Here is a 57,671-nt window from a genome sequence, read left to right on the forward strand (position 1 = left end):
AGTTAAATAGATAACATATCAATAAAACAGTTATGTAATACATACGTTTTAAAGTATCTTTATGCACTATAACAGCGCATAACAAACAAAGATAGTGCAATAATTGATCATAAAAATGATTTAATGCGATAACATAATCTCGTTAACATTGGGCGTGTTTTATGCATGATTCCAATAGGTTACTGTACAAGTAATGGATTTTTGAATGCTCTACACAAGCGGAATAGGCTTTGTCTGTTAACTGAGCCATGTTATGATAAATTAATCAACCCGTTTTCACGGACAAAAAGCCAACTTTGAATAAATACGAGTTTACAATACGATATAACTTACATCGGCTCAGTGCAGCAATCGTGTCTGCACCAACGTCGTATTTAGGCCGTCAGGCTGCCGTGTTAATCCCAATGATTGAAATCGATCAACAACTGCAACTGATATTAACGCAGCGACCACTTCATTTACGTCATCACCCTGGGCAAATTAGTTTCCCCGGTGGTAAAGTAGAGCCGACAGACGTTAATTTGATCCACACAGCTTTAAGGGAAGCCAATGAAGAAATTGGTTTATTAGCAGATAATGTGGATGTGTTAGGTATATTCCCGGCGCACAAAACCTTTACAGGCTTTGAAATCACCCCTGTAGTGGGCTTAGTTAAACAGCCCTTTGAGTTAATGATTGATCCTGGAGAAGTTGCAGATTGCTTTACCGTACCATTAAGTTTTTTTATTGAAAAAGACAACCGGCATGAGGTGTTTCATTACCGCCATGGCAAACGATACCGAGTACATTTTATGCCTTTTGAAGACCGATTTATTTGGGGGGTAACGGCTGCTATTATTGATTTATTATGCCGTCATGTGGCTCACGAATAACCGCATAGTCACCATCACACTACATAGCGGATATATAAGCCGGCAGACAATGACACGACTAACAACAGAGGAATATTGACCCAAAAACCTATTCTAGTGGTGGTTTTAGCATAAAAATTAACCAGCAAATTTAAAAAACTCACCCCAGCGCAACACCAAATCAAATATTCCAACTTAATGGTTAAGTCCGGATCCCAATACAACCGCACAGACACTCCTTTACTTAAAAAGTAACCGACGGCGCGATCTGGCCTAGCCTCACCGTAAATAATCAGAGCATAAATGGCTAAACTCCAACCTAACAGCGACAACACGGTTAAAATGACTTGTAAAACGCCTAATCGAGACATGTCCTGTTCCTTGGTAATACCACACATTTGTGCATACAAAATAAACAGTGTGTAAACCGTTAAATATGCCAGTGCTAATCTGAGCCCTCAATATTGAGGACTTTTATTATTATATCGCCTAAATCTGCGAATAAGCTTTGGCTTAACTCACTCATTTGCCATATATTTAAGCGACTTATTTAAAAGTAACACAATAATCGCAATAGAAAAGCGTTTTCAGCTTGAGAAAAGCCACCAGCAAGGTAAGATAAACTCCAAATTTATATTCATAATTCGATATGTTGGAGAATTAAGCAACAATGAGCATTACATCTGTCGCTTCTGTATTTAAAGGTGAACACGCCATCGGTTCGCAAGTCACGGTTCGTGGCTGGGTTAGAACTCGTCGTGATTCTAAAGCTGGTATCTCGTTCTTGGCCGTTTATGACGGTTCATGTTTCGATCCAATCCAAGGTGTCGTGCCAAATAGCCTAGCCAATTATAATGACGATGTATTGAAATTGACTGCAGGCTGTTCAGTCGTCATGACAGGTGAAGTTGTGGCTTCTCCTGGTGCTGGTCAAGCATTTGAGTTGCAAGTAACGGAAGTGGTTGTCACCGGTTTTGTAGATGACCCTGATACATACCCAATGGCTGCTAAGCGCCACTCTATTGAGCATTTACGTGAGCTGGCACACTTACGCCCACGTACCAACATTATTGGTGCAGTTGCTCGTGTACGTAACTGTTTATCGCAAGCGATTCACCGCTTCTATCACCAAGAAGGTTTCATTTGGGTATCAACCCCATTGATTACCGCATCTGACTGTGAAGGTGCTGGTGAAATGTTCCGCGTGTCTACATTAGACATGGAAAACTTGCCGCGAACTGACGCTGGTAAAGTGGATTATGACAAAGACTTTTTTGGTAAAGAATCGTTCTTAACAGTATCTGGTCAGTTAAATGCTGAAACCTACGCTTGTGCATTGTCTAAAGTGTATACCTTTGGCCCAACGTTCCGTGCTGAAAACTCAAACACCACACGTCACCTTGCTGAATTCTGGATGGTTGAACCAGAAGTTGCATTCGCGACATTAGATGATGCAGCAGAGCTCGCTGAAAAAATGCTTAAGTTTGCATTTAACGCCGTGCTTGAAGAACGCATGGACGATTTGAACTTCTTTAATGAACGTGTTGATAAAACCGTGGTTGAGCGTTTGCAGTCGTTTGTGAGCAGCGACTTTGCCCAGGTTGATTATACTGACGCGGTTGAAATCCTTAAAAACTGTGGCAAGACTTTTGAGTTCCCAGTTGAATGGGGTATCGATTTACAGTCTGAACATGAGCGCTACCTAGCAGAAGAACACTTTAAAGCACCGGTTGTAGTGAAAAACTACCCGAAAGACATTAAAGCCTTCTATATGCGTTTAAACGATGACGGTAAAACCGTTGCAGCAATGGATGTATTAGCACCTGGCATCGGTGAAATCATTGGTGGTGCGCAGCGTGAAGAACGTTTAGACGTGTTAGATGCTCGTTTAGCTGAAATGGAATTAAGCCAGGAAGATTACTGGTGGTACCGTGACCTGCGCCGTTATGGCACAGTGCCTCATTCAGGGTTTGGTTTAGGCTTTGAACGTTTAGTGTCTTACGTCACTGGCGTGAACAACATCCGAGATGTTATTCCGTTCCCACGTGCACCACGTTCAGCTAACTTCTAATAGACTTTAATAAATGTGTATTAGATAAAACGCGCCTTTGGCGCGTTTTTTATTGGCTCACTTAATAAGTGACCCAATCAGAACGAGACCAGCGTTTTTTTGATTAAGGCAGCGCGAGTCGTCATGCTTTGATAAATTAACTGTTTAAGATAATTTGTTCGCGCAGATGTTTCACTTCATCGCGCAGTGCAGCAGCTTGTTCAAACTCTAAGTTTTTGGCATGTTCGTGCATTTGTTTTTCTAGTGCATCAATTTGATGACTAAGATCGGCAACACTGGCGTAAGTTGCACGTTTATCGGCAACCTCAGCATACTTACCTGATTGGCTGCGCTGGCCTTTAGCTTGTTTTGCTTCACCGACATCCATTACATCAGTAATGCTCTTCACCACACCGCGTGGCACAATTCCGAGTTTAAGATTATGCTGGTGTTGCTTTTCGCGTCGACGTTCTGTTTCTCCCATGGCTTTAGCCATTGAATTGGTAATTCTGTCTGCATAGAGGATCACTTTACCGTTAACGTTACGTGCAGCGCGGCCAATTGTCTGAATAAGTGAACGTTCTGAGCGTAAAAAGCCTTCTTTATCCGCGTCGAGAATACACACCAAGGAGACTTCAGGTAAATCTAACCCTTCACGTAATAAGTTAATCCCAACTAATACATCAAAGTGGCCTAAACGAAGATCGCGAATAATTTCAATACGTTCAACGGTATCGATATCAGAATGCAAATAGCGTACTTTGACACCGTGTTCATCTAGGTATTCGGTCAAATCTTCTGACATGCGTTTGGTTAACGTAGTGACTAATACCCGTTCATTTACTACTACGCGTTTGTGGATCTCAGATAATAAATCATCAACCTGAATCGCCACCGGGCGCACTTCTAATACAGGGTCAAGTAATCCGGTTGGGCGCACCACCTGCTCGGCAACTTCACCGTCACTTTTATCAAGCTCGTACTGGCTCGGTGTCGCTGACACAAAAATGGTTTGTGGCATTAAGCGCTCGAATTCTTCGAACATTAACGGTCGATTGTCTAACGCAGATGGTAAGCGAAACCCATACTCGACTAGGTTCATTTTACGGCTACGATCACCTTTGTACATGGCACCAATTTGCGGCACCGTGACGTGAGACTCGTCAATAATTAACAAACCGTCTGCAGGGAGATAATCCAATAGCGTTGGCGGCTCTTCTCCGGTGCTACGCCCCGACAAGTAACGCGAGTAGTTCTCGATACCTGAGCAATAGCCTAACTCAACCATCATTTCAACGTCGTATTGTACGCGTTCAGTGATCCGTTGGGCTTCGATTAACTTATTATTGTCGAGCAAAAATTGCCGGCGCTCACGCAGTTCTTCTTTAATCTCTTCAGTTGCCGCTAAGATTTTTTCACGAGGCGTAACATAATGCGTTTTAGGGTAAATAGTGGTTCTAACGATGCGCTTATTAATTTGCCCAGTGAGCGGGTCAAACTCGCTTAAACGTTCAATCTCGTCATCAAACAATTCAATCCGAATGGCTTCACGTTCAGATTCTGCCGGAAATATATCAATCACCTCGCCCCGCACACGGTAAGTGCCTCGCTGCAGTTCAATGTCATTCCGGGTATATTGCAACTCGCTTAAGCGAATCAGTATGTCACGTTGCCCCATAAAGTCGCCTTGACGAAGGTGCAACAGCATCTTCATATACGAGTCTGGATCGCCCAAACCATAAATAGCTGATACTGAGGCAATTAATACCACGTCTTTGCGTTCTAACAGTGCTTTGGTTGCTGACAGCCGCATTTGTTCTATATGGGCATTAACAGATGCGTCTTTTTCGATAAAAGTATTAGAGGCAGGCACATAAGCTTCAGGTTGATAATAGTCATAGTAAGAGACAAAGTATTCAACCGCATTGTGAGGAAAAAACTCTTTCATTTCGCCATAAAGCTGGGCAGCGAGGGTTTTATTGGGTGCCATAATAATGGTAGTCAGACCCATTTGTTTGATCACGTTGGCAATGGTGTACGTTTTACCAGAACCTGTCACGCCGAGTAAGGTTTGGCTGGCAATGCCAGACTGTAAACCATCGACAAGTTGGTTAATTGCAGTGGGCTGATCACCCGCAGGTTCAAATTTGGACTCTAAGGTAAAAACAGACTCAGACACAACGTACATCCCTTATAAATAGAACGCGACATAATATACCTAAACACGGAGTATTGGCGATATCTAATGCTCAATTTACCCGTATTAATGAGATCATAACACTGCTTACACTTTATTTATGACAAAATGACTAACATAATGTGAAAGTGACAAACAAATTCATAAATCATGGAAAAACACCCTAAAATCCGCTGAAAAACTAAGCTTAAATGCAATTTAATGCACAATCTGTCATGCAAAGTGGTTACAATTTTGCTGTTGACAGAACAGTGGAAAAATAAAACAGTTGATTTTTATATCTTGCTGAAAATTAATAACTTTATATATCACTAATGAAAAAGTATATTTTAAGTCCAATCCATGCTCAGCAAGGGTTAGCTGCGTATTTACAGCAGAAGTCCACATGTTTATCCACAGATTTAGTGGATAAGTCACTAAAGCCCAATACGAATGCGGGGTCAAGCACATCGCCGATTCATAAAACCGTAAGATAATGTTGATGTAATTTAATTACATTTGTAGGTAAATACACAATCGTCAGACAATTTGTTCATGCGAGTTACTTAATTAGTCTTAGATATTATAGATTTACCTTGACTAGACAATAAGTGAGATAGATAAGGTTATGATCAAAATAGTGCATAAGTTAAGCATTAAGTCTTATTTATTCAGCAAAATGCACTAATTTGGACGATATACGGACTTGTAAGCAATGACCACAGATCTGTCAATGGGATAAAATGCGATACTTGTTATTGTATGAGGAGCAGCTGGTGTTACTTAGCCTGCTAGCATTAACTGACTCTGATCCAATTGAGCAACAACTTAACCTAAATAGCCGTTAACAATTCATGCCTAGCGTGTTAGTGCCCATTTTTAATGCATTTATGAAATGACATTGTCGTAATGCTTTTGCACCAACGACGTTCAACCCCTATTAATGGCTGCTTATCAATTCGTTATTGATGTGTATTAGCCAGCCTTTACCCATACACACATTATTATGCCAATCCACTTTATAATGACAAAGTGACATTTTGTTTTCGCAATTATGTAAACAATATAAGCATCGAGGTGATAACCGTCATGGCTAGCCAATATCACTCAACACACTTTTGATGTGTCAGTGAAATAGATATTGAACCAACAAAGCGAATTCACACAGCGAGTAGATAAGTGATTCATTTTATATTCATTGTTCAAAAATCGGCATAAATGCCCAAAAGTCGTGCACGATGTGTAATTGCTAACCAATTAGTCACATAATTGCGTTTTTTTTTATAACTCGAGTTGACTCAGTTACCAGAGCGTTTTACTATGCGCTCCGTTCTCAGCAATACATTGCTAAAAACGTTTCCCCAGTAGTTCAGTTGGTAGAACGCCGGACTGTTAATCCGTATGTCACTGGTTCGAGTCCAGTCTGGGGAGCCAATTTAGCCAGTAAGTTTAGAATGTAAGCGTAATTCCCCAATAGTTCAGTTGGTAGAACGGCGGACTGTTAATCCGTATGTCACTGGTTCGAGTCCAGTTTGGGGAGCCAACGTTTAATGTTATCGAGATAATTCCCCAATAGTTCAGTTGGTAGAACGGCGGACTGTTAATCCGTATGTCACTGGTTCGAGTCCAGTTTGGGGAGCCATCGAGACGACAAATTTGAAATGCCCAATCCCCAATAGTTCAGTTGGTAGAACGGCGGACTGTTAATCCGTATGTCACTGGTTCGAGTCCAGTTTGGGGAGCCATTTCAAGGTAATAGTCAATAATGATCAATTCCCCAATAGTTCAGTTGGTAGAACGGCGGACTGTTAATCCGTATGTCACTGGTTCGAGTCCAGTTTGGGGAGCCATTATTTCGCAATGTCATCCCCCTCTATTAACATGTCAATTCCCCTTTTTAGTACCATCTTAACTGACATTTTATCTGTCATTGTTTGTTTTCGTTTTCCCTCATAAAAATAGTGCTTTAGGTTAATCATATATTAATCTAATATCTGGTATGCTACCTCTGTTTAAAAATAAAACACATTGATTAAATCGCGAGCATTTTAACCATCAACATTATGCCAATACCGAATTGGAAAGCACAATGCCATGCTGAATATTTTGTTAAAGGTAGTTAACGGTGCCAAGCTTCAATAACCATAAATATAAACTATCATTAACATCATAACTTTAAGCAGAACATCATCAGCAACCACTCATGCTGATAGCGAATCAAAATCAAACTGACTTATTATTGTAAACTCGTAGGGAATGGAAGTTTTATGGGCTTATCAAAATCCTTTCAGATAGTGTTGTTGATTGTTTTCGGCTTATTGATCTTCAGGATCTATACGGTCGAAAACAATGAAGTGCAAGAGCAAGGAAAAATTGCTCAGGAGCATTATCAGCGCTATGTACAAACTTATCGTCACTGGGAAGGTAGCGGTGAAGCATTATATAAAAAAATGACTCAAGATTTTACCTTCCAGTTTTTTCAATTTATACACAATACAGACAGTAACCTTAACTACACTCACGGTAGTTTAAAGCGTCTAAGTGATGATTTTCCAAGTAAAATATTTAACATCCAATTAGGCCATATTCAAACCCTTGGTGATGCGCGCTTACAAGTTCGTTTAGACACCGCAAGCGTACTTTCCTCTAGTTTTGACGACTTAGAGCAAACTGCCATACTTTTAATTGGTGCATATCTATTGTTGATGGTGTTATTTGCCTTGTTAGTGCAATTACACCGTTCTCGTATTAAATACGCTGCAGAATACATTAACCATATCTCGGAACTGTCATTTTTAGCATTAGAGCGTTCTCGATTTCCTGGTGTATTACGCCCATTAGGTAATGCATTAGAAGCATGCCGTAATCAGTTAAAGCTTAGTTTAGATAGGGTACGAAAAGAAAACGAACAGCTAACAAAAGCCGCTTATCAAGATCCTGTCAGTGGCTTTTCAACTCGACAACGTTTTACTCAACATTTAGATGCCTTAAACAAATCAGATAAACAACAATATGGCGTGCTACTGATGGTTAAGGCGGCAGAACTTGCCAGTATAAACCAATTACATGGACGTGCAGCCGGTGATGATTATCTCGCCAAATTGGCTACCTGCATTCGTAAATCAATTGCAAGTTTTGGTGTTACTGAGTGTTTTAGGGTTTCAAGTGGTGATTTTGCCGTATTCATCGACAGCATTACCTTAAAAGAAGGCGAAAAATGCATAGAGCAACTCAAAGTTCAACTCGACGAATATGCTCAAAGCTCTCGCAGTGATTCTATTGCCCACGCTGGTATGGTGCCATATAAAGAAGGCAGTGAACCATTGGCATTAATGTCATTAGCAGACACCGCTGTCAGCGTAGCACAAACCTTAGGCTCTAACCGTTATTATCAATTAGAAAAACTTTCTGGTAATGAGCAACATGGCGATGACCATTGGAAACTGACCATTAATGATTTAATTAAGCGCCGCAGTATTCATTTTTATCAGCAACCGATCCAACCCTGTAACAACCAAACAGATGTGTATCGTGAGTTACTCGCCCGTTTTGCTAATGCTGATGGCAAGTATTTACCCACCACAACGGTTATTGCCATGGCTGAACGCTATGGACTTAATGTCGAATTAGACCAAATGATTGTGATTCAAACAATCAAAGTACTCAGTCAAAATCCCAACTTAACTGGCAATATGGGGGTAAATATCAGCGCTTCATCAGCATTGCAGGATAATTTTACCAGTTGGCTTAAAGATTTATTGTCAAAGCACCGCCAAATTGCATCACGTCTGGTGTTTGAACTTAACGAAGCGGGCATGCAGGCTAACCTGCTCTCTAGCCGTCAATTTGTCAGTGAAATGCACAAGGTCGGCGCTAAAGTCGCCATTGAACGCTTTGGGTTAGGGTTTACCTCATTTAAGTTCTTCCGCGAAGTCCGTCCAGACTTTATTAAATTAGACAGTAGCTACAGTGATAATATTGAACAAGATAACAACAATAAGTTCTTTGTACGGATGATTGTCGACATCGCCAAACGGATTAGTATTCGGGTTATCGCCACAGGTGTTGAAAAACAAGACGAAAAATTAACCTTAGAAAAATTATTAGTGGATGGCCTACAGGGATATTATATTGCCAAACCTGACATACTGGTCAAAAAACAGTAACTTTAGGGTTAATAAACCGTAAAAAACACGCTTTTATTCTAAGGTTAAGCATTTTATGTTTAACCTTATTTTTTATCCGTTGTTTCTCAACGCTAAACCTAAGATAATACCCAGATCTATTGGTCAAAAAATTGTAGCAATGACAGAGTATCTTCTCTTATTAATCGGCACTGTACTGGTTAATAACTTCGTCCTAGTGAAATTCTTAGGTCTATGCCCTTTTATGGGGGTGTCGAGCAAATTGGCGTCGGCTATTGGCATGTCAATGGCAACGACCTTTGTATTAACCCTTGCATCTATTCTTAGCTATCTCACCAATGCGTTTTTGTTACAACCATTTGATCTGAGCTATTTGCGTACCATGAGTTTTATTCTCGTTATCGCCGTAGTGGTTCAGTTCACCGAAATGGTCGTACAAAAAACCAGTGCCTCTCTGCATCGCGCCTTAGGTATTTATTTACCGTTAATCACCACTAATTGCGCAGTATTGGGCGTAGCGTTATTAAACGTTAACGAAGACAACAATTTTATTGAGTCTGCCATTTACGGTTTTGGTGCAGCAGTCGGCTTTTCATTAGTATTAATTTTATTTTCGGCAATGCGTGAGCGTTTAGCTGCGGCGGATGTGCCTGTACCCTTTAAAGGCGGCGCAATCGCCATGATCACCGCCGGTTTAATGTCGTTAGCATTTATGGGATTTGCGGGGCTGGTTAATTAGCATGACGAGTATTTTTATTGCCGTTGCGGTATTAAGTATATTGGCATTAGTGTTTGGGGTGATTTTAGGCTTTGCATCTAAAAAGTTTAAAGTTGAAGGTAACCCTATCATCGACCAAGTTGAAGCCTTATTACCACAAACTCAATGTGGCCAGTGTGGCTACCCAGGTTGTAGACCTTACGCTGAAGCGATTGCTAATGGCGATCATATCAATAAGTGCCCGCCTGGCGGCACAGCCACCATGGAAAAAATAGCTGAATTAATGGGCGTTGAACAAGAACCGTTAAATGCCGAGGCTCAATCTAGTGTAAAAAAAGTGGCTTACATTCGTGAAGATGAATGTATTGGTTGCACTAAATGTATTCAAGCCTGCCCTGTCGATGCCATTTTAGGTGCGGGTAAGCTAATGCATACCGTCATTGCCAAAGACTGCACTGGATGTGACTTGTGTGTGGAACCTTGTCCTGTTGACTGTATTGATATGATCCCTGTTGAAACGACGCTGCAAAACTGGGATTGGAAATTAAATAGTATCCCAGTCAAAGTGATCCATTCTGAGCAAGAGGAGACAGCGTGCTAACGTTATTAGAACAACTCGATAAAGGAACTTTGTGGCAATCTCCTGGTGGGATCCACCCTCCCCAATTAAAGACATTATCGAATCAATCAACCATTGCCCGTTTACCACTAGCACAGCGCTTTGTTGTACCCGTACCCTTAGTGGGTGAGCAAGCCATTTTGACTGTTTCGGTGGGAGATCTGGTGCTCAAAGGCCAAATGTTGACTGAAGGCACAGGCTTTATTTATTTACCTGTGCACGCCCCAACCTCTGGCCGTGTAATCGCGATAGAACAACACGCAACCAATCACCCTTCTTCACTGCCGACATTAAGCTGTATCATTGAAGCTGATGGCCAAGACGCTTGGTGCGAGCTGATACCGCACTCACTCGAACAATTATCCAAAAACCAAATATTAGACAAGATAAAAAACGCAGGCATTGCAGGTATGGGCGGCGCGGCTTTTCCAAGCCATGTCAAATTAAACCCAGCCAGTGAAATCGATTTAGTGATTATTAATGGTGTTGAATGCGAACCTTACATCAGTTCTGATGACCGGTTAATGCGCGATTACAGTGATGAAATCTTAAAAGGGATTGGAGTAATACATCACTTACTTAATCCGCAGCGGATCATCATCGCCATTGAAGATAATAAGCCTGAAGCTGCAAAGGCCATGCAGGATGCTGTGCAGCGCAGTACATTACCTACAGGTATAATACGGGTTACGGTTATCCCCACCAAATACCCATCAGGTGGCGAAAAACAGCTTATCCAAATTATTACCGGCAAAGAAGTGCCCAGCGGCCATATCCCAGCACAACTGGGCATAGTGGTGCACAATGTCGGCACCGCTTACGCGATTCAAGAGGCGATATATCAAGGTAAACCCTTGATTGAACGAGTTGTCACTTTAACGGGTGAGCAAATTGGCCAACCGGGCAACTACTGGTTACCTATCGGCACAACCATCAATGACGCCCTACAAGCAGTAAGCTTTCGTCCATCTTCATCGCAAAAGGTTATCGTAGGCGGCTACTATGATGGGTTACGCTCTAGCGGATTTAGATGTGCCAATATTAAAAGGGACTAACTGTTTATTAGCACCAAGTCATCATGAAATGGCCGCTGATGTTGATGAAAAAGCCTGTATCCGTTGTGGTGAATGTGCCATCGCTTGCCCCGCATTATTACTGCCACAACAGCTTTTTTGGCATGCAAAAGCTGAAGAATATGAGAAAGCGGCTAGCTTTAATTTAAAAGATTGTATTGAATGTGGTTGTTGCAGTTATGTCTGTCCTAGCGATATTCCCCTAGTTGAATATTATCGTGTGGCAAAGTCAGCATTAAAAATTGAAGCTGAAGAAAAGCACCAAGCTGAACAAGCTAAAATTCGTTTTGAAGCGCGTATACAGCGTTTAGAAGATGAAAAAAATGCCCGAGAGGCTAAGGCCAAAGAAGCCGCAGCAAAACGCCAAGCCAGCATGAAGTCAACTGATAAAGATGCCGTAGCCGCCGCCATGGCGCGTATTGCGGCTAAAAAAGCCCAAGCGGCATCAAGTACTACCTCATCTGAAGCACCGCAAGCGACAGTGGATCCGAAAAAGGCCGCCATTAATGCTGCTATCGAACGCGCTAAGGCCAAAAAAGTGGCTCAAGCAAATACCCTCAGGAGCGAGAATGAGCTCGACACCAGTACTGCTGACGTGAATGTCGATGACAAGCAAGCTAAAATTGCCGCCGCAGTTGCGCGAGCAAAAGCCAAAAAAGCCGCACAAGCGAATGCTAAGTTAATGACTCAAACAGCCAACCCGACTGAAACTACAGCAGCAGAAACTGTACTGACAACAGACGCGATTGACGACAAAAAAGCCCGTGTTGCAGCTGCAGTCGCCAAAGCCAAGGCAAAAAAGTTAGCACAAGCAGGCCAAACTGATGACTCGATTGTTGAAGCAGAACCTACTGCTGATGTAGTTGACGACAAAAAAGCCCGTGTTGCGGCAGCAGTCGCTAAAGCTAAAGCAAAAAAGTTGGCTCAAGCGAGTCAAATCGATATCGACGAAGCTGCGTCTCAATCTACCGCTGATATTGAGTCTACTGTCAATATAAAACCAGATGTTGCATTAACTGACGCGTCTGACTCAGCAGATTTGTCCCCAGAACAAGTCAAAAAAGCCAAAGTCGCTGCGGCAGTAGCCAAAGCAAAAGCGAAACAGCTCGCCAAACGTGCTGAGCAAGAGGAACAATAATCATGGCATTTAAAATTGCCTCATCACCCCATGTGAGCACCAGTTTACACACCAACACCGTGATGAAAAGGGTCGCTTTGTGTCTTATTCCGGGTATTGCTGTGCAAAGTTATTACTTTGGCTTTGGCACACTGGTGCAAATTTTGTTGGCTGTCAGTGTGGCATATTTAGCCGAAGCCGCGGTGATGAAACTGCGTAACAAAAACATCAAAGCAACCTTAAGCGACAACAGCGCATTAGTTACCGCTTGCTTATTAGCCGTAGCCATTCCGCCGTTGGCCCCTGGTGGTTAATTGTCATAGGTACGTTATTTGCCATCGTTATCGTTAAACAGCTTTATGGCGGTTTAGGTAACAATGTTTTCAACCCGGCAATGGCTGCTTATGTATTACTGCTTATTTCATTTCCGGTTCAAATGACCTCATGGGTTGCACCGCAAACCATTGCGTTTAATCAGGCATCATTGCTCACCAGTGTGCAAACCATTTTTGAAATTAATCAAACTTTTGCGGCTGAATATTTTCGTTTAGGCATTGATGGCGTCGCAATGGCAACCCCGCTTGATACCTTAAAAACTGATTTATCGATGGGCTTAACCACCACCGAGAGCCTGGCAAAACCGATTTTCTCTGGCATGGGCGCTGAAGGATGGTTTTGGGTCAACTTAGCCTATCTTGTCGGCGGTTTAGTTATGCTAAAGCTTAAGGTTATCCGTTGGCATATCAGTCTTGCAATTATTGCCAGTTTATTCCTGTGCGCCAGTTTTGGTTTTTTAGTCAGCCCAGACACCTTTGTTAGCCCGTTAATACACCTATTCAGCGGCGGTACGATGTTAGCGGCATTTTTTATTGCCACCGATCCGGTCACTGCCGCAACTAGCCCTAGAGGCAGGTTAATATTTGGCGCCATGATTGGCGTGCTAATTTATTTAATTCGTACCTTTGGTGGCTATCCTGATGCGGTAGCCTTTGCGGTATTGCTTGCCAACATGTGCGCCCCCTTTATTGATTATTATGTGCGACCACGCAGTTACGGTCATCGTACAGGAAACTAACTATGTCTATTACTGATAACCCAATGCTCAAAAATGGCTTATTACTAGGCTTGTTTGCTTTATGCTGTACGGGCTTAGTGGCGTTAGTCAACGCCCTAACCTACGACACTATAGCCATGCAACAACAAAAGCAGTTAACTGAAACGCTGACTCAGGTTATCCCTAATGAACTGCATGATAATGCCCTATTTGAACAGTGTATTTTAGTACACTCGCCTGAGTTATTAGGCAGCAAAAATGCATTACCAGCCTACTTGGCATACAAAAACCTGCAACCTATAGCCATTGCCATTGAAGCGATTGCACCCGATGGGTATAACGGCGAAATTAAGCTTATTATTGGTGTTGATAATAACAGCCAGGTTTTAGGTGTACGAACCCTGTCTCATCAAGAAACCCCAGGGCTGGGAGATAAAATCGATTTACGAAAATCTGATTGGGTAACACACTTTAGTGGACTGTTTTTTAAAGACAATACCAATTTATGGAAAGTCAAAAAAGACGGTGGTCAATTTGATCAATTTACAGGGGCAACCATCACGCCACGGGCGTATGTTAAGGCCATCAGTAAGGCGCTAACCTTTGTTGAGCAAAACCGCAAAGCCTTGTACCAAAGTCATGTGAAATGTGAGGGTAATCATGAGTAAATATCGCGATATCGCCAGCCAAGGTTTATGGAAAAACAATCCTGGCTTAGTACAGTTACTTGGCCTGTGTCCTTTATTAGCGGTGACAGCAACGATTGCCAATGCTTTAGGTCTTGGCGTTGCAACCTTACTGGTATTAGTCGGTTCAAACATTTTAGTGTCATTAGTGCGTGATTATGTACCCAAAGAAATCCGCATACCGGTATTTGTAATGATCATTGCCGCACTCGTGACCTGCGTGCAATTATTGATTAACGCCTATGCCTATAATTTATACCTTTCATTAGGGATCTTCTTACCTTTGATTGTCACTAATTGTGTGATTATTGGCCGAGCAGAAGCCTTTGCATCGCGAAATTCATTAGCTCACTCAGCCTTTGATGGGTTGATGATGGCCTTGGATTTACGGCAGTATTGATGGTATTGGGCGCGACACGTGAACTATTAGGCCAAGGCACATTATTTGATGGCGCCGATTTATTATTAGGCGAATGGGCAAGCGTACTGACAATTCATGTATGGCAAGTCGACACTCCATTTTTACTCGCCATGCTGCCCCCAGGGGCATTCATTGGCATGGGGTTATTAATTGCCTTAAAAAATGTCATCGACAGCAACATAAAAGCCAGACAACCCAAAGCAGAATCAGTCGGCGTTACCCGCGCACGGATCACTAAGGTAAGTTAATACAAATATTATGAATAAAGAAAAACGCATTCAGATCTTAACGCGATTACGAGATAACAATCCAAAGCCCGAAACTGAGTTGAATTTTTCCAGTCCATTTGAATTGTTAGTTGCGGTCACCTTGTCTGCCCAAGCCACTGATGTCAGTGTAAACAAAGCTACCGATAAGTTATTTCCGGTGGCCAACACAGCCCAGGCTATTTATGACTTAGGGATAGATGGCTTAAAGCAATATATCAAAACCATTGGTTTGTATAACAATAAAGCCATCAACGTCATTAACGCCTGTAAAATGCTAATTGATTTACACGGCGGAGAAGTCCCTGAAAACCGTGAAGCATTAGAAGCATTACCGGGCGTAGGTCGTAAAACGGCTAATGTAGTACTTAACACCGCTTTTGGCTGGCACTACTATTGCAGTTGATACGCATATTTTTCGTATGGCGAACCGAACTAAATTTGCCCCAGGCAAAAATGTCGAGCAAGTCGAGCAAAAAATGCTAAAGGTCGTACCTGCAGAATTTAAAGTGGATGTACATCATTGGTTTATCTTACATGGTCGCTACACTTGTTTAGCACGTAAACCACGCTGCGGCAGCTGTATGATCGAAGATTTATGCGAATTTAAAGAAAAAGTCTATCCTGAGGATTAGCTGAAACAATAAAGACCAAAACACCTATGATGCTTTGGTCTTTATTCAGTAATTTATTGTAGGTTAACTCATCAACTAACGTGCAATAAACTAATATTTTTTGCTACATCTAACAACATATAGCGCTAGCAATGGAGCTTATTGTTGCTTAATACATTGCAACAAAAAATGCGCTAAAACAAATTGCGATTACAACGGTAGTGCCTAAGGCCATTTTTAATTCTGTAGTCATTGTACTGCCTCCATGTGGGTATGAAAGAAGAATAACGCCTTTTGCTTATGAACCCAAAAATTATCATCACAAATGTGAGCTAATGCAAAAAAAATATGCATTTATCGTAGAACTTATGGGTTAGTGATGTATTCATTTACTCACACTCACCGTGATTGTCGCACTAATCTTTTCATTGTCATCAGAGCTTGTTAAAGTCAGATATATTTTAAATAAGAGAGTCAAACATGTCGCAATTACTACATACAATGATCCGCGTTGGCGATTTGGATCGCAGCATAGCTTTTTATACCGACATAATGGGTATGAAGTTACTGCGAAAATCAGAAAACGCTGAATATCAATATACCCTCGCCTTCGTGGGTTTTGGTGAAGAAACCACAGGCCAGGCTGTGATTGAATTAACCTATAACTGGGGCGTAGACAGCTACGACCTAGGCAATGGCTTTGGTCATTTAGCCATTGGCGAAGAAAATATATATGCTCGTTGTGATGCGATTACGGCTGCCGGTGGTAAAGTCACGCGTGCACCTGAATCTGTTGCAGGTGGCACAACAGAAATAGCCTTTGTTGAAGATCCTGATGGGTATAAAATCGAATTGATCCAGAAAAAGTCAGCAACTGCGGCGCTGGGTTAATCAGCATATCATATAAAACAAAGCCAGCTATATGCTGGCTTTGTTATTTAATCTGAGCTTAGGTTATTTATTCTGGCTTGACCAAACTAAAATGGTCATAAGCCCGTTGGGTCGCGATACGCCCTCTTGGGGTGCGCTGAATAAAACCTTGTTGAATTAAAAATGGCTCAAGCACATCTTCAATGGTTTCTCTGTCTTCACCAATGGCCGCAGCCACGTTATCTAAGCCCACAGACTCACCCATAAACTTATCAATAATCGCTAATAAGAGTTTACGGTCTAAGTAATCAAACCCTTGCATATCAACATCAAGCAAATCGAGCGCATATTCTGCTACTTTTTGGGTTACTTTACCGTCGTGTTTCACTTCGGCGTAGTCGCGAACACGGCGTAATAAACGATTGGCAATCTCGCGGTGTTCCGCGTGAACGAGTGGCAATTTCAATTGCACCTTGCTCATCAATTTCTAGCGCCATCACTTTGGCTGAGCGCGTCACAATCGTTGTAAGATCTTTGACGTTATAAAACTCTAATCGCAAAGGAATACCAAAACGAGCCCGCAGTGGTGAGGTTAACGCACCAGCTCTTGTGGTGGCACCCACTAAGGTAAACGGCGGAAGGTCAAGTTTAATAGAACGTGCTGCTGAGCCTTCACCAATCATAATATCGAGCTGATAATCTTCCATAGCAGGATAAAGAATTTCTTCAACAACTGGGCTTAAGCGATGGATTTCATCAATAAATAACACATCACCCTGCTCAAGGTTTGTCAGTAATGCGGCTAAATCCCCCGCTTTTTCAAGTACTGAGCCAGAGGTGGATTTAATATTAACACCCATCTCATTGGCCACAATCATCGCAAGCGTGGTTTTACCTAAACCTGGAGGACCAAAAATAAGCATGTGGTCTAATGCTTCACCACGATTAATAGCGGCTTGAATAAAGACCTTTAATTGTGCACGAGTATCATCTTGGCCGGTATACTCATCCAACATTTTTGGCCGCATAGCCCGGTCAATCAATTCATCTTGACCTTGTACTTGCGGTTGGATCAGGCGATCAGCTTCAATCATTTTTACATACCTTAGTCATGATGTTCATCGAGTTATAACATAGACTTTAACGCAGCTTTAATCAGAGTTTCTGAACTCATGCCTTCCGTAAATGCAGCTGATACCGCTTTACTCGCCTGTGCAGGCTTATAACCTAATGACAATAAAGCAGAAATAGCATCCTCTTCTGCACTGTCAACAACCGCAACAGGTTTATAGTTACTTTGCAGTACAAATTCACGCTCGGAACCCACTGATGCTTCAAGTAGGCTTTTCAGTTTGTCGCGCATTTCAATCACTAAGCGCTCTGCTGTTTTCTTTCCCACACCCGGTAATTTGACCAAAGTGACAATATCATCACGTTCAACACAAGAGACAAATTCACTGGCTGTCATGCCCGATAAAATCGTTAACGCCAGTTTAGTGACCAACGCCATTGGTTTTAATCAGCAATCTAAATAAGGCGCGCTCTTGCTTGGTGATAAAGCCATATAACAACTGAGCGTCTTCACGCACAACAAAATGGGTGAACAAACTGGCATGTTGGTTGAGTTCAGGTAACTCATAAAAACTGGTCATCGGCACTTGTAACTCATAACCAACCCCACTAACGTCGAGCACGATTTCAGGTGCTTGTTTTTCTATTAATGTACCACTGAGACGACCAATCATTTGTATCTTCCATAAGTTCTGCTGTTGGCTTTGCCGCCCATAGCAATAAGGCTCTGATAAGTATGAAAATGACAAACTGCTACACCAAGGGCATCTGCAGCGTCAGCTTGCGGTGCCGCGGGCAATTTTAGCAGTTGTTTAATCATATGTTGTACTTGTGTTTTTTGCGCTCTGCCGGTGCCAACCACAGCACTTTTGATTTGGGTGGCACTGTATTCGGCGACAGGTAAGTTAGCACAGGTTGCCGCCACAATAGCTGCTCCACGGGCTTTACCAGTTTAAGTGCTGAGTCAGCATTTTTTGCCATAAACACACGTTCGATTGCAAATTCATTGGGTTGATACTGAGTAATAATTTCAGTTAAACCAGCATAGATTTGCTGTAAACGCTGAGGTAAATCATCGGCTGAAGTGCGAATACAACCGCTGCCTAAGTATATTTGTTGTCTACCTTGGCATTGAATAACACCATAACCGGTAATGCGCGAGCCGGGATCGACTCCTAATATGATCATAGATTATCTAATGCTTCCATTACGTCATCGGAAATGTCAGCGTTATGATATACCTCTTGTACATCATCGTGATCTTCTAAGTTATCAATTAACCGTAAGAATTTTTCAGCGGTATCAGCATCTAATTCGGCTTTAGTAGAGGCTACCATAGTCACCTCTGCGTTGACAGAATCCAGTGCCCCACTGTCGAGTGCGTCTTTAACTTGGCCAAAAGCATCTGGGCTGGTAAACACATCCATTGAACCGTCATCATGTGTTACCACATCATCGGCACCGGCCTCTAGGGCTAACTCCATTAAGGTGTCTTCGTCAGTATCACTGCCGTATGAAATGACCCCAGATTTGGTAAACAGATACGCCACCGAACCGTCAGTGCCTAAATTACCACCCGATTTGTTAAACGCATTACGTACACCTGATACCGTGCGATTACGGTTATCTGTCATGGTTTCGACCATGACAGCTGTGCCACCTGTACCCATAGCCTTCATAGATAATGGTTTCAAGTTGCTGACCATCAAGCTCACCTGCACCACGTTTAATTGCACGTTCAACGGTGTCACGTGTCATGTTATTTGATAGGGCTTTATCTATTGCTGCGCGAAGACGGGGATTGGAATCTGGATCGGATCCGCCTTCTCTTGCGGCGACGGTAAGTTCACGAATGAATTTGGTAAACAACTTACCGCGTTTGGCATCTTGCGCCGCTTTACGGTGTTTAATATTGACTCATTTACTGTGTCCTGCCACATTAAGCTCCTTTTTGATTCAAGTAGGAGTAGAAACGCTACTTGTAAAAAACATACCGAGGCAGCAGCCTCGGTATGTGTTGCTCTTTTAGAGCGAGTTATGCTAAACGGTTTAAGTTATTCTTCAGCTTTAGGCTTTTCAATAACCGCAATACCGAGTTCAGTTAATTGAACAGGGTTAGCAAAACCTGGTGCGTTCGTTAATGGACACGCTGCGGTTGTTGTTTTAGGGAATGCCATCACATCACGAATTGACGTTGCCCCTGTCATTAACATGATTATACGGTCTAAACCAAACGCTAAACCAGCATGAGGTGGTGTGCCGTAACGTAAAGCTTCAAGTAAGAAACCAAACTTCTCTTTTGCTTCTTCGGCTTCAATACCTAAAATGTTAAATACCGTGCTTTGCATGTCAGCATTATGAATACGCACAGAGCCGCCACCTAATTCACAACCGTTCAGCACCATGTCATACGCATCTGAAATTGCCGCTCCTGGATCGGCGGCTAATTCTGCTGGGCTGATACCGCGCGGCGCGGTAAACGGATGGTGAACAGCATGGAAACTGCCATTAATTTTCTCAAACATTGGGAAGTCAACAACCCACATTGGGCGCCATTCACCTTCTAATAAATCGAAATCTTCACCTGCTTTTAAACGCAATGCACCCATGGCTTCTGCCACCACGTTGGCTTTGTCTGCACCAAATAAAATGATGTCACCAGTTTGTGCACCTGTGCGGCTAACAATATTATTAGCAATGTCTTCAGATAAAAACTTGAGCACAGGAGACTGAATACCTTCGATACCCGCATCTAAATCATTAATCTTCATCCACGCTAGGCCTTTAGCACCATAAATGCCGGCATATTTGGTGTAGTCGTCAATTTGCTTACGAGACAATGATGCGCCCGTTGGAATGCGAAGTGCAGTTACACGACCTTCGACATCATTTGCTGGGCCGTTAAATACCGCAAACTCGACGTCTTTAACTAAGTCGGCAATATCGACTAATTCAAGTGGGTTACGTAAGTCTGGTTTATCAGAACCGTAACGTTGCATGGCTTCTGCGTATGACATACGTGGAAACTCACCTAAATCAACATTGAGTAAGTCTTGGAACAAACCACGCATCATCTGCTCAGTTTTTTCCATCACTTGCTCAGCGCTCATGAATGAGGTTTCGATATCGATTTGAGTAAATTCAGGTTGGCGATCAGCACGTAAATCTTCATCACGGAAACATTTCACTATTTGATAATAACGGTCAAAGCCCGACATCATCAGTAACTGTTTAAATAACTGTGGAGATTGTGGTAGCGCAAAGAATTGACCTTTATAAGTCCGGCTAGGTACTAAATAGTCACGTGCACCTTCTGGCGTCGCTTTGGTCAAAATGGGTGTTTCGATGTCTAGGAAACCATTGTCATCTAAGAAACGGCGTACTGCACTAGTCACTTTAGCGCGGAAGATTAAACGCTCGGCCATTTCTGGACGACGTAAATCTAAGTAGCGGTATTTAAGACGTTGCTCTTCGCTGTTATTTTGGTAATTGTCCATGCTCAACGGCAGTGGTGCTGCCACATTAATAATGTTCAATTGCTTACCAAGAATTTCAACTTCACCGGTTTTCATGTGTGAATTAACTTGGCTGTCAGGGCGTGCACGGACAACGCCGGTCACTTGAACACAAAATTCACTGCGCAATGTGCTGGCAACGTCAAAGACCTCTTTTAAGTCTGGATCATAAACAACCTGTACTAGCCCTTCTCTGTCGCGTAAGTCTAAAAATACAACTCCGCCTAAATCACGACTACGGTTAACCCAACCGACTAAAGTAACTTCTTGACCAAGATGAGACAGATTAATGTCTCCACAATAATGACTGCGCATTGAACTCTATCCTTTATCCACAAAGCGGTATTTTTGGAAATTGAAAACGATAAAAACGGCATTATATACCGTGACTCGCACTTATGCATTGCAGTATCAGCCAGTTTGCGTCAATTGACCATAGTTGTGGTTGATAAACATGGTTGATTGACGGAAAAATCTACAAGCATTAATTCATTTTATATTGATGACCGCCAATCTTCTTAGCTTGATACATTAATTGGTCGGCCGTTTTAAGTAATGTTGCCGGTGTGTCGGCATCTTCATTAAACATGGCAATACCGATACTGGCTGAAATATTCACCTGGCGACCGTCAATCACGGTAATTCTTTTTAATGCCAGCAAAATATTATCAGCAACTTGGCGAGTATTTTCTTTGCTGTCGATATGTTGAAGTAATAATACAAATTCATCACCGCCGAATCGGGCGACGGTGTCTGATTCACGGACACATTTAGACAGCATTAACCCTACCCGGTGTAATAATTTATCACCAATATGATGACCGTGCATATCATTGACAGCTTTAAAGCCATCAAGATCGACAAATAATACTGCAAAACGAGATTTATCTCGCTGATGGGTCATGACTGCTTGGCTTAATCTGTCGTCAAGTAAACTGCGATTGGGTAAACCCGTCACATTGTCATGGTTAGCCATAAATTGGAGGTTTTCTTCGGCTTTTATTCGTTTTTGTATTTCAACATTCAAGCGTCGATTAGACATGAATATCATTAATGCAATTAATGATAATACTAGCAAGCCCACAATTAATATCTGAAGCCAGCGTTGGTAACGTAAAGTATCACTATTAACGTCTAATGAGACCCACTTTTGATACATGTTTTGTTGCTCTGCTTCATCGATTGTCGCTATCACCCGGTCAATTAACGGGACTAACGATTTCACTCCAGGAAACAGTCCTATACGGCTATGTTGCTCGGTTAATTCAGCCACTAGCGACATTTTCAAACTTGGATATTGACCACCTTTTAATGTTGTAGCTAACGTTGCAACTTGATCAACAAACATATCTGCGCGGCCATTGATTACAGCGTTAATACCCTGCTCAGTATCGGCAACGACCACCAGATCAATTCCAGGGTATTGCTGCCTTAAATGGTCGATAATGTGGTAACCATCAACCACCGCCAGCCGTTTGCCGACAACTTGCGAGATATTAAAGATGGGGGTTGAGTTAGCGAAGTCACAATTGCCCAAGGAGAGTGCCAGTAAGAAGCCGAAAAAGCCAATGAGTTTTCACGTTCGTTGGTTTGCGCCATACTGGCCACCAGATGAATTTCGCCTTTAATCAAATCATTGACCATCTTACCAAAATCATCATAAGCCACAGGAATAATCGTCAAATTAAGCTGCTTAACGAGCAGATTTTTAATATCAGCATTTACGCCTAAAAACTGGCCATTTTTACCTTGAAATTCCATCGGCGCCCAATGTTTAAGGTACCCCATCTTAATGGCACCTAAGCTACTGATATATTGTTTTTGCTGGGTGGTTAATTTTATTTTACTGCCACTGCTTGTGAAGAAGCGATCGTCAGGATTAATCAACCACTTACGTTCAATTTGGATTTGCTCTTCTACCGAAATCAAATTAAAGCCAGCTTGAATGCGATCCGCGAGGCCACTGTCGTCAATACGGGTTAACGCATACATATCGGTCGTAAATTCAACATCGAAATATTGTCGAAATTCAGCCCAGAGTTTGTTTGCTAACAGATAATGCGATGTCATCGCAGCAGATGAAATAAACCCGCTAATTTCGTCATTATGAGCCGCTTTAACCATCTCATCGAGTGTGTGATAAAAACGCAATTGTGCTTGGGGAAATGCAGACTTAACTTGAGTAATATAAGGTGCGGTAGGAAATAACCCAATACGTATTGCGCTTTTCTCAATGTCTTTAATATTGTGTTTGGCACTAAAAAAGCGACTTTTAACAGATGTAATATGCCAAGCCTGTTTTAACCCGCTACGCATATCTTGGCTTTCAGGGTAACCAATATGCACATCTGCCACACCACGTTTTACATCCTCAATAGTACTGTTCATGTCGCCAGTGGCAAAGTCGATATTAATGCCGGTTTTTTTCGACCACAATTTCCATACATCAACCAGCATACCGGTGGGTAAACCGTCAACACCAAGATCGGCATAGGGCTCAACACCCGTTTGCATGGCAATAATGACCCCAGATGTTTGTTTGTGATAACCCAGCCAGCGGCGTTCGATATGCTTAATCGTTTGAGGTGAAATTAATCCAAAGCCATGGTTAATGTTATCGACTAAAGCTTGATTACCTTTTACCACGGCAGGAACTAACTCAACCTTTTTGATGAGGATACGCGAAGAACTGTAAAAGTTAGCGGCAATATCTTGCTCTAAGGCAAGGTTACGCTGATAACCTTCAATCCCAGCAAACACCAACAGCTCGTCCTTCGCCGCCGCTTGCAGTAATTGCTCTCGATTTGTAAAACGTTTAAAACTTAAACGAGGCTCTATTGAACGCAGCATTGCTTCGTGAGATGAGCCATCGACTATGCCAATCTGATATGGAATTAAATCACTTATCTTTTTTTTGCTATTCAGTGATTTGTGTAAATAGAGGTAAGTATTTAATGACGTAAATGGCGTAGCAAAATCGAATTTTTTAGCACGACCGTTTGTTTTTGTCATACCAATATGAATATCTGCATTATGCTGTTCAAGTTGATCTAAAGATTGCTGCCAATGACGCGTCACAAAGCGAATTTTAGTATCGCTTACAGTTGACCACTCGCGCCATAAATCCACTAAAATACCTGCAGGATTGCCTTTGTCATCTAAATATCCATAAGGATATGTATCTTCACCCATGACGATAATTAGCGGTGATGATGCTGGTTCTAAGGCATTATCGTCATTATGAAAGCCGTATGCGGGCAAAATGAGCATCCACAGAATCGATGCCAGCACCCAAGATATCAATTTCAAGTTTTTTCCCTAATACTTATATTTGATGATTACGTCGTTTTTATCGTTATTTAGATAAGCTGCAGTATATTATACCGTGATACCTATATCGTTAAGCACCACAGTAATGCACAATTTGTTATTAAATTGTATCTATCTAACAAATAATATCATTATTTAGACTGAGTTAATGTATATTTTGTCAAATTTTGCTGTCATTCCCGCTTTGTATAAGCAAAGCAAAAAGGCTGACAATTGAACTCTAATCGCGAAGCGACATTAAACAAACAGTAAAACGTTTTTAGCCGACACGTTATGGCATCGTTTGTTTGCCATTTTTACGGCGATTATCGACTTTTTATGTAGAATAACTTCACTTCAAAGTCGTTGCCTTGTACAAATGGACAACAATACGCTGCAAAAATAACCTTGAAAGATCAACAAGCCCTAACACTATGGCGAACTATTTAAAAAAACACACAAATTACCAGTAGGATACTTGCTGCACTTAACCATGATTAGCTAAAATACATGCTGAATTTTCCCCAAATTACAGCTCATGAACTCTCAACAAGATAAAATTTACGCAAATGCCGCAGATCAAATAACAGATTTTCAATTTGATCAACGCGTTGCGGGTGTATTTAATGACATGATCCGTCGTTCTGTCCCAGGTTACGCGCAAATTATCAATACACTGGGTGATTTTGCTCACCGCTTTGTTACTTCTAATAGTAATATTTATGACCTTGGCAGCTCTTTAGGCTCTGCGACATTAAGTATTCGACGTCAAATTGAAGGACGCGATTGCCAAATTTTTGCTGTTGACAATAGTCAATCCATGATTGACCGCTGTAAAGAAAATTTATCAGCTTATGTTAGCGATACCCAAGTAAACTTATTGTGTGCCGATATACGAGACATCAAGATTGAGAATGCCTCAATGGTTGTACTCAACTTTACTTTACAATTTTTGCCGATAAACGATCGTAATGCGTTAATTAAACGTATTTATGATGCTTTGTTGCCTGGCGGCGTATTGGTTATTTCTGAAAAATTGTATTTTGAAGACAACCAAATTCAAACTTTATTAGATGAACAACATTTAGATTTTAAACGCGCCAATGGTTACAGTGAACTCGAAATCAGCCAAAAACGCAGTGCTCTTGAAAACGTTATGCGTCCAGACAGCCTAACGACTCACCAACAACGTTTGAATGATAATGGTTTTTCACACTTCTCAGTGTGGTTCCAATGTTTTAATTTTGCATCTATGGTAGCGATTAAATGATAAGTTTTAGTTCTTTTTACAAAGACATTGCCGACTCTAATCTGCAACACTGGTTAGAAACATTGCCGTCTATCTTAGGACAATGGCAACGTGACCATAAACACGGTAATTTACCTAAGTGGGAAAAGGTCGCTAATAAGTTTAATTACCCGCAACCCGATACCATAGAACTGACGTCAAGCGTTACCATTGGCAGCGGTGATCAATTAACGCCCGGTCAGGTAGAAAAACTCACTAATTTGCTCGGCATGTTTCAACCATGGCGTAAAGGCTCATTTACTGTCCATGGTATTGAAATAGATACTGAATGGCGCAGCGACTGGAAATGGGATAGAGTAAAAGGTCATATTTCTCCACTTAAAAATCGTACTGTATTAGATGTGGGTTGTGGCAGTGGTTATCATATGTGGAGAATGTTAGGTGAAGGTGCATCTCGCGTAGTCGGGGTTGACCCATCGCCATTATTTTTATGCCAGTTTGAAGCGATAAAACGCTTGGCAGGTAATGAACAACCAATACATTTGTTGCCATTAGGTATTCAAGAGTTACCCCCACTCGATGCATTTGACACCGTGTTTTCGATGGGAGTGTTATATCACCGTCGTTCGCCGATAGATCATTTACTGCAATTACGTGATCAACTGCGTATGGGCGGTGAATTAGTGCTTGAAACCCTAGTAATTGATGGCGATGAAAACGCAGTTTTAGTGCCAAAAGATCGTTACGGAAAAATGAACAATGTGTGGTTTATTCCGTCTGTGGCCGCACTGATGTTATGGTTAAAAAAATGTGAGTTTACTGATATCCGTTGTGTTGATATCGATACGACTTCACTTGCTGAGCAACGTAGTACAAACTGGATGAAAAATGAATCACTAGTCGATTATCTCGACCCAAATGATGCAACCTTAACAGTAGAAGGTTACCCCGCACCAAAACGAGCCATCATTATTGCTACTAAGAATCAACCGAATCACGATTTAGTTTAACGAATACTATTCAACAGGAATTGACATGTTAAAGCAGGTAATTGCTCTATCCATTGCGACGGCTTTATTAATAGGTTGTACAACTACAGAAAAACCAACGACACCTCCGCTAACCAATGCTGATTTGAATAGCAGTTTGCTGAATACACAAACAGCTGTAATAGACGCCATAAATAACAGCTGTATTGATCAGACTGCCGAAATTAACGAAATATCAGCTGAAATGAGGAAGTTAAAAACTCAAGTTAGTGCTGCCATGGCTGAAAGACCTAAAACAATCGTGATGCCAGCACCGCCAATGCCAAAACCTATTGCCGTGCCAGAGCAATGTCCTGAAGCGATGATAGGTGAAAAGTTTTTATTAGGCGAAGTTGAAAGTGTCTTTGTTGATGAAGTCAAAGCCATGTTTGCAACCCGTATTGATACCGGTGCTGAATCATCATCACTTGATGCACGTAATATTGTGTTATTTGAGCGTGATGGTGTGCAATGGGTACGTTATGATGTGATGTCTAACGGCATTGATCAACCCGCAAACACCTTTGAAACAAAAGTGGTTAAGTTTGTGCGAATTAAACAAGATGCCGAATCAGATGATGATCGTCGCCCAGTTATTCATGCGCATTTAAAAATAGGTAAATATTCAGCTGAAACCGATCTAAACCTCGTAGACCGTAGTCACCTAGATTACCCGTTACTACTTGGTCGCAAGTTTATGAAAGATATTGCAATTGTTGATGTAGGCCAAATCTATATCCACGGTAAAGCAAAAAAACAAATTACAACCTTAAATAAGTAGGATCAGTAATGCATTCTCGGAAACCGTTTTACATTTTTGTTGCACTGCTCTTTATCATCGGCATCAGCACGAGTATATATCGTGGGGTTGAACACAGTGTGCCCTTTTTACCAGGCGAACAAGTTCAAAGCTGGGCTGTAGATGCAAAAGTGAGTTTTATGGGCAGTAACCAACCTGCCGAAGTGAACTTTTCTTTACCTAATGACCCTGCATTTGACGTGTTGGTCGAAAATGCCACATCACCAGGTTATGGTTTAAGCATTTCTAACGATGTGGCCAATCGCCGCGCAGTATGGTCAATTCGTGAAGCCTCGGGACCACAAGCGTTATACTACCGCGTGACCTTGGTGCCTACCGGTAAACTTGATATCCAAACAACAGAAACACCTTTGGCTCCTGAGCCATATTTATGGCCTGCCACCGAGAAATCAGCAGCAGATCAAGTGATTGAAGATGTATGGAGCCGCAGTGCAACCAATTTATCGTTTGCACAACAATTGATGAATCTTATCAATGACACAGAACAAAGCCAGAATATGGCGCTGTTATTGTCGGCTAACACATCAACCAATCTGTTTGTGCAAATGCTGCACTCTAAAGGTGTACCAGCTCGGATAGTCAATGGTTTACAGTTAGAAGATCAACGTCGCCGCCAGCAACTCACCCCGTATGTGCAGGTGTATAACAATGGCGAATGGGTGTTATTTGATATACCCAATAACAAACAAGGCCGTGATAATACCTTAGTGTTATGGGAATACTCTGGCCATTCAGTCTTAGATGTCATGGGCGGAATTAACTCACAAGTTAATTTCTCAATGCTGCAAGATACCCGCTCAGCATTGGCCACCTCTATAGACATGATGATGAATGACGATGCGTTAGACTTCTCGCTTTATCAACTACCGCTAGAAGAACAAAGCTTGTTTAAAGGTATATTACTGATCCCTATCGGGGTTTTAGTTGTGGTATTTTTACGCGTCATCGTCGGCATTAAAACTTCTGGCACCTTTATGCCTGTGTTAATTGCCTTAGCGTTTATTCAAACGACATTATTAACTGGTTTAATCGGTTTCTTATTGATTGTGGCCTTTGGGTTAATGATCCGCTCGTATTTGTCTACCCTCAACTTACTGCTCATCTCCCGAATATCCGCGGTGATTATTGTGGTGATTTTCATTATTGGGTTATTCACACTTATTTCGTTTAAATTAGGCTTAAGTGAAGGCTTAACAGTGACGTTCTTCCCGATGATCATTCTGGCATGATACCATCGAACGTATGTCTATTTTATGGGAAGAAGAAGGCGCTAAAAAAGTATTCGTTTCAGGCGGCGGCAGTTTATTTGTTGCCACCCTAGCCTACTTAGCAATGGACAATGACCTAGTGCAACATTGGGTATTTAACTTCTTAGGTATTCACCTGGTTATTTTGGCACTTGTGTTGGTGATGAGCCAATACACAGGTTACCGCTTAACAGAGTTAAAACGATTTAAACCATTGGTTGGAGAGAAATAATGAAGTACGCCTGGCCTTGGGAGTTGAGCCGTAGCGGTGTACTGAATATGAACAGGCGCAACATTAGCTATATTGGTCGTTATAATCAGCGTAAATTTTATAAACGCGTTGATGATAAGTTGATCACTAAGCAACTTGCGCTTGCTAATAACATTGCGGTTCCAGACCTTATTGGTGTTGTCCACGAACAACATAAAATTCAAGAAATTCCAGCCATGGTCAGCGATCGTACTGGTTTTGTTATCAAACCAGCCAAAGGTTCTGGCGGTAAAGGCATTATGGTGATCACTAAAGTGAACAATGGCTGTTATTACAAGCCAAATGGTCATGAAGTCACTCACAATGAAATTTACCGACATGTATCTAACATACTCAGTGGTTTGTTTTCTCTGGGCGGCAAGCCTGATGTTGCCATTGTTGAAGGGTTAATTGAGTTCGACCCTGTATTTGAAGGCTTTAGTTATGAAGGCGTACCAGACATTCGCTTAATTGTGTTTAAAGGTTTTCCAGTCATGGGGATGTTGCGTTTATCAACTGCTGCATCCGACGGTAAAGCTAACTTGCACCAAGGCGCAGTGGGAGTAGGTTTAGACATTGCCACAGGTAAAAGTTTACATGCGGTTCAATTTGACTTGCCTGTCGATAAACACCCAGACACTCATTTCCCATTGAATAACATGTCAGTCCCACACTGGGAAACCTTATTACATACGGCATCAAGTGCCTATGAAATGTGTGAACTGGGATACCTTGGAACCGACATGGTATTGGATAAAAACAAAGGCCCATTGCTACTTGAATTGAACGCCCGCCCAGGGTTAACCATTCAAATTGCCAATGGTAAAGGCATTTTACCTCGGCTAAAACACGTTGAAGCCATGAAAGGCCCAGCAATGTCAGTGGAAGAACGTGTGGCTTATGCTAAAAAGCATTTCTCTAGTAATCCTAAGTTTTAGTTTGTTTGCCACAGCGAATGCTGTGGCAAATCCGTTGGCACTGTTTGTAGAGCAGTGCCTTCAATATCAACCTAAACTCACCGCGATATCGCAAAATACACACTTTACAGCAGCGCAACAAGCTGTTGAGTTTGAAAAAAACACACTCGCATTAAATAACATCAATGATCGGATTAAATACTACCGTCCTTTTGCCAATGACAGCCTAAGCAAGCAAGGTTTATTGTGGTGTCAATTGCACCTTGCTGATGAGCTATATATGCTCACTCAAGCAACACAAACCCAAGCACTAATCGATGTATTACAGAACGAATCTACTCCCTATAAACAATTAAGTGAAAGGCTGTTAACCGTCAAGCAAAACCAATGGAATATTAAGCAAAAATCAAAACTGCATAGTGCTCAGGCTTCGGTAAACCAAGCATTGTCACAGCGTCAGTTACAAATGCAATTCAATAATGAACAATGTGTATTGCCGCAAGCCACACCGCCAACAGATACAAACAATATCGATATTCACATTGCTCAATACCTAATTAAACAAAGCGATGAAAACTGCCGTAAACAAGCTTGGTTTGCTTATCAAACGCGTGCCAAACATAAAATAAAATCAGCGATTTCCTATATACATCAATTACTGCAACAACGGTCATTAACCCAAGGTTACCAAAATACTGCTGAATATATATTGGCAACACATGGACTTAATGCTGACTTACTTTCTCAGTTTTTAAAGGATCCAAACCGAACAACTTAATATTGCTCCTTGGAATATTGCGCGCGCCCTATCGCAAACAGCAAAACCAGAAGCAATAGAGGCGGTTTCTGCCCAAGCCTATTTACTGCAATTACTCAGTAAACTTGCCCCACTTGGGCTACGTGTTGAACTGCTAGTAGACAAGACTTCAGCGGAAGAACAAACTAATAAACGATCAGCCGATGAAGCATCTACCATTAATATTATTCGACTTTGGCACAAGCAAAGGCTACTAGGAGAACTGTATACATATTCGCTTGAACAAGATGCATTGCCTAAGAGGTTCAATGCCCAGCTGATAAAACAATCGGTTATCGGCCATCAGTTTGGCCAATATTCAATTACATACCCTAAAACCTTAAACAGCCAAAAACAACAACAAAAATTGATTGAAGCGTTAAGCCAGGCCATTGTCTCGCTAGCACAAGGCAGTCAATATTATTTACTCGCCAATAAGACCCAAAACAGTCAACAACATGCCATCGCCAGTTTATGGTTGAGTCAATATTTACGCTCAAGCCAGCACTTTGCACCTCTTTCTAGCCGTGCTCAATTGGCATTACAATATCAAACCCAAATGCGAGTCTTTAGAGCAAAAGTGGCTTTACACTTTTACCTATTTACTGGCGATATTGATAATGCAGAATGGTTAAGTCATAACGCCAAACTATCTGCCGCATTTGCCAACAGCTTTGGCCAACCTTGGCCTCAGGCAACAGATGTAATATATAGTTATCAAGCTATTGCTAATCAAGGAATTAGCGATTATCTTCCATTGTGGCAACAAGCATTAACAGAACTGATTACTCAACAAGGTAATGACCGACTTTCAAACCCAGCTATTTTTGATTTGTTAGTGATTAATGAGGCCTATTTACCCATAAACGATCAACTTGAACAGCTTATTGGCTTACCAGTTGACCCACATTCACTTATTAGGAGATTTAAACATGCTGGAACGATGCAAGAGTAAAACGCTCTCGTACTTAATTTTATCAGCGAGCTTATTAAGTAGTGTGGCGCTGGCAAAACAGCCAACAGAAGACATGCCCCATCAGTTGACCGCTGAGCAAGTTTACCAGGGGATCAAAACAACATTAGAAACCAACTTGTATTCATTACCTCCTCGGGTTCAAGGACACTATGCCATCCGTCAATATCGTATGACAGGTGAAAACAAGTATGCCAATGGCTCATTAATTGATTTACTCACCATAGCAGAGCGGCAAGCTTATTACGCATGTAATTTAGACAAGCCTGGCTTTATCAAAAAAGAATCGCAAATTGAAGTGAATAAACTCAAACCAGGAATCCGTGGTGATGCACGTAAATTAGCTATTGCTCCCTACCCTGAATTTATGTTGTACAGTAACGTGTTATTACGTTATGCCAGCCGTATTGATGAGTTTGGTTTTACCGGATCATGCCATGATTTATTGATTACCACGCTAAAGAATGCCGATTTAACCCCTGCGCTAACTGACAAGCAAATGGTAAAAGCGTGGGCAGCACAATTAATTAACTATGTATTCTGGGCTAAACAAATTGGTGTAGGTGATTATTATGACACATATAAAGAAGCCTTTATTGCTACTTATCCCAATGAGCATGACGCACAACTGAGTAAAGACCAATACAAAAATAAAATATATGGTATGACACATTTTATTTTTGCAGCCAGTGAATACTATCAGCATCCTGTTGACCCCAAAGAATATCAATGGATTTTAGATTATTTTGAAAACAACATCGATCGTATTTTAACTGACACCACAGAAGATATTATTACAGAGGTCGGCATTGGCTTTTTAATTACAGGCAACCCAGATAATCCGGTTGTTAACAAGGTAAAACAACATGTGATTGCTGCGTACGATCCGAAAGTACAAATGATCCCATCACCTCATGGTGAGGCAATTTTATCTTCGGGTGAGCACAGAAACGTGTTGGCGATGATGTTATTAGATTGGCCAGAAACCTTACATCAAGGACCTTACCTGAATAATATTTCAAGCACCAAAAAACATTTACCCAAGTTAGTGACCCCAAAACCGTCGCTAATTAAATCAACGACACACTAAAATACTCCGTGTTTTGATTAGCGATGATTGCTTATCACAAATGGATCATCGACACTGTTAAGCGGTAAGAGTCACAGCAACTGAGCAAAGGCAAATGCACTGCATTTGCCTTGTTTATATGCCAAAACAAGCATTTATACCAATCTGCATTAGAATTTGCTCTTTTAGCGAAAATGATCAGTGAGGTAGTCGAGGCAGCCTTTTGAAGACATAGTCGTTCTCGGCAACTGCTCCTGCGTTGCTCTACCTCCTGCGTCCATGCAGTCGTCGGCAACTGCTCCTGCGTTGCTCTACCTCCTGCGTCCATGCAGTCGTACGTTAAGAAAGGCTAACAGAGAAGGCCACTCTGATAAATTCGCCCTTCGGGGCTGTGTCCCCCCCATTATTGCTTCAAATGACTTTGATGTAGAGGACTACACCTACAGTCATTTTCATTGTACTGCGCCTAGGGTCTGTTGATCTTTGCTGGTTGAATTTTGTTCGAGTTAAAAACGTGTTAATCGAGGCGAATGGATTGATGCCTAGTCATCTAAGCAAAACCCATTCAACAAAGAGTAAAACATTTTTAGCCGAACCCTTTGGGCAGCGTTTGTTGGCCATTTTTACTGCGTTATCGACTTTTTATGTAGAATAACTACACTTCACAGTCTCTGCCGCGCAGTTGTAAATGTGAGTAATGGCCAACAATTCGCTGCAAAAACAACCTTGAAAGATCAGCAGACCCTAGTGACGCAGCCTAAAATAGATCATATTCTAATAAGGATTGGTATTAAACATTGGATTTGGAACAAAGCATGAGCCGAGCAAAATCAACGTTAGAACAATGGCGTATAGTGCAGGCGGTGGTTGATTTTGGCGGTTACGCCCAAGCCGCTGAAAAACTCAATAAGAGTCAATCTTCGCTCAATCATGCAGTGGCTAAATTGCAACATCAACTTGGTATTAATTTACTCGAAGTAAAAGGTCGTAAAGCATATTTAACTGAACAAGGTGAAGTTTTATTACGTCAGTCCCGTCACTTAACCCAATCTGTGGATGAACTGGAGCAACTGGCGACTAATTTAGGTCAGGGCTGGGAACCCAACCTGATCATTGCCCGTGAACTTATCTACCCAATGGAAACACTCGTAGAAGCTCTCAAGGCATTTTTGCCACAAAGTCGCGGCACACGAGTGACCATTATCGATTCTGTAATATCCGGAACCCATGAGTTAATTAATAACAAACAAGTCGATATTGCTATTTGTACTACACCACCTAAAGGCCATATTAGCGAGCCCCTCTGTGAAGCCAAATTTGAACTAGTGTGTCATCCTAATCATCCGCTTGCACAAGTAGGTGACATAGAAGATGACAAACAATTAGCTCAACACTTGCAAATTGTTATCAAAGATACAGCAACCAATACAACAAACGATATTGGCTGGCTTAAAGCAGAACAACGCTGGACAGTATCTAACTTTCACGAAGCAAAAACGATTCTAGCCAGTAATATTGGTTTTTGTTGGATCCCCAACTTTGTTGTACAACAAGAATTAGCCAGCAAACAATTAATCCGCCTACGTTTACGTGGCAGCTCACAACGAAAAATCATCATGAATCTACTGATCCCTGACAGGGACAATCAAGAGCCTGCGTGTAAGCTATTAGAGAGTTTGATTTTACAACAACATAATGAAAGTTAAATCTGTGCCTAGGGTCTGTTGATCTTTGCTGATTGAATTTTGTTCGAGTTAAAAACGTTTTAATCGAGACGAATGGATTGATGCCTAGCAATCTAAGCAACTCTTTATTTGCAAAGAATCATTCAACAAAGAGTAAAACGTTTTTAGCCGAACCCTTCGGGCAACGTTTGTTGGCCATTTTTACTGCGTTATTGACTTTTTATGTAGAATAACTACACCTCAAAGTCTCAGCCGCGCAGTTGTAAATGTGAGTAATGGCCAACAATTCGCTGCAAAAATAACCTTGAAAGATCAACAGACCCCAGTGTTATTAACATGAGATAAAACGGATGTAATGATGGGAACTAAAAACCTAGACGTAAAAAGCAATGCTTGTGTAAGAAGTGTGCTGTTCATTAGCGGCTATCGCGCTTTGATAACCACTATGCTGGCGAGTGTTATTAGACTGCGCTGCCAATGCAGAGTGACGCGAGTCCGATAAGTAAGTTTGTGAAGAACTCACAACATCTGCTTGAGTATTGGCCGTAAGGGTTGACTGCGACGAGGTCACTTGAGTTAACTCAGTCGCCGCTTCATTGGTTATATTGTTGATACGGTTATCTATTACATTTGAAGCTTCAGTGGTTTTATTCATGAACGAGCCTAAAGGGTCCTCTGAATCGGCGTCGGCAAAAACATCACCTAATTCGATTATTTTTTGGCTTTCTTCCGTGGTCATTACCGACTGTTGACGCTCTACGGCTAATGCTTGTTTGGCTTCACTAATATTTTGTAACGCTTGCGCCGCCACTCTAATATCAGCCATTGATGGCTGAACAGGTGCCATCGCCGCAGCATACACTTTTTGCATTTTAGTCAAGGTCGCTTGAGGATCGCCTGCAACCGTTGACACATCAATACTCACTTCACCGTCAACAGCATATCGACGACCATCGGGTCCCTTTTCATATTCATAACTTGGACTTTGTGCCAAGCTACCACCGACTGCGGCATGGGCTTGTTCATGAGTTTTAACCTCTACGTCTCGCTTAGCAAGCTCTGCTATCTGTGCAGCTTCTGCGAGCTCTATTTGTTGCTGCTTTTGTTCAATCTGTTTATCGACTTCTTGCTGTTGTGCATTTTGTTCAGAAGTTTCATTTTCTATTTGGGCACTGGTATCAGCTGATGATGCTTGTGGGTTTGACGTTGTCACAACAGTGTCTGTTTGAGCTTGCTCAGCAACATTGGCTTCATCTGCCGTTACTGGATTATTGATTTCGGTGGCAAAGATATTAACAGGCGTTTGAGCACCAATACTGGTTGCCTGCGCTTGCTGTGTAAGGCTGGGTTGATAAGGTGCTGTCTGGGTATTAGCATCGCTTGTCTGAGCACTAGAACTACCATACCTCGCTGTTACAGGCTCAGCTGCCCCACTGGTTTGCTGTAATATTGCAGCAACTGTTTTAGAGCCACTTTTAAGACTGTAACTCCCGTTCAATGGTTGAACTACTTCGCGGTTTATTGACTGCGGTAACGCTGTAGAAGTGATATTGCTATGGTCATCAGCTTTCACTGTGGCAATATGATGATTACGTGATGAAGCTAAAACCGCAGAAAAAGATGAGTGACTAGATTGAGTTGATGAGGTTTGAACGCCTGTTGATACCGAAACACCAGATAGAGAGGATGTAGATTGTGTGAGGGCAGCGGAATAATGCTTGCTTGTATCAAGCTTATGGGGAGCTACACTCGCTCCCCCCACCGAAACAGCACTCATGGCTGAAGACATATTTACACTTCAATATCAATCAAGCTACCGACGGTTTCTGAAGCAGCCTCAATCACTTTAGTTGAAGCTTGAGCTTGATTAACCGATTGCGTAGCGTCAATGAGCGCTGAAGTTTGATCGCTTTGACTCATCGCTTGCGAGCTGAGTGTAACCGTGTCTTGAGTCGAAGCTGATACTGCTGGTTTTTGCTGATCAGGAATGGCAACGGCGGTGGTAGCTTGCGCTAAACCTTGTTGTGCACTTTGCAATCCCTGCATTCCTGATGCATACGCTGATTGAACTTGCATATTTTTGCTCCTGATAGCATTTAAAAATTTAATATTCGCATTTAGACTCACACTTTAGATTCAAGCTTTAAATTCAAGCTTTAAATTCAAGCTTTAAATTCACTCTGTAATTGTGAGTTTCAAATTAGCCAAATGCGATACTAGTATGGCCTAAACAGCAATAAATGTACAGTTTTTGGGCGGTAAACAACCCGAGTATTGATGAGTTAACCAGCCTATCTCTCAATCTTTCTATAAGAAGTTGAAGCCACAATGTTTTAGTTGTGTCACAACTTGCTCGACCGTGCGCTCATCGTTAATGTCAAATTGGTCTAACTCACTGCTTGGGTTTTGATAACCGCCAGGTTGTGCTGAACTCCCTGCGCTTAAATGAGTGATCCCCAAGTGCTGTAAATTATCGCGAATCAGGGTGACTCACAGGTCGACAAACTGTTCTCTAACTGAGGATAAATAATCTGATGGCACAAATTAATTCTACAAGATCAGCATCCGACAACATCACTTTTAGACTTATCCTGCCTATACAAGGCCGTAAACGGGGCAATGAAATACTTTACCGAGTCCGCCAATAGATATTGTTAATGAGGTCAAATAGTGGCTCAATAACCCCCTTCAGCCTATTTTATCGCCCCGGCCTGTACCACTCTATCTGGTGCAATGGCGGTATTAAACAATAACGCACCTGCGCCCATGTCCATTGCTCTACAGGGTTGAGAAGGCACACCAATACTGGCATCGATAGTTACCGTTGCTTGTTCAATAATGAGCTTTAAAAAAGGTTCACTGGTAAGCCCTGATTACTGCCAATGGGACTGCCTAATGGCATCATAGCGACACTACCTACCCCAGCAAAGTCCACATAGCACTGGTTTAGGTATACATAAGACATAAATCAATTTTCTTCAATTAAACGCATTTAAATCGAACAAAATTAAACCAGCAAAGAACAATAGACCCTAACATGTGACGAAAAATTCTTGCTGCGACATTATGTCGCATACCGAGTATTCATTAGCAGGATATAATTTACCTGATAACAAAGTGCAGTGAAATTAATTCACTATAAAAACAATATCAGGTGATAACATTGACAAAACACAAAACACAAGTATCAATTTTAAATAAGAATCTCCCTTACAAACTTTCATCAATATCATTAGTTATATCCTTTGTCATTTCATCACAAGTGACAGCAGTACCACTCAATACTGTTAACACTGACAACATAGAGCGACTGGAAGTACATGGTCAGCAATCCAATAGTAAGGATTTATTAGGTTCTGCTGAAGCATTATTGACGCAGCAAGGGGTCGATTTTTCGCAAGCTGGTGGAGTGTCAGCATTACCAATATTAAATGGCATGATGGGCGATAGAATTAAAGTATCGATAGATGGCAGTGATATTACCGCCTCATGCGCCAACCAAATGAATCCCCCGCTTTCATATATATCAGCAAATCAAATTGAATCTACGCAAGTCGTCGCCGGCGTATCACCTGTCAGTGCTGGCGGTGATAACATTGCGGGTGTGATAAAGGTGAACAGTTTACAGCCCATATTTGATCAAAGTGTCGATGTAATTTGGCAAAGTGGTACTGTGTCTGGCGGATACAAAAGTGTTAGCGACACCACACTCGCGGCGGTCAATGCTACCATAGCGAGCCAAACATTGAGTTTTAGTTATCAAGGTTCATACGAAGATGCTAATAGCTATGTTGATGGCCATGGCGATAAAGTACTCGATACCTTATATCAATCACAAAACCATGCCTTAATGGCAGCTTGGCAAGACGACACACAGCGACTGGATGTAAAACTTACTCATCAACATATTCCTTTTCAAGGCTTTGCTAACCAATACATGGATATGACCAATAATGACAGCTTCGGTGCAATCGTGCGCTATCAATTGGATCTCGAAAATGACGGTATATTTAGTGCCCAAATGAACTGGCACAGAGTTGAACATGAAATGGGGTTCTTTAGTGAAGAAAAAACCGGCAAGATGCCAATGGAAACTACGGGACAAGATTTAAGTTATCAACTTCATTGGCAATTTCCTATCAATAAAGATGCCATACTTTTACTTGGCCAAGAGTACTATTTATATCAACTTGACGATAGCTGGCCTGCGGTGACAGGCTCAACAATGATGAGTCCAAATGACTATATCAATATTAACAATGGTGAGCGAAAACGTGCTGCAGTATTTGCTGAATGGCAACAAACGCTCAACCGTCGCTGGTGGTTGTCAGCAGGTTTACGCTATGAATATGTTTCCACCGATGCAGATGAAGTACAACCCTATAACACCATGAGCATGATGGGGATGACCAATGTTAATGCTGCTGCGGCCGAGGCATTTAACGCCATTGAGCGGCAACGCGATGACCATATTATTGATTCCAGCCTATTGGCGCGTTACCAACTCAGTGATACCGAAACCCTTGAGCTAGGATTAGCACGTAAAAGCAGAGCCCCCAATTTGTATGAGCGTTATAGTTGGGGGCAAAGCACCATGGCTACCACTATGATTGGTTGGTATGGCGACGGTAATGGATACATTGGCAACCCAGATCTTAATCAAGAAACAGCCCACACAATGAGTGCAGCATATAAGCAAATCAATGATGACTTCTCATTGACGACCACGGCTTGGTATAGCGATATCAATGATTACATTGACGCTAATGTGGTGGGTAGTTTCAATAGCAGTGGACTTGAGGGTAACAGCCGCAATATTTTACAATTCACTAATGTAGATGCCACGTTATACGGCGCGAAAATTGATGCAGAGTATCAATTTGTACAACAACCAAGTGGTAAGTGGTCAGTAACCGCAAATCTGAGTGCCACTCACGGTGAACGAGATGATACTCACCAACCCCTTTATCAAATCAAGCCGCTACAAACGGAGTTAGGCCTACACCATCAACGTGGCGATTGGCAAAACAGTGTGACATGGCAATGGGTGGCAGAAAAGGATCGTGTTGACAACACTCGCCTCGAAAACACCACAGGCAGTTTTTCATTGTTAAATTTAAGCAGTAGTATCACTTGGCAACAAGCTAGGATATCGGTCGCAGTAAAGAACCTACTTGATGAATATTATCAACTCCCTCTGGGTGGTGTCAGTATTGCAGAATATAAAGCAGATAATAGTTATGGCTTTGAGCAAATAGCAGGTGCAGGACGTTCACTCGAACTGAGCGTTAATTATTCTTTTTAACCTTGTAGCGATAACATTCACCATAAAGACCTTTCTTAGTAGTCAGGGCTTTATTATTTAGCAGGGCGACCACACCGCTAAATGAGTGAACCGAGACCGGTGTCGTGGTCAATTGCTGAAGATGTTGAAGATTAAAATCAATAAAAAAGCCCTTACATTGCTGTAAGGGCTTGTTTATTTGGCGGAGCGGACGGGACTCGAACCCGCGACCCCCGGCGTGACAGGCCGGTATTCTAACCAACTGAACTACCGCTCCAAAACGGTTTTTTATACTTAATAAAATAACAGCATAATAAATGATATATATTTTATTAAGTATAAACAGGCACTTGATTGGCGGAGCGGACGGGACTCGAACCCGCGACCCCCGGCGTGACAGGCCGGTATTCTAACCAACTGAACTACCGCTCCACTCAAGTGCGATGAATAATAAAGTTGTGATAATTAATCGTCAACTGTTTTTTAACTGTTTTAACGCGTTTAGCTAAAAAATGTGCAATTATTCATTTTAAGTACAAAATTCAAGCAGTAATCAGACATGTAAATCACATTTAAGATGGCAGATTATTTTTCATCTGGCATGGTCAAATCGATATCATCCAAATCAATACTCTCAGGTTGTTGTTCTGTTGTCTGTTCTTCTACTGGATTTTGTTTTAACCTTTCTTCTGCTGCGGCCATCGCTTTAGCTAATGTTTGTCTTTTACGCCATACCACTAACCCAATAATGCCGAGTAATAATAGCGTCACATTCACTGTGATAATCCAAAATATGGCTTCATCTTTTGCTTGTTGCTCTTCTAGCTTGGCTTGTTCAGCGGCTTGTATCGCTAACTCTTCAGCTGAAGGCACCAGGTGTTGGAGGCTCGATTAAGTTAAAAAACATCTCCGGTAGATTTAACACAATTTCTCGGCCATCAATGGTGGTCGACACTGCGGTTCCTTTGACTCTGTAGCTGCCAAAGTCAGTGACTTTAGGTAGATACAAGATTTGATCTGTACTGGTGAGATTTTGCAGTGTGATAGGCATTTGTAAACCGGCAGGCTCAACTAACTCAAACAAAAAATGGGTTTGTTCAAGCAGCACTTGAGTATCGTCAACCGTCAACTGAATTTGCCAAATACCTTTTAATGGGTCGTTATTGGGCACCATTTCGGCCGTGATTGGCTGCTCAGATAATACAAACGGCATCACATATTCGCGTTCAAACAGGTTATTACGCGCCGTGACGTTTAATGTATAGTGACCTGTCGGTTGATCGAGATTTTGCGCACCAGTAAACACGCCATCATCAGGCACTTCATCTAAATTCTCACCGTTGTCTTTATAGGCTCCAACAATAATGGTTCCGGTGACAAAGTTATCTTCGCCAATAACATGCTGACTGGAAAACTTAGCAGTCCATTCCACCATAAAATCAAGGCCAGGCATTCTCATGGTTAAGTTATCACCGAGCAGCCTGGCGGTAACTTTAAGTCGTTCTCCTTGATATAACGGTTGAGGAAAGGGCTCAACATCAATATCAAGTTCAGAGATTTTTTGAATCGTTGAACCTTCAGTAATGTCACCTAATAGCTGCCAACAGCCAGGCATGGGTTTTTCAATATAAATCATATCGGCAGCAAGACCATCTACCCATTTCACCGTTTGTGGATGACGATTTGAATACCACTTACTGCCATCAGGTAATACGACAACCACCGGGAGCCGAGCCATAATTACGCTGGATAACTAAGGTTAATTTGTCGACCATATGATCGATTCTAAAACGGTTTTTAAGTTCAGCTGCCTGTGATGCTTTAACTGTTTCGGCATGAGCGAGAGGCTGCCAAGTCCCAATAGGGCTCAGCACAAGAAGGCAAATAATGATCAAACGACGCATGCGGCTAGCAGTCATACAGGTAGAATTACCCTCTCCAAAGACATTTTCCAGACTTGGCAACTAAGTCAAGTCGTTGTTCGTGTAGTAATATTTCATCGGCCGATGCACCCACGACTTTAAGATTAAACGCTGAAGTGTCTATTTTTTTTATCCCACCGCCTTCTTGACCGGCTTTTTCATTGGACAAATTAAATTTAATTTGTCCACCTGTCATAATTAAATAGACATCGGCAAGAATTTCAGCATCGAGTAATGCGCCGTGATATGTTCTACGACTATTATCAATACCATAACGTTTACATAAAGCATCAAGGTTATTTTTTTGTCCAGGATGCAAACGTTTCGCAATATCTAAACTGTCTAAAATACTGCAAATATCTTTGGTTTTAAGGTAGATGGGATTCAGCTTTGAAAACTCATGATTCATAAAGCTCACGTCAAAGTTAGCATTATGTGCCACAATTTCGGCGCCATCGATAAAGTCGATAAAATCTTGAGCTATTTGGTGAAATCGTGGTTCATTCGCCACTCTTTCATTGGTAATACCATGAACTTGAATCGCTTCTTCATCAATGGCTTGCCCCGGATTGATGTATTGATGATAAGTTCTGCCTGTTAACCGGCGATTAATGACCTCAACACAACCAATTTCAATAATTCGGTGGCCAATAAATACTGAGCCGCCGGCTTGGTTCATACCTGTGGTTTCGGTATCGAGAATTACTTGTCTACTGGCACTTGAAATAATATTCATAAAATGGTCTCTTTCTGCCCTCGCCTGAGCCTAAATTGAGTATACTGGCACGAATATTTGCTATGGTAACAACTTGATGGCCGAACTCAAACAGCTGTATATCTTTACTGATGGTTCTTGTTTAGGAAACCCAGGTCCCGGCGGCTATGGTGTTGTGATGAAATACAAAAATAAAACCCATGAATTGGCCGATGGCTATGTACTCACAACCAATAATCGTATGGAGCTACTTGCCCCTATTATAGCCCTCGAAGCACTTTACGAACCTTGTAATATTATTTTAACCAGCGACAGCCAATACATGCGCCAGGGGATAACCTCTTGGATCCATGGTTGGAAAAAGAAAGGTTGGCTCACATCCACAAAGCAGCCCGTTAAAAACGTAGATTTATGGAAACGCTTAGACGCGGTGAGCCAAAAACACAAAATTGATTGGCGCTGGGTAAAAGGTCATGCTGGCCACATTGAAAACGAGCGTTGTGACACTCTAGCAAGACAAGCTGCTGAAGCTAAACCTAAACAAGCGGATGTGGGTTATCAGGCAGAATAACCCATAGACTTCATAGCATGTTCGCACTCAATGCATGTGCTTAAACCTTGCATGCTATTTGGTTTTTGATAAACCTGTACGCCCAGCACTTGGTGCTGTAGACCAATTAGGTGCGGTCACTTTGGCTTTATCTTTTATTGGGGTTAATGGCACGGTCATTTTACGCGCCACAATGACATAAACACTGCCAGTACTTGGCAACCAATTGGCTAAGGTTTTTTGCCACCAGGGCGTTTGATTATTTCGACTCACAGAGTCCTAATAAAGAGTGATGCATTAAGCGTTCATCTGCCAGTACCTGAAAACCTAATAAGCCGAGCCAATCTTTCACTCTAGAAGGCATAAAAAATTGCCCACTCCAGGGCAGCTTATCTTGGTACTTGGGTAAAATTTTACCCACAAAAGCCGGACTCACCGGGTTAAAGCCGACAATAAATATATAACCGCTGTTGATCAACACGCGGTCAAACTCACGTAATATTTGGTATGGGTCTTGCTCAAAATCTAATAAAAAACAGCTAACAACGGCATCAATACTATTTTGTTGTAAAGGTAAATAGTGGGGATCTGCTTGTATATTGCCTCCGTCGCCATCAAATAATGAAAAATGACGATTAATACTACACTGTAAGGTATTTATTTGGCTGCTTAAGCTACCCACTTTCAGTAAGTGGTAGCCAAATATACGTGGCCACCATGGGGCTAATGTGGTTTCTATTTCAGCTTGTAACACTTCACCAAATGGTAAGTCATCCCAGTGCTGTGGTGTTAACCTCGAGCTTGCCACGTTTTACTCCTCAACCTATTAAATAAACCGCTTTGCTTGATGTCATTTAGTCTTATCGTTACCCTAACAGATTATCAATCATCACTCGAGCCAGATTATGCTTAACGTTCATACCATTCCAGCATTTAATGATAATTATCTGTGGTTAGTCCACCAATCGACAAGCCAAGATGCTTATATTGTCGATCCCGGTTGTGCTCAGACTGTGATTGATTATTTGGCCACAACAAACTTAAATTTGGTCGGCATACTGATCACTCACCATCATTCTGATCACACCGGTGGTATTGAGCAATTACAACAGCACTTTAATCACACCTTAGCGGTATACGGCCCAAGTAATGAACACATTAAAGGCATTACACAGCCGTTAACCATTTCTACCCAAGACACGATTACCATCCCCTCATTAGGCCTGGTACAAATCATGTCGGTGCCCGGTCATACATTAGGTCATATTGCTTATTATATTGATAATAAATTGTTTTGCGGCGACACATTATTTAGTGGCGGCTGTGGACGTTTATTTGAAGGCACCCCAGAGCAAATGCTGCAATCATTAAAGGTGCTATGCCGTTTTCCTGACAACACTCAAGTCTATTGCGCACATGAATACACCCGAGCCAATCTGGACTTTGCCTTGCACGTAGATCCAACCAATCCTGATTTGATTGAGTATTCAGCAAAAGTGAATCCAATTACGTGCAAAAAACATCCCTTCCATACCTAGCACAATCGCCATAGAAAAAGCCATAAATCCTTTTTTACGTTGTCATAAAAATGCGATTCAGGTCGCAATATCAGCACAATTCGACATAGCTAATATTGATGAAATTCATACATTTACACTACTTAGACAATGGAAGAATAGTTTTTAAATCAACATGAAAACAGTTTAATAAGACAAGCTAAATATTTTAATCTACAATGCCAAACTGAACTAAAGCATGACCAAAAGAGTCTCATAGGCATTTGGTATGTTCTACCCTTTTTAGCCCTAGAGAACTTGAGGAAGTGTATCTTCAAATGAAAGCAAATTTATTCATAATTGCCGGCAGTATACTAGCAGTGACGGGGTGTCAAACGCTCCAAACCACTGCGCCGCAAACAGATAACCAGCAACAAACGGTCGCGGTAAATGTTAAATCGAAAAAATCTTCCACAGTCACCATTGAAGAAATAGAAGAGCAAGTCGCTGAGATCAATAACCTATGGTTGCGGATCAGCAATAAAATGGCATTTCCTATCCCCGACAACGCCTTAGTTGCTCAATATCGTCAATGGTATATCGACAACCCTAAACACTTAGAAATCGTCACACAGCGTGCTACCCCGTTTTTATACTATATTGTCGAGCAACTTGAACAACGTAACATGCCGATTGAGCTTGCATTATTACCCATAGTAGAAAGTGGCTTTGATCCTTCAGCTTATTCAAGAAGTCATGCTTCTGGATTATGGCAATTAACACCGCCAACAGCATTATCATTTGGGGTAAAAACCAACTGGTGGTTTGATGGCCGTCAAGATGTTGCTTCCTCAACAAAAGCAGCCTTAGATTTACTCGAGTATTTGTACCCTAAAATGGACAAGAATTGGAATTACACCATTGCGGCTTACAATTCCGGTGAAGGCCGAGTTTTAAATGCGGTGAAAAATAATAAGGCAAAAGGCAAACCGACTGACTTTTGGTCATTAACGTTACCAAGAGAAACAGCGCATTATGTCCCACAATTGTTAGCGTTAGCCGATGTGATAAAACATGCCGATAAATATGGCATCACATTAACGCCAATCGATAATGCAGCTCAAATTGAAGTCGTTAACATTGAAAGCCAACTGGATATCACATTGGCGGCAGACCTAGCGCAAGTTAACATTGATGATTTAAAAGCCATTAATCCAGGTTTAAAACGTTGGGCAACGGCACCACAAGAGCCACATCAATTGGTGGTACCTAGCGACAAAGCAGCTAACTTCAAACGTGCATTAGCCGCAATTGAACCAAACTCTCGCATAAACTGGGTGCGATATAAAATTAAGTCCGGTGACAGTATCAGTGAAATTGCAGACCAATTTGAAACTACAGCAACGTTAATTCGTAGCAGTAACGGTATCAAGGGCAATAATATTATTGCCGGAAAATTTTTAATTATTCCAGTTGCAGCTAAAGATCCTGATTTAGCCACCATGACAGCAGATCAAGTGTTAGCGCGTCAAACCGTGGTTAAGTCTAGCCCTAACAAGCAAACATACACTGTTAAGCCGGGTGATTCTTTATGGAAGATTGCGCAAACACAACAGGTCACTGTTGCGCAATTAATGCGTTGGAATAACCTTAAAAAACAATCAACACTGTCTGTTGGCAAAAACCTAGTGATTTACCCTAACGAAGTGACTGCAAATAACAGCAGCAAAGAGAAAACGGTAAACTACCGTGTGCAATCTGGCGATTCATTAGCGCGTATTGCCACTAAGTATAACGTCACCGTTGATGAGTTAATTGAATGGAACAGTTTACAAAAAAGTAAGTACATTCAACCTGGTCAAATATTAAAATTAATCGTGACCAACAGTTAAATTAACTGCTTAGTTTATATAAAAACGGACAAGCCATGCTTGTCCGTTTTTGTTTGTATGACATTTAGTTGATTAAATGCCTAACTTTTTAAACAAGCCATCTTTAAGCTTTTCTTTGGCTTTATCGGCTTCGTCTTTAAACTGGCCTTCGAGTAACGCTTTAGTGTCGATACCAAATTTAGGCTCTTGGAAAGTGCCTTTAATGGTTAACGGCACATCAATCCCTTTCAATGACTCATCAGTAGCGTCACTTTGACCTGAAAGCGACCCAACAACACTGGTCGTTAAGTTGTAATCCAATGCTTCTGAGGCAATGTTGGCTGTGCCTTCGCCTTTAATACGCAATAAAGGTGAAGCCATTGCAAGATCAGGATTGGTCACTACTGCCTCTTTCACCGTAAAGCTGCCCGTTAAGCTGGTAAAATCGGTTTTTAACTCTTCTTTATCGTCTGAGGATAAATCGCCTTTTAATTTTTGTTGGGCACTGCGGATCATTTGCGGAATATTCACCCCATATAATGAGCCATCAGCCACTTCAAACTGACCAACTGCATCGAGATTCTTTTTCAGTTTCTCAGGTATTAAACTCGAGCCACTGCCCTTAACTTGAAAACTGGCACTGCCCGAAAGTAAATCAACCTCTGCAGCATCCGTTAATAATGGACGAATATTAACGCCAGTCAGTGTCTTATCAAACTGATAAGTTGGCACCGCTTTGCGGCCATCTAGTTTGGCGCTAAGCGCTAATTTACCTTCATATAAGTCTGCAGTTAACGACGATAACGTTAATACGCCATTTTTTATTGCCATATTCATTTGCCAATTTTGAGTGAGCATATTGCTGACTTTAATTGACTTAGCGCTAAGGGTAACCGTTAAATCAACTGTCTTAAGTACTGATAAATCGGGTTCGCTACTTGTCACTGATGCTGTACTCTCTGGCGTGTCATCTGTGACCATGTCTTCAGTTGCCGTTTTTTGAGGTAACAACATATCTACATCAATATCACCAACATCTAAAGTCATGGCTATTTTAGGCACTGAATTGCCATAATTAACATCCACTTTACCCGTAGCGGCGATGTCCATTGCTGACAGTGTTGTCAATTGCAGTTCAATTGTTTGCGCATCTAAGGCCATTTGCAACTGAGTGGTCATATCAACCGTGATTGACTTTTTAGGTAAGCTGTCACCTTGAGCATTGTGGCTCATGGTAAAGTCATTAATGGTGATATTCTTTAGGGCTTGATCAACTTGTATTTTACCTTGTCCTGACGATGCCAATTGCATATCCGGTAAAGTCGCTGCAAACTCATAAGCAAAATCAGCAAACTTACCTAAGCTAAATTGACCTAACGTAAAGCTTTTTAAGCTAAAGGTTTGGCTGGTATCCGTTGCCATATCGATTAAGTTAATATTGGTATTGGTGAGTTCAATCCCGCCAATTTCTAACGTTTGCAGTGACATTTTGCTATCACTACTGTTAGGGGATGTTGCCGCATCGTCAGCAGGCTCTGAAACGCCCTCACCCGATAAACCATCAAAACTGGTTTTACCATTTTTTTGTGTCACTAAATTAAGCGTTAACCCATCGAGTTTTAATAAATCAACTTCAATTTGTTGGCTAAACAGTGGCATTAACGCCACATTAGCCACGGCTTCATTAACATCTAACATTGATGCCGGTGAAAAGTTTTCAGGGTTAGACAGCGAAATCCCGCCCAGCTTAATGCCAATGGAAGGAAAAACACTCCAACTCAAATCATCTTTAATTTGTAAATCTCGCCCAGTTTGCTTTTTAACCGCATCGACAATTTGCGGTTTAAAATTATTTAAGTCAAAAAACATCGTTAAATAGACAGTACTGCCTACTATGAGGATGAGCACAATTGCTAAGAACCACTTTACTGCTTTCATTGTTGCTTCCTTGTCTGTAATTTTTCTATTGTAAAATAGACAGGTCTAAGGATTGTTTACTTACTGCTATCCCATTTAAATCAGCATAAATCATCATGCCTGGAGCAATATTAATCCCTGCGATGTCGATATTTATGTTCACTTCGCCTACGTCTTTTTTATCTGTTTTAATCGGGTTACTTCCTAAGGCCTGCACACCAATTTGAATTTCATTAATGGTACCCACATCCCGAACACAACCATTGATAATGATGCCTTCCCAGCCATTGTCATAAGCATTGAGTGCTATCATATCGCCCAGTAATGCACGACGGCTTGAGCCACCACCATCGACAACTAATACTTTACCTTGTCCCGGTTTGGCTAACTCAGATTTCACCATCGAATTATCTTCGAAACATTTCACGGTGACGACTTCGCCAAAAAATATCGACTTTGCACCAAAGCTGCGCCATGGATTGGTTAGCAATGTCAATTCTTCGGGGTAATGATCAAATAAGTCTGGTAATAGATCTAACATAAGCCCTCCTTGGGAATCAAACTCTTAGTCTTAGTCTTAGTCCTAGATTACTAATAATGAAGCAATTCAACAAGTTTTGTTAACGATAGATCATCTATTGCTATTTTCAACGCCCAAAAGACTCAATGTTTTTACATTAATAATCATCAACACGTTAAAAGGTGACTTACCCCCTAATTTTGAATATAATTTTAGAAAATAATCTAGAACACCACACTTATGAGCAACGATTTAAATTTACAACAAATGATGAATGCGTTTGATGAGCTAGACTTTGAGCAACGCACTACAACAAACCTTGAAAACGCCCGTAATAAACAACAGATGACCGCTTATATTACGTCACTGGATTTCAGTTTACGTCGCTTACTGATCTTACAAGATTCGATTAATAGCATAGTAGAAGAAAAACAACTCGACCTTGTAAAACAAGAACATATTCAAACATACAAAACTAAAATAATTAATTTAGCTCGCCAATATAATATCGCTTACCAAGATGTCATTAATATTATGGTACAACTACGCAAATAAGCTTGGGAGATCATTTAATTTTAATCATATTTTGAGCTTTATTAACCATGTCATTTAATCTCAAATAAGCACAGAAAACACCACTCACCAGCTTTAGCTATTACATCACTGTTATAGGGAAAGGATCCCCTACAACTGTTGTCGTGGATACACTACAACGCGATTTTTGCCGTCATTTTTTGCTTGATATAGAGCTGCGTCTGCTTGCTCAATTAATTTAAAATCAGCCGATTTATGTAATGTATTTGTAGAGACACCAATTGATACGGTGACGTTGAGATGTTTAATGAAGCTATGTTAATTGAGCTATCGCAGTACAAATCGTTTCAGCTAATGTGGCTATGTGTTCTGCAGTTTCATCAATTATTAAACACAAAAACTCTTCACCACCGTAGCGTACACCAATTTTATTATGCCCATGACAATATTGGTTAATGGTCTCAGCTACCTTTAAAATCACTTCATCACCAAAAGGATGCCCATAGGTATCATTAATCTGTTTAAAGTTATCAATGTCGATCATTAATACCGTTAAAGTGTCGGCAGATGAAGATATCCTCGCTAGATTTGCAGATAAAAATAACCGATTTTTAAGACCTGTTAGCGGATCGGTTTGATTTTGTTTTGATAAGATTTGTTGATTTTTACGTAACACTAACTGTTGATTACGGATTTTAGTAAATTTTAAAAAGCTTTTTTGTGATTCAGACCAACGCCTTAAACACCCTATAACAGCGACAAAATACACTGCTATAAATAAAGTTAAATTATCAACCGCATTGGCAAAATCCTGACTCAGTTTTACAGATGAAATCAACGTAAGATGAGTCAACAACATTAACGTTAACAACATAAATGCTTTATTAAACGCCATGCGCGACAATGAGCCGACATACACTAATGCCAGTAAACCCGCTGATTGATAATGCTCGTCACCAAAAATCATTGCCAACTGGGCAACATAAGTGAGTGATGCAAAAACACTAAACACCAATACAAATTCACCGAGTTCTAAGTACTGTGGTGCGCGATGACGTAATAACAATAATATCAATACACAACCCAGAGACAACCCTATTTTGACCGCAATAACCAACCATAAATCTACGTGAATATGATGTATGTCGGACACTATGAAAAACAAATAAATGGGAATAACACTCAAGGTATACAGCGCGTAAGGCAACAACAAATGGTGAATTTGATAATGCCTAAAACGTAATTGAGTAAACGGTGTTGTGGCTATTAATGGCTTGATATTCAAAATTACCTCAAAATGCGATAGCAGCTAGTACTGTTGATTTGTAAGAACATCAATCTGTCACCTGAGTTTGGTTATTTTGCACGACACGCATAACTTGCTGCCTTAGCCAGCTTAATGCTTGATCGGTTTCAGTATTACTGTGCCAATAGAGGTGCGTATCAATGTCAGTTAAGTTAAATGGCATTGCACAAATCAATAAATTAGCATCGGTAAACTGCTCTGCGATTGACCGCGGTAAAGTCAGTATCAAGCGCGAGCCTAAAACCATCTTGGCCGCTGTTTGATAACTTTGACAACGGTATTTGATTAAACGATTTATTCCTTGCTGCTGCAACAGCAAATCCTCCATAACCCGTCCAATGGGACGACTAGAAACCGCGACATGTTCTGCCGATAAATAAGCCTGTTGGTTAACGTTGTTAGCGAGTTCTGGTTGTTGGCGAGCATCAATTAATACACAAAATGGATCCGATAAAAGCGGCATATGCATTAAAGGTGCATTAACGGCCTGTACCACATCAATTGCTAAATCAACCTCCCCATTAGAAAGCTGACGCGAGATATGTTCACGAGATAAAGCCATGCTGCAAATTTTAGCATGTGGGATCAATTTTGCTACGTGAGTGATCAATGCAGGCATCAACTGGCTTTCTAATGCTTCATGAATGGCAATGTTGAAGGTTTGTTCGGTGGTGAGTGGGTCAAACTCACCACACTGTTGTAATACTTGCCTAATGCGATTGAGGGCATTAATCAGTTGTGGCGCCATACGTTGACACGCAGCCGTAGCTTGCATTTGCTGACCTTGACGAACAAATAGCGGGTCATTTAACACTAAACGTAGCCGCTTTATCGCATGGCTGACCGCTGAGGGTGTAATAAATAACGACTTTGCTGCTAACGTCATATTCTGTTCAAAATACAAGGCTTCAAAGATTTTTAATAAATTTAAGTCAAGTTGCTGAATTGCTTTGGTATCGGCCATGTTTCTCTCAATGTCCAGCTTAACTATGTCTAAAACAACTATGAATTACATTCATTAATTACTGGCTAGTTATTTCATTTCGTTCACTTAGATTACTACGTTATGCTGACAACATAAACAGGCTTTGATCACGTTATTTTGCTTTTTATACCTTAGATCACACAGGACAATGCAATGAACATTTACACCACAAAAAAATCACAACAATATTTAACCAGAGTGAAATCGTTTGTTGAGCAACACATTCTGCCTATCGAAGCCGAGATTTTCACCGAAAATAGACGGCTTAATCACAGCAGTAATTGGACACAATGGCAATTATTACCTCAAATAGAAACCCTTAAAGCACAAGCTAAAGCCGACGGATTATGGAATTTGTTTTTACCAGATGCCACGTTAGCGCAAGGCCTAACATGTGTTGAATACGCCTGTTTAGCAGAAGAAATGGGGCGCTCAATCCTGGCTCCCGAAATTTTTAACTGTAATGCGCCTGATACTGGCAACATGGAAGTGCTTTATCATTTTGGAAACGAGCAACAAAAAGCCCAATGGCTTACGCCACTTCTGTCTGGTGATATTCGCTCAGTATTTGCCATGACAGAGCCTGATGTCGCTTCATCAGATGCCACTAACATGCAAGCAACCATTATTGAAGACGGAGATGATGTTGTCGTTAATGGCCGCAAATGGTGGTCAACCGGTTTAGGCCATCCAAACTGTGAGGTAATGATTTTTATGGGGCTGTCTCACCCCGATGCGGCAAAACATCAGCGTCACAGCATGGTATTAGTGCCGCTTGATACGCCTGGTGTCAGTATCTCCCGCATGTTAACCGCTTATGGTGACTACGATGCACCTTATGGCCATGGTGAAATGGAGCTCGTTAATGTGCGTGTATCTAAGAGGAATGTCATTATGGGGCTTGGCAAAGGGTTTGAAATAGCCCAGAGTCGTTTAGAGTACAGGTCGTATTCACCATTGTATGCGAGCCATAGGCGCGGCAGAACGGGCGTTGTCATTAGCCATTGAGCGTGGTCAATCACGGGTTGCATTTGGTCAACCCATCATCAAACTCGGTGGTAACCTTGAGCGCATAGCGCAAGCAAGAATAGCCATCGAACAAGCAAGACTGCTAACCCTTAATGCCGCATGGAAAATCGATAACCTCGGTGTTAAGCATGCTATGACTGATATTTCAGCCATTAAGGTTGCTGTGCCTAATATGTTAACTCAAGTGGTTGATATGGCTATTCAATTGTATGGTGGTGCGGGCATGAATCACGATTCGCCATTAGCCGGTTTTGCCACAATGGCACGCAGCTTACGCCTAGCAGACGAGTCCAGATGAAGTGCACATGGCGATGGTGTCACGTCTTGAATTGGCTAAATACAAATAAGGTAAACCAATGAAAACGAAACAACATGTGGTGATAACCGGTGCAGCATCTGGCTTAGGCAAAGCTTTAGCTGTCAAATGAAGCCGCTATGAATGCTGAAGTCTGTGTTGCCGATATTAATCAGCAAGCGGGTGAGCAAGTGTGCGAACAAATTATTGCCCAAGGCGGTAATGCTTTTTTTATCGCTTGCGATATCACCGACACCACCAGTATCAAAGCGCTGACACACGAACTGCAATCTCGTTGGCCGCAAATTGATTTATTAATTAATAATGCCGGCGTGGCATCTGCAGATAAAATTGCCGCCGAACCCATTTCGCAATGGCGCTGGGTAATGGAAATCAACCTGTTTGGTATCGTCAATATGTGCCAACAGTTTGTGCCTATTTTTCAGCAGCAAGGTTTCGGCAGTATTGTTAATGTGGCATCACAAGCGGGCTTAACCCCTATTCCGTTTATGGCCAGTTATAACGCTTCAAAAGCCGCGGTGGTGTCGTTATCTGAAACCCTACGGCTTGAACTTGCTGACGACAATATTAATGTGAGCGTATTGTGTCCCGGCTTTTTTAAAACCAACCTCGGCACTAGTTTACGTACCCAATTACCCACAATGGAAAAGCTCCTGGGCAAATTATTTGATAAGTCGCCAATCGATGCCACCCAAGTGGCTAATATTGCCTATCAGGGTGAGGCCAATAAACAGTTTTTACTGCTAACTCACCAACAAGGTAAACGTTTATATCAACTTAAACGATTGTTGCCTCTGCGCTGGTACTTTACTATCGTCTTAAAACAAACCTTACGGTTACGCCAATTGCTAAAGGAGGAGCAAGCTTAATGAACCAGCAATATTTAGATAAAGCCAAGTCAGTTCGAACTGGCGAAGAGCTTGAACCAGACATTATTGACCCATGGTTGAAGCAACATATTGGTGGATTAGAAGGCCAATTAAGCATTACTCAATACACTGGCGGCGCATCAAATTGGATCTATTGTTTAACCTATGACAATTGTCAGCTCATATTACGCCGCGCGCCAAAAGGCACTAAAGCCAAAGGCGCTCACGACATGGGTCGCGAGTATCGTTTACAACAAGCCTTAAAACCCGTTTATCCTTATGTGCCTGCGATGCTCGCTCATTGTGAAGATGAAAGCGTGTTAGGTACTGAATTTTATGTGATGGAAAAACTCAATGGCGTTATTCCTCGGCAAAATTTGCCAAAAGGCTTGCAGGTTACTCCACAACAAGCTCAAACACTGTGTACCAATGTCATTGATTGTTTAATAGAGTTACACAAAGTAGACGTCGATGCCGCCAACCTTAATCACATCGGTAAAGGTGAAGGTTATACCCAGCGCCAAATCGATGGATGGAGCCAACGTTACACCCAGGCTAAAACCTGGAATGTCCCTTCGGGTAAAAAGGTGATGCAGTGGTTACAACAACATAAACCCGAACATGAAACGATTTGCTTAACTCACAATGACTTTAGATTTGATAACGTAGTACTCGATCCTGATGACATCAGTAAAGTGAATGGCGTACTTGATTGGGAACTGGCGACATTAGGTAATCCGTTAATGGATTTAGGTAACACCCTTGCCTACTGGGTTCAAGCCGATGATGACTTTCTTGCGCAAATGACACGTCGCCAACCTACCCACCTAAAAGGCATGTTAACGCGTAAGCAAGTGGTTGAATATTATTGCGATAAAATGAATATTTCCATTGATGATTTTCGATTTTACGAAGTCTTCGGTTTATTTCGCTTAGCGGGCATTGTGCAGCAAATATATTACCGCTATCACCATAAACAAACCCGAAACCCTGCGTTTAAGCAGTTCTGGATTTTTTCGCATTACTTAATGTGGCGCTGTCACCGCGCAATGAAACAAAAGGCATAAATATGGCGAATATCTATTTCATCCGTCACGGTCAAGCCAGTTTTGGCAGTGACAATTACGATAACTTGTCGCCATTAGGTCACAGCCAGGCACAACATTTGGCTAAGCATTTTAATCAACGCAATATTCGCCCTGATCAGGTTATTTGTGGTGATATGGCGCGCCATCTACAAACCCGTGATGCATGCTTAGCCAGCTTGTCAGCGCCTTTAATGCATAACGGCTTGCAAATAACTCCTGCATGGAATGAATTTGACCATGAACAAGTGATTTCTGTTTATCGCCCAGATTTAGCGAGCCCCGAGGCATTACAACACTACCTAAAACAACAACCCTCACCTGCTAAAGCATTTATTACCCTCTTTAGCCAAGCCATTAGCCAATGGCAAGACAGTGAGAATACCGCTCAATACCATGAATCCTGGGAGCATTTTAGCCAGCGCGTTACCCAAGGGTTATCCCAGTTGATCCAACAAGCTGACAAAGAAGAAACAATATTTGTGTTTACTTCAGGCGGTGTGATCAGCAAGATAATTATGCAAACATTAGCGATACCTGAAAATAAATTTTTCGATATAAACAGACAATTGGTTAATGCGAGCGTGACTCAACTACAACTGAAAAGCCAACATTTAAACTTGATCACCATGAACGAGCATGGCTTTTTTGATGGTGATTATCGTCATTTATACAGTTTACTTTAGCTAATGATAGAGACAGAAAACATTACAACACATGCGTCATGATAGATGACCTCATTAAAAACAATAAAAGAGCATAATATGAAACGGATCAACATACTGATAACAGGAGCGAGCTCTGGTTTAGGACGTGGCATGGCAATTGAATTTGCTAAACAAAATCATAATTTAGCCTTGTGCGCACGCCGTATAGATCGCTTAGCAGAATTAAAACAAGAATTACTCAGCGTAAACCCTAATATCACTGTGTTAATTAAAACACTAGACGTCAACGACCACCCACAAGTCTTTGAAGTGTTTAATCAATTTAAACAAGAGTTTGGTCAGTTAGATCGCGTCATTGTTAATGCGGGTATGGGTAAAGGGGCATCGATTGGCAGCGGATATTTTGAGGCAAACCTGCAAACGGCACAAACTAACTTTATTGCCGCGATAGCCCAATGTGAAGCAGCAATGACTATTTTTCGTGAACAAAACAGCGGTCACCTTGTCACTATTTCTTCAATCAGTGCCGTCCGTGGCTTTAGACGCGCGATGACAGTCTATGCCGCAACAAAGGCTGCGTTAACATCACTCACTGAAGGTATCCGTATTGATGTGATGGGAACACCGATTAAAGTCAGTTGTATTCACCCAGGCTTCATTCGTACTGAGATAAATGAGAAAGTCAAAACGGTTCCGTTTATTGTCGACACAGAAACGGGATGTAAAGCGATGGTCAGCGCAATTCAAAAAGAAAAAGCGACCGCCTATGTGCCTAGTTATCCATGGCACTTTTACATTGGGTATTACGTATTGCACCAGTCAGCACCATTCGTAAAATGAGTTAATCGCACTATTAGTTATAGGGTTAATGAATGACAGGACGCTTATTACATTTTAAACATATCGATGTAATAAGCGTCATTCAATGTCGTAAAAAATGGTGAATGAGCCTGCGGTAGTCTTTATGTCGTAGAGTATGATTGATTTTGTGTAATTAGAAGTTGTTCAAAATCACTTACAGAAAGTGGTTTTGCTAAAAAATAACCTTGGCCTAGTGTACAACCAGCATTAATAAGTAATTGTTTTTGCTCTTCAGTTTCAATCCCCTCGGCAATGACTTGCATATTAAGCTTACCTGCCATCACAATAATCGCTTCACACAATGCAGCATCTTTATTATCGATAGACATATTTTGCACAAAACTTTGATCAATTTTTAAGTAATCAAACGCAAAATTCTTTAAATAAGAAAATGAACAATATCCTGTGCCAAAATCATCGATGGATATGGTTATCCCCTGCTGGCGTAATGTTTCAAGCGCTTCGACCACTTCAACCTGATTATCCATGAGCAAATGTTCGGTAATTTCAATCGATATAGCCTCGCAGGGTATACCTTGTGCAAGCAAAGAATCGGCTCAAGCTTTAACCAGTTTGCCTTCATTTCGGTATTGCACTGGAGAAGTGTTAATACTGATAGATAAATCTGCACAATGACGTTGTCGCCACTCATGCACCTGTTGTGACACCTGGGTGAATATCCATTCACTGATCTCTACAATAAGGCCAATCTCTTCAGCTAAAGGAATAAACTCCATCGGAGAAATTAACCCTTTTTGTGGGTGTTGCCAACGGATTAATGCTTCAGCTTTTGCAATACGATGAGTATGTAAATCAACAATAGGTTGGTAAACCAAATGAAATTGTTTTTGTTCAACCGCGGTGCGTAAATCGTCGATGAGCTCCATTCTTCTTAGAAAGTCAGTACTCATATTTTCTGTAAAATAATGAATGCTATTACGACCACGTGTTTTGGCTCGATACATCGCTTGATCCGCATTCGTCATTAAAGCGTCAATAGTTAAACCATCATTAGGGTAACAAGCCAAGCCTATACTGGCTGTGCAATAAAAGTTTTTATGTTCTATTACATAAGGTTGTGCCAGTGTGGTTAAGAGCTTTTGGCCGATTTTATCGATATCTTCGGCTGAAGTAGTCCCCACAAAAGCGATAAT

At 41.5% G+C, this 57,671-nt stretch carries 35 protein-coding genes, 7 tRNA genes and 17 pseudogenes (1 of these 59 cut by a window edge); 35 read left to right on the forward strand and 24 right to left on the reverse strand.

The genetic code is table 11. The features are described 5' to 3' along the window. Positions 1 to 296 precede the first annotated feature (296 nt). Entirely contained in the window at positions 297 to 872 is a 576-nt protein-coding gene (locus N4T56_RS09655) for a CoA pyrophosphatase (RefSeq protein ID WP_261733084.1), read from the forward strand. Between the two features lie 14 nt (positions 873 to 886). Here the strand turns inward: N4T56_RS09655 and N4T56_RS09660 are convergent, their stop codons facing one another. Continuing rightward, positions 887 to 1,222 carry a hypothetical protein gene (locus tag N4T56_RS09660; protein ID WP_261733085.1) on the reverse strand — a complete coding sequence of 112 codons (336 nt, stop codon included), beginning with the start codon at positions 1,220 to 1,222 and terminating at the stop codon, positions 887 to 889. 299 nt (positions 1,223 to 1,521) lie between these two features. On the opposite strand from N4T56_RS09660, the gene asnS reads away from it, so the two are divergent. Next, positions 1,522 to 2,922 carry an asparagine--tRNA ligase gene (gene asnS, locus N4T56_RS09665; protein WP_261733086.1) on the forward strand — a complete coding sequence of 467 codons (1,401 nt, stop codon included), beginning with the start codon at positions 1,522 to 1,524 and terminating at the stop codon, positions 2,920 to 2,922. 136 nt (positions 2,923 to 3,058) lie between these two features. Here the strand turns inward: asnS and uvrB are convergent, their stop codons facing one another. Beyond that, complete coding sequence (gene uvrB, locus N4T56_RS09670; RefSeq protein ID WP_261733087.1) at positions 3,059 to 5,080, reverse strand: excinuclease ABC subunit UvrB; 2,022 nt, start codon at positions 5,078 to 5,080, stop codon at positions 3,059 to 3,061. Between the two features lie 1,355 nt (positions 5,081 to 6,435). Between uvrB and N4T56_RS09675 the strand changes: the two genes are divergently transcribed. From N4T56_RS09675 to gloA, 14 genes and pseudogenes are all read left to right on the forward strand, one after another. Then, a tRNA-Asn gene (locus N4T56_RS09675) sits at positions 6,436 to 6,511 on the forward strand. Positions 6,512 to 6,544: 33 nt separating this feature from the next. Continuing rightward, positions 6,545 to 6,620: transfer RNA gene (locus N4T56_RS09680), tRNA-Asn, on the forward strand. A gap of 23 nt (positions 6,621 to 6,643) precedes the next feature. Continuing rightward, positions 6,644 to 6,719 (forward strand) — tRNA-Asn (locus tag N4T56_RS09685). 27 nt (positions 6,720 to 6,746) lie between these two features. Further along, positions 6,747 to 6,822: transfer RNA gene (locus tag N4T56_RS09690), tRNA-Asn, on the forward strand. 29 nt (positions 6,823 to 6,851) lie between these two features. Then, positions 6,852 to 6,927, forward strand: a tRNA-Asn gene (locus tag N4T56_RS09695). Positions 6,928 to 7,344: 417 nt separating this feature from the next. After that, a complete protein-coding gene (locus N4T56_RS09700; RefSeq protein ID WP_261733088.1) occupies positions 7,345 to 9,243 on the forward strand; it encodes an EAL domain-containing protein in 1,899 nt (632 codons plus the stop codon). 139 nt (positions 9,244 to 9,382) lie between these two features. Next, positions 9,383 to 9,961 (forward strand): electron transport complex subunit RsxA, encoded by a 579-nt coding sequence (gene rsxA / locus N4T56_RS09705; RefSeq protein ID WP_261734788.1) that lies wholly within the window; start codon positions 9,383 to 9,385, stop codon positions 9,959 to 9,961. Position 9,962: 1 nt separating this feature from the next. Continuing rightward, positions 9,963 to 10,541: an electron transport complex subunit RsxB gene (rsxB, locus tag N4T56_RS09710; protein WP_261733089.1), complete on the forward strand. Its 579-nt coding sequence runs from the start codon at positions 9,963 to 9,965 to the stop codon at positions 10,539 to 10,541. Further along, positions 10,535 to 12,770: pseudogene (rsxC, locus tag N4T56_RS09715) on the forward strand (electron transport complex subunit RsxC). Before rsxB ends, rsxC begins: the two are co-directional and overlap by 7 nt. A 62-nt stretch (positions 12,771 to 12,832) precedes the next feature. Beyond that, positions 12,833 to 13,755, forward strand: a pseudogene (gene rsxD / locus N4T56_RS09720) (electron transport complex subunit RsxD); the annotation flags it as partial. Between the two features lie 92 nt (positions 13,756 to 13,847). Further along, on the forward strand, positions 13,848 to 14,471 hold the full coding sequence (gene rsxG, locus N4T56_RS09725; protein WP_261734789.1) for an electron transport complex subunit RsxG: 624 nt from the start codon (positions 13,848 to 13,850) through the stop codon (positions 14,469 to 14,471). Next, positions 14,464 to 15,158 (forward strand): annotated as a pseudogene (locus N4T56_RS09730) (electron transport complex subunit E). Before rsxG ends, N4T56_RS09730 begins: the two are co-directional and overlap by 8 nt. Positions 15,159 to 15,168: 10 nt before the next feature. Continuing rightward, positions 15,169 to 15,811 (forward strand): annotated as a pseudogene (gene nth, locus N4T56_RS09735) (endonuclease III). Positions 15,812 to 16,270: 459 nt separating this feature from the next. Continuing rightward, positions 16,271 to 16,681, forward strand: a complete 411-nt coding sequence (gene gloA / locus N4T56_RS09740; protein ID WP_261733090.1) for a lactoylglutathione lyase — start codon at positions 16,271 to 16,273, stop codon at positions 16,679 to 16,681. Between the two features lie 67 nt (positions 16,682 to 16,748). On the opposite strand, the pseudogene ruvB reads toward gloA, so the two are convergent. From ruvB to N4T56_RS09775, 7 genes and pseudogenes are all read right to left on the reverse strand, one after another. Next, positions 16,749 to 17,754: pseudogene (ruvB, locus tag N4T56_RS09745) on the reverse strand (Holliday junction branch migration DNA helicase RuvB). A 32-nt stretch (positions 17,755 to 17,786) separates the two neighbouring features. Further along, positions 17,787 to 18,405: pseudogene (gene ruvA, locus N4T56_RS09750) on the reverse strand (Holliday junction branch migration protein RuvA). Further along, positions 18,402 to 18,919 (reverse strand): annotated as a pseudogene (gene ruvC / locus N4T56_RS09755) (crossover junction endodeoxyribonuclease RuvC). The pseudogenes ruvA and ruvC overlap by 4 nt, the downstream one beginning before the upstream one ends. Continuing rightward, a pseudogene (locus N4T56_RS09760) lies at positions 18,916 to 19,642 on the reverse strand (YebC/PmpR family DNA-binding transcriptional regulator). The pseudogenes ruvC and N4T56_RS09760 overlap by 4 nt, the downstream one beginning before the upstream one ends. A gap of 143 nt (positions 19,643 to 19,785) precedes the next feature. Further along, entirely contained in the window at positions 19,786 to 21,561 is a 1,776-nt protein-coding gene (aspS, locus tag N4T56_RS09765) for an aspartate--tRNA ligase (RefSeq protein ID WP_261733091.1), read from the reverse strand. Positions 21,562 to 21,730: 169 nt separating this feature from the next. Beyond that, complete coding sequence (locus N4T56_RS09770) at positions 21,731 to 22,711, reverse strand: GGDEF domain-containing protein (RefSeq protein WP_261733092.1); 981 nt, start codon at positions 22,709 to 22,711, stop codon at positions 21,731 to 21,733. Beyond that, positions 22,678 to 24,555 (reverse strand): transporter substrate-binding domain-containing protein, encoded by a 1,878-nt coding sequence (locus N4T56_RS09775; protein WP_261733093.1) that lies wholly within the window; start codon positions 24,553 to 24,555, stop codon positions 22,678 to 22,680. The genes N4T56_RS09770 and N4T56_RS09775 overlap by 34 nt, the downstream gene beginning before the upstream one ends. Positions 24,556 to 25,093: 538 nt before the next feature. Between N4T56_RS09775 and cmoA the strand changes: the two genes are divergently transcribed. The 9 genes and pseudogenes from cmoA to N4T56_RS09825 all read left to right on the forward strand — a co-directional run bounded on the left by cmoA (position 25,094) and on the right by N4T56_RS09825 (position 34,610). Then, complete coding sequence (gene cmoA / locus N4T56_RS09780; RefSeq protein ID WP_261733094.1) at positions 25,094 to 25,825, forward strand: carboxy-S-adenosyl-L-methionine synthase CmoA; 732 nt, start codon at positions 25,094 to 25,096, stop codon at positions 25,823 to 25,825. Then, positions 25,822 to 26,814 carry a tRNA 5-methoxyuridine(34)/uridine 5-oxyacetic acid(34) synthase CmoB gene (cmoB, locus tag N4T56_RS09785; RefSeq protein WP_261733095.1) on the forward strand — a complete coding sequence of 331 codons (993 nt, stop codon included), beginning with the start codon at positions 25,822 to 25,824 and terminating at the stop codon, positions 26,812 to 26,814. Before cmoA ends, cmoB begins: the two co-directional genes overlap by 4 nt. A 25-nt stretch (positions 26,815 to 26,839) precedes the next feature. Then, a complete protein-coding gene (locus tag N4T56_RS09790; protein WP_261733096.1) occupies positions 26,840 to 27,613 on the forward strand; it encodes an ATP-dependent zinc protease family protein in 774 nt (257 codons plus the stop codon). A gap of 8 nt (positions 27,614 to 27,621) precedes the next feature. Next, positions 27,622 to 29,131, forward strand: a pseudogene (locus N4T56_RS09795) (UUP1 family membrane protein). After that, positions 29,131 to 30,087: an alpha-L-glutamate ligase-like protein gene (locus N4T56_RS09800; RefSeq protein WP_261733097.1), complete on the forward strand. Its 957-nt coding sequence runs from the start codon at positions 29,131 to 29,133 to the stop codon at positions 30,085 to 30,087. Before N4T56_RS09795 ends, N4T56_RS09800 begins: the two are co-directional and overlap by 1 nt. A gap of 22 nt (positions 30,088 to 30,109) precedes the next feature. Beyond that, complete coding sequence (locus N4T56_RS09805; RefSeq protein ID WP_261733098.1) at positions 30,110 to 30,844, forward strand: hypothetical protein; 735 nt, start codon at positions 30,110 to 30,112, stop codon at positions 30,842 to 30,844. Positions 30,845 to 31,115: 271 nt separating this feature from the next. Next, positions 31,116 to 31,817, forward strand: coding sequence for a hypothetical protein (locus N4T56_RS09810; RefSeq protein ID WP_261733099.1), 702 nt, complete (start codon positions 31,116 to 31,118; stop codon positions 31,815 to 31,817). Beyond that, positions 31,795 to 32,925, forward strand: coding sequence for a DUF3541 domain-containing protein (locus tag N4T56_RS09815; RefSeq protein ID WP_261733100.1), 1,131 nt, complete (start codon positions 31,795 to 31,797; stop codon positions 32,923 to 32,925). The genes N4T56_RS09810 and N4T56_RS09815 overlap by 23 nt, the downstream gene beginning before the upstream one ends. 794 nt (positions 32,926 to 33,719) lie before the next feature. Further along, a complete protein-coding gene (locus tag N4T56_RS09825) occupies positions 33,720 to 34,610 on the forward strand; it encodes a LysR family transcriptional regulator (RefSeq protein WP_261733101.1) in 891 nt (296 codons plus the stop codon). Positions 34,611 to 34,962: 352 nt separating this feature from the next. On the opposite strand, the gene N4T56_RS09830 is transcribed toward N4T56_RS09825, so the two are convergent. The 4 genes and pseudogenes from N4T56_RS09830 to N4T56_RS09845 all read right to left on the reverse strand — a co-directional run. Beyond that, positions 34,963 to 36,378 (reverse strand): putative metalloprotease CJM1_0395 family protein, encoded by a 1,416-nt coding sequence (locus N4T56_RS09830; RefSeq protein WP_261733102.1) that lies wholly within the window; start codon positions 36,376 to 36,378, stop codon positions 34,963 to 34,965. A gap of 2 nt (positions 36,379 to 36,380) precedes the next feature. Continuing rightward, positions 36,381 to 36,665, reverse strand: a complete 285-nt coding sequence (locus N4T56_RS09835; RefSeq protein WP_261733103.1) for a chemotaxis protein — start codon at positions 36,663 to 36,665, stop codon at positions 36,381 to 36,383. Positions 36,666 to 36,896: 231 nt separating this feature from the next. After that, positions 36,897 to 37,254, reverse strand: a pseudogene (gene thiH, locus N4T56_RS09840) (2-iminoacetate synthase ThiH); the annotation flags it as partial. Between the two features lie 64 nt (positions 37,255 to 37,318). Next, positions 37,319 to 37,509 (reverse strand): annotated as a pseudogene (locus N4T56_RS09845) (thiazole synthase); the annotation flags it as partial. A gap of 237 nt (positions 37,510 to 37,746) precedes the next feature. Between N4T56_RS09845 and N4T56_RS09850 the strand changes: the two are divergent. Further along, a complete protein-coding gene (locus N4T56_RS09850) occupies positions 37,747 to 39,894 on the forward strand; it encodes a TonB-dependent receptor plug domain-containing protein (RefSeq protein ID WP_390904115.1) in 2,148 nt (715 codons plus the stop codon). 179 nt (positions 39,895 to 40,073) lie between these two features. On the opposite strand, the gene N4T56_RS09855 is transcribed toward N4T56_RS09850, so the two are convergent. From N4T56_RS09855 to dnaQ, 4 genes and pseudogenes are all read right to left on the reverse strand, one after another. Continuing rightward, positions 40,074 to 40,150: transfer RNA gene (locus N4T56_RS09855), tRNA-Asp, on the reverse strand. Positions 40,151 to 40,228: 78 nt separating this feature from the next. Then, a tRNA-Asp gene (locus N4T56_RS09860) sits at positions 40,229 to 40,305 on the reverse strand. 153 nt (positions 40,306 to 40,458) lie between these two features. Then, positions 40,459 to 41,792: pseudogene (locus N4T56_RS09865) on the reverse strand (TIGR03503 family protein). A gap of 10 nt (positions 41,793 to 41,802) precedes the next feature. Continuing rightward, the gene (dnaQ, locus tag N4T56_RS09870; RefSeq protein ID WP_261733105.1) at positions 41,803 to 42,531 is read right to left on the reverse strand and encodes a DNA polymerase III subunit epsilon; all 729 of its coding nucleotides are present in this window, start codon (positions 42,529 to 42,531) and stop codon (positions 41,803 to 41,805) included. 76 nt (positions 42,532 to 42,607) lie between these two features. Here dnaQ and rnhA point away from each other — a divergent pair, with 76 nt between their 5' ends. Next, the gene (gene rnhA / locus N4T56_RS09875) at positions 42,608 to 43,081 is read left to right on the forward strand and encodes a ribonuclease HI (RefSeq protein ID WP_261733106.1); all 474 of its coding nucleotides are present in this window, start codon (positions 42,608 to 42,610) and stop codon (positions 43,079 to 43,081) included. A 54-nt stretch (positions 43,082 to 43,135) separates the two neighbouring features. Here the strand turns inward: rnhA and N4T56_RS09880 are convergent. Beyond that, a pseudogene (locus N4T56_RS09880) lies at positions 43,136 to 43,868 on the reverse strand (methyltransferase domain-containing protein). Between the two features lie 97 nt (positions 43,869 to 43,965). Between N4T56_RS09880 and gloB the strand changes: the two are divergent. After that, positions 43,966 to 44,746, forward strand: a pseudogene (gene gloB / locus N4T56_RS09885) (hydroxyacylglutathione hydrolase). A 148-nt stretch (positions 44,747 to 44,894) separates the two neighbouring features. Then, positions 44,895 to 46,448 carry a lytic transglycosylase gene (locus N4T56_RS09890; protein WP_261733107.1) on the forward strand — a complete coding sequence of 518 codons (1,554 nt, stop codon included), beginning with the start codon at positions 44,895 to 44,897 and terminating at the stop codon, positions 46,446 to 46,448. A gap of 72 nt (positions 46,449 to 46,520) precedes the next feature. Here N4T56_RS09890 and N4T56_RS09895 read toward each other — a convergent pair whose 3' ends face one another. Further along, entirely contained in the window at positions 46,521 to 48,365 is a 1,845-nt protein-coding gene (locus N4T56_RS09895; RefSeq protein ID WP_261733108.1) for an AsmA family protein, read from the reverse strand. Between the two features lie 25 nt (positions 48,366 to 48,390). Further along, entirely contained in the window at positions 48,391 to 48,885 is a 495-nt protein-coding gene (locus N4T56_RS09900) for a putative 4-hydroxy-4-methyl-2-oxoglutarate aldolase (protein WP_261733109.1), read from the reverse strand. A 219-nt stretch (positions 48,886 to 49,104) separates the two neighbouring features. Between N4T56_RS09900 and N4T56_RS09905 the strand changes: the two genes are divergently transcribed. Then, positions 49,105 to 49,419 carry a hypothetical protein gene (locus N4T56_RS09905; protein WP_261733110.1) on the forward strand — a complete coding sequence of 105 codons (315 nt, stop codon included), beginning with the start codon at positions 49,105 to 49,107 and terminating at the stop codon, positions 49,417 to 49,419. Positions 49,420 to 49,548: 129 nt separating this feature from the next. On the opposite strand, the gene N4T56_RS22745 is transcribed toward N4T56_RS09905, so the two are convergent. The 3 genes from N4T56_RS22745 to N4T56_RS09915 are packed head-to-tail and all read right to left on the reverse strand — an operon-like array spanning position 49,549 to position 51,668. After that, positions 49,549 to 49,707 (reverse strand): diguanylate cyclase, encoded by a 159-nt coding sequence (locus N4T56_RS22745; RefSeq protein WP_390904116.1) that lies wholly within the window; start codon positions 49,705 to 49,707, stop codon positions 49,549 to 49,551. A gap of 4 nt (positions 49,708 to 49,711) precedes the next feature. After that, on the reverse strand, positions 49,712 to 50,683 hold the full coding sequence (locus tag N4T56_RS09910; RefSeq protein WP_261733111.1) for a sensor domain-containing diguanylate cyclase: 972 nt from the start codon (positions 50,681 to 50,683) through the stop codon (positions 49,712 to 49,714). 49 nt (positions 50,684 to 50,732) lie between these two features. Next, entirely contained in the window at positions 50,733 to 51,668 is a 936-nt protein-coding gene (locus N4T56_RS09915) for a LysR family transcriptional regulator (RefSeq protein ID WP_261733112.1), read from the reverse strand. Positions 51,669 to 51,842: 174 nt separating this feature from the next. On the opposite strand from N4T56_RS09915, the pseudogene N4T56_RS09920 reads away from it, so the two are divergent. The 5 genes and pseudogenes from N4T56_RS09920 (at position 51,843) to N4T56_RS09940 (ending at position 56,501) form a co-directional block, all read left to right on the forward strand. Further along, positions 51,843 to 53,065 (forward strand): annotated as a pseudogene (locus N4T56_RS09920) (acyl-CoA dehydrogenase family protein). 88 nt (positions 53,066 to 53,153) lie between these two features. Next, positions 53,154 to 53,903 (forward strand): SDR family oxidoreductase, encoded by a 750-nt coding sequence (locus N4T56_RS09925; RefSeq protein ID WP_261733113.1) that lies wholly within the window; start codon positions 53,154 to 53,156, stop codon positions 53,901 to 53,903. After that, positions 53,903 to 54,970 (forward strand): phosphotransferase family protein, encoded by a 1,068-nt coding sequence (locus N4T56_RS09930; RefSeq protein ID WP_261733114.1) that lies wholly within the window; start codon positions 53,903 to 53,905, stop codon positions 54,968 to 54,970. Before N4T56_RS09925 ends, N4T56_RS09930 begins: the two co-directional genes overlap by 1 nt. 2 nt (positions 54,971 to 54,972) lie before the next feature. After that, entirely contained in the window at positions 54,973 to 55,674 is a 702-nt protein-coding gene (locus tag N4T56_RS09935; RefSeq protein ID WP_261733115.1) for a histidine phosphatase family protein, read from the forward strand. A 78-nt stretch (positions 55,675 to 55,752) separates the two neighbouring features. Continuing rightward, positions 55,753 to 56,501, forward strand: a pseudogene (locus N4T56_RS09940) (SDR family oxidoreductase). A 117-nt stretch (positions 56,502 to 56,618) separates the two neighbouring features. On the opposite strand, the pseudogene N4T56_RS09945 reads toward N4T56_RS09940, so the two are convergent. After that, positions 56,619 to 57,671 (reverse strand): annotated as a pseudogene (locus N4T56_RS09945) (putative bifunctional diguanylate cyclase/phosphodiesterase); it runs 1,269 nt beyond the window's last position.

It is taken from the genome of Shewanella phaeophyticola, from assembly GCF_025398315.1.
GTDB classification, from domain to species: Bacteria; Pseudomonadota; Gammaproteobacteria; order Enterobacterales; family Shewanellaceae; genus Shewanella; species Shewanella phaeophyticola.

What these genes read in the sequence shown, in the direction of transcription:
- N4T56_RS09660 (WP_261733085.1), bottom strand. Translation starts at nt 1,222, where the DNA reads ATGTCTCGATTAGGCGTTTTACAAGTCATTTTAACCGTGTTGTCGCTG.
- asnS (WP_261733086.1), top strand. Translation starts at nt 1,522, where the DNA reads ATGAGCATTACATCTGTCGCTTCTGTATTTAAAGGTGAACACGCCATC.
- N4T56_RS09700 (WP_261733088.1), top strand. Translation starts at nt 7,345, where the DNA reads ATGGGCTTATCAAAATCCTTTCAGATAGTGTTGTTGATTGTTTTCGGC.
- rsxA (WP_261734788.1), top strand. Translation starts at nt 9,383, where the DNA reads ATGACAGAGTATCTTCTCTTATTAATCGGCACTGTACTGGTTAATAAC.
- rsxB (WP_261733089.1), top strand. Translation starts at nt 9,963, where the DNA reads ATGACGAGTATTTTTATTGCCGTTGCGGTATTAAGTATATTGGCATTA.
- rsxG (WP_261734789.1), top strand. Translation starts at nt 13,848, where the DNA reads ATGCTCAAAAATGGCTTATTACTAGGCTTGTTTGCTTTATGCTGTACG.
- gloA (WP_261733090.1), top strand. Translation starts at nt 16,271, where the DNA reads ATGTCGCAATTACTACATACAATGATCCGCGTTGGCGATTTGGATCGC.
- aspS (WP_261733091.1), bottom strand. Translation starts at nt 21,561, where the DNA reads ATGCGCAGTCATTATTGTGGAGACATTAATCTGTCTCATCTTGGTCAA.
- cmoA (WP_261733094.1), top strand. Translation starts at nt 25,094, where the DNA reads ATGAACTCTCAACAAGATAAAATTTACGCAAATGCCGCAGATCAAATA.
- cmoB (WP_261733095.1), top strand. Translation starts at nt 25,822, where the DNA reads ATGATAAGTTTTAGTTCTTTTTACAAAGACATTGCCGACTCTAATCTG.
- N4T56_RS09790 (WP_261733096.1), top strand. Translation starts at nt 26,840, where the DNA reads ATGTTAAAGCAGGTAATTGCTCTATCCATTGCGACGGCTTTATTAATA.
- N4T56_RS09800 (WP_261733097.1), top strand. Translation starts at nt 29,131, where the DNA reads ATGAAGTACGCCTGGCCTTGGGAGTTGAGCCGTAGCGGTGTACTGAAT.
- N4T56_RS09815 (WP_261733100.1), top strand. Translation starts at nt 31,795, where the DNA reads ATGCTGGAACGATGCAAGAGTAAAACGCTCTCGTACTTAATTTTATCA.
- N4T56_RS09825 (WP_261733101.1), top strand. Translation starts at nt 33,720, where the DNA reads ATGAGCCGAGCAAAATCAACGTTAGAACAATGGCGTATAGTGCAGGCG.
- N4T56_RS09830 (WP_261733102.1), bottom strand. Translation starts at nt 36,378, where the DNA reads ATGTCTTCAGCCATGAGTGCTGTTTCGGTGGGGGGAGCGAGTGTAGCT.
- N4T56_RS09835 (WP_261733103.1), bottom strand. Translation starts at nt 36,665, where the DNA reads ATGCAAGTTCAATCAGCGTATGCATCAGGAATGCAGGGATTGCAAAGT.
- dnaQ (WP_261733105.1), bottom strand. Translation starts at nt 42,531, where the DNA reads ATGAATATTATTTCAAGTGCCAGTAGACAAGTAATTCTCGATACCGAA.
- rnhA (WP_261733106.1), top strand. Translation starts at nt 42,608, where the DNA reads ATGGCCGAACTCAAACAGCTGTATATCTTTACTGATGGTTCTTGTTTA.
- N4T56_RS09890 (WP_261733107.1), top strand. Translation starts at nt 44,895, where the DNA reads ATGAAAGCAAATTTATTCATAATTGCCGGCAGTATACTAGCAGTGACG.
- N4T56_RS09895 (WP_261733108.1), bottom strand. Translation starts at nt 48,365, where the DNA reads ATGAAAGCAGTAAAGTGGTTCTTAGCAATTGTGCTCATCCTCATAGTA.
- N4T56_RS09900 (WP_261733109.1), bottom strand. Translation starts at nt 48,885, where the DNA reads ATGTTAGATCTATTACCAGACTTATTTGATCATTACCCCGAAGAATTG.
- N4T56_RS09905 (WP_261733110.1), top strand. Translation starts at nt 49,105, where the DNA reads ATGAGCAACGATTTAAATTTACAACAAATGATGAATGCGTTTGATGAG.
- N4T56_RS09915 (WP_261733112.1), bottom strand. Translation starts at nt 51,668, where the DNA reads ATGGCCGATACCAAAGCAATTCAGCAACTTGACTTAAATTTATTAAAA.
- N4T56_RS09925 (WP_261733113.1), top strand. Translation starts at nt 53,154, where the DNA reads ATGAATGCTGAAGTCTGTGTTGCCGATATTAATCAGCAAGCGGGTGAG.
- N4T56_RS09930 (WP_261733114.1), top strand. Translation starts at nt 53,903, where the DNA reads ATGAACCAGCAATATTTAGATAAAGCCAAGTCAGTTCGAACTGGCGAA.
- N4T56_RS09935 (WP_261733115.1), top strand. Translation starts at nt 54,973, where the DNA reads ATGGCGAATATCTATTTCATCCGTCACGGTCAAGCCAGTTTTGGCAGT.